At 71.4% G+C, this 57,316-nt stretch carries 46 protein-coding genes, 4 tRNA genes, 1 other RNA gene and 3 pseudogenes (1 of these 54 only partly in view); 27 read left to right on the top strand and 27 right to left on the bottom strand.

The window, feature by feature from the left end:
* From purM to ACZ6S6_RS30935, 4 genes are all read right to left on the bottom strand, one after another.
* A protein-coding gene (gene purM, locus ACZ6S6_RS30950) for a phosphoribosylformylglycinamidine cyclo-ligase (RefSeq protein WP_469708064.1) crosses the window boundary here: on the bottom strand, positions 1-519 show its 5' end (the start). 555 nt of this gene lie to the left of the window's left edge; 519 of the gene's 1,074 nt are visible here — the first part of the coding sequence; its start codon is at positions 517-519; its stop codon lies off the left edge, out of view.
* A 60-nt stretch (positions 520-579) separates the two neighbouring features.
* Positions 580-2,106: an amidophosphoribosyltransferase gene (gene purF / locus ACZ6S6_RS30945; RefSeq protein WP_362960154.1), complete on the bottom strand. Its 1,527-nt coding sequence runs from the start codon at positions 2,104-2,106 to the stop codon at positions 580-582.
* A gap of 542 nt (positions 2,107-2,648) precedes the next feature.
* A complete protein-coding gene (locus tag ACZ6S6_RS30940) occupies positions 2,649-3,449 on the bottom strand; it encodes a maleylpyruvate isomerase family mycothiol-dependent enzyme (protein ID WP_469708062.1) in 801 nt (266 codons plus the stop codon).
* A gap of 117 nt (positions 3,450-3,566) precedes the next feature.
* Complete coding sequence (locus ACZ6S6_RS30935; RefSeq protein WP_362960148.1) at positions 3,567-4,217, bottom strand: TetR/AcrR family transcriptional regulator; 651 nt, start codon at positions 4,215-4,217, stop codon at positions 3,567-3,569.
* Between the two features lie 690 nt (positions 4,218-4,907).
* On the opposite strand from ACZ6S6_RS30935, the gene ACZ6S6_RS30930 reads away from it, so the two are divergent.
* The 5 genes from ACZ6S6_RS30930 (at position 4,908) to ACZ6S6_RS30910 (ending at position 11,351) form a co-directional block, all read left to right on the top strand.
* Positions 4,908-6,299, top strand: a complete 1,392-nt coding sequence (locus ACZ6S6_RS30930) for an MFS transporter (protein WP_362960146.1) — start codon at positions 4,908-4,910, stop codon at positions 6,297-6,299.
* A 110-nt stretch (positions 6,300-6,409) separates the two neighbouring features.
* The gene (locus ACZ6S6_RS30925) at positions 6,410-8,353 is read left to right on the top strand and encodes an alpha/beta hydrolase family protein (protein WP_469708123.1); all 1,944 of its coding nucleotides are present in this window, start codon (positions 6,410-6,412) and stop codon (positions 8,351-8,353) included.
* On the top strand, positions 8,313-8,435 hold the full coding sequence (locus ACZ6S6_RS30920; RefSeq protein WP_362960141.1) for a hypothetical protein: 123 nt from the start codon (positions 8,313-8,315) through the stop codon (positions 8,433-8,435). The genes ACZ6S6_RS30925 and ACZ6S6_RS30920 overlap by 41 nt, the downstream gene beginning before the upstream one ends.
* A 136-nt stretch (positions 8,436-8,571) precedes the next feature.
* Entirely contained in the window at positions 8,572-10,542 is a 1,971-nt protein-coding gene (locus ACZ6S6_RS30915) for a RiPP maturation radical SAM C-methyltransferase (RefSeq protein ID WP_469708059.1), read from the top strand.
* 119 nt (positions 10,543-10,661) lie between these two features.
* Positions 10,662-11,351 (top strand): DUF5825 family protein, encoded by a 690-nt coding sequence (locus tag ACZ6S6_RS30910; RefSeq protein ID WP_362960135.1) that lies wholly within the window; start codon positions 10,662-10,664, stop codon positions 11,349-11,351.
* Between the two features lie 299 nt (positions 11,352-11,650).
* Here ACZ6S6_RS30910 and ACZ6S6_RS30905 read toward each other — a convergent pair whose 3' ends face one another.
* The 5 genes from ACZ6S6_RS30905 to purS all read right to left on the bottom strand — a co-directional run bounded on the left by ACZ6S6_RS30905 (position 11,651) and on the right by purS (position 16,606).
* Complete coding sequence (locus ACZ6S6_RS30905; protein WP_469708056.1) at positions 11,651-12,631, bottom strand: M23 family metallopeptidase; 981 nt, start codon at positions 12,629-12,631, stop codon at positions 11,651-11,653.
* A 69-nt stretch (positions 12,632-12,700) separates the two neighbouring features.
* Positions 12,701-13,234: an ArsR/SmtB family transcription factor gene (locus ACZ6S6_RS30900; protein ID WP_362960130.1), complete on the bottom strand. Its 534-nt coding sequence runs from the start codon at positions 13,232-13,234 to the stop codon at positions 12,701-12,703.
* Between the two features lie 182 nt (positions 13,235-13,416).
* Positions 13,417-15,666 (bottom strand): phosphoribosylformylglycinamidine synthase subunit PurL, encoded by a 2,250-nt coding sequence (gene purL, locus ACZ6S6_RS30895; protein WP_469708054.1) that lies wholly within the window; start codon positions 15,664-15,666, stop codon positions 13,417-13,419.
* Positions 15,663-16,343 carry a phosphoribosylformylglycinamidine synthase subunit PurQ gene (purQ, locus tag ACZ6S6_RS30890; protein ID WP_123460573.1) on the bottom strand — a complete coding sequence of 227 codons (681 nt, stop codon included), beginning with the start codon at positions 16,341-16,343 and terminating at the stop codon, positions 15,663-15,665. The genes purL and purQ overlap by 4 nt, the downstream gene beginning before the upstream one ends.
* Complete coding sequence (gene purS / locus ACZ6S6_RS30885; protein ID WP_078617732.1) at positions 16,340-16,606, bottom strand: phosphoribosylformylglycinamidine synthase subunit PurS; 267 nt, start codon at positions 16,604-16,606, stop codon at positions 16,340-16,342. The genes purQ and purS overlap by 4 nt, the downstream gene beginning before the upstream one ends.
* Positions 16,607-17,075: 469 nt before the next feature.
* Between purS and ACZ6S6_RS30880 the strand changes: the two genes are divergently transcribed.
* The 8 genes from ACZ6S6_RS30880 (at position 17,076) to ACZ6S6_RS30845 (ending at position 21,948) form a co-directional block, all read left to right on the top strand.
* Positions 17,076-17,411: a histone-like nucleoid-structuring protein Lsr2 gene (locus ACZ6S6_RS30880; protein WP_362960123.1), complete on the top strand. Its 336-nt coding sequence runs from the start codon at positions 17,076-17,078 to the stop codon at positions 17,409-17,411.
* A 165-nt stretch (positions 17,412-17,576) separates the two neighbouring features.
* Positions 17,577-17,648, top strand: a tRNA-Gly gene (locus ACZ6S6_RS30875).
* Between the two features lie 81 nt (positions 17,649-17,729).
* Positions 17,730-17,802 (top strand) — tRNA-Gly (locus tag ACZ6S6_RS30870).
* A gap of 155 nt (positions 17,803-17,957) precedes the next feature.
* Complete coding sequence (locus ACZ6S6_RS30865) at positions 17,958-18,968, top strand: ABC transporter ATP-binding protein (RefSeq protein WP_469708051.1); 1,011 nt, start codon at positions 17,958-17,960, stop codon at positions 18,966-18,968.
* Positions 18,965-19,777: an ABC transporter permease gene (locus ACZ6S6_RS30860; protein ID WP_362960118.1), complete on the top strand. Its 813-nt coding sequence runs from the start codon at positions 18,965-18,967 to the stop codon at positions 19,775-19,777. The genes ACZ6S6_RS30865 and ACZ6S6_RS30860 overlap by 4 nt, the downstream gene beginning before the upstream one ends.
* 13 nt (positions 19,778-19,790) lie before the next feature.
* Positions 19,791-21,245: a sensor histidine kinase gene (locus tag ACZ6S6_RS30855; RefSeq protein WP_469708049.1), complete on the top strand. Its 1,455-nt coding sequence runs from the start codon at positions 19,791-19,793 to the stop codon at positions 21,243-21,245.
* Positions 21,242-21,853: a response regulator transcription factor gene (locus ACZ6S6_RS30850; protein WP_362960113.1), complete on the top strand. Its 612-nt coding sequence runs from the start codon at positions 21,242-21,244 to the stop codon at positions 21,851-21,853. Before ACZ6S6_RS30855 ends, ACZ6S6_RS30850 begins: the two co-directional genes overlap by 4 nt.
* A 22-nt stretch (positions 21,854-21,875) precedes the next feature.
* Positions 21,876-21,948, top strand: a tRNA-Gly gene (locus tag ACZ6S6_RS30845).
* Positions 21,949-22,045: 97 nt separating this feature from the next.
* Here ACZ6S6_RS30845 and ACZ6S6_RS30840 read toward each other — a convergent pair.
* The 6 genes from ACZ6S6_RS30840 to ffs all read right to left on the bottom strand — a co-directional run bounded on the left by ACZ6S6_RS30840 (position 22,046) and on the right by ffs (position 31,131).
* The gene (locus tag ACZ6S6_RS30840) at positions 22,046-22,960 is read right to left on the bottom strand and encodes a phosphoribosylaminoimidazolesuccinocarboxamide synthase (protein ID WP_469708047.1); all 915 of its coding nucleotides are present in this window, start codon (positions 22,958-22,960) and stop codon (positions 22,046-22,048) included.
* 170 nt (positions 22,961-23,130) lie between these two features.
* Positions 23,131-24,594 (bottom strand): N,N-dimethylformamidase beta subunit family domain-containing protein, encoded by a 1,464-nt coding sequence (locus ACZ6S6_RS30835; protein ID WP_469708045.1) that lies wholly within the window; start codon positions 24,592-24,594, stop codon positions 23,131-23,133.
* Between the two features lie 381 nt (positions 24,595-24,975).
* Positions 24,976-26,841, bottom strand: a complete 1,866-nt coding sequence (locus ACZ6S6_RS30830; RefSeq protein WP_469708043.1) for a M48 family metalloprotease — start codon at positions 26,839-26,841, stop codon at positions 24,976-24,978.
* A 356-nt stretch (positions 26,842-27,197) separates the two neighbouring features.
* Positions 27,198-28,448, bottom strand: coding sequence for a phosphoribosylamine--glycine ligase (gene purD, locus ACZ6S6_RS30825; protein ID WP_469708042.1), 1,251 nt, complete (start codon positions 28,446-28,448; stop codon positions 27,198-27,200).
* Positions 28,449-28,701: 253 nt separating this feature from the next.
* Complete coding sequence (locus tag ACZ6S6_RS30820) at positions 28,702-30,915, bottom strand: DNA polymerase III subunit gamma and tau (RefSeq protein WP_469708040.1); 2,214 nt, start codon at positions 30,913-30,915, stop codon at positions 28,702-28,704.
* A 121-nt stretch (positions 30,916-31,036) separates the two neighbouring features.
* Positions 31,037-31,131, bottom strand: an RNA gene (gene ffs / locus ACZ6S6_RS30815) — signal recognition particle sRNA small type.
* Between the two features lie 132 nt (positions 31,132-31,263).
* Here ffs and ACZ6S6_RS30810 point away from each other — a divergent pair.
* Positions 31,264-31,351 (top strand) — tRNA-Ser (locus ACZ6S6_RS30810).
* A gap of 134 nt (positions 31,352-31,485) precedes the next feature.
* Here ACZ6S6_RS30810 and ACZ6S6_RS30805 read toward each other — a convergent pair.
* Positions 31,486-31,719 (bottom strand): annotated as a pseudogene (locus ACZ6S6_RS30805) (hypothetical protein); the annotation flags it as partial.
* On the opposite strand from ACZ6S6_RS30805, the pseudogene ACZ6S6_RS30800 reads away from it, so the two are divergent.
* The 10 genes and pseudogenes from ACZ6S6_RS30800 to ACZ6S6_RS30755 form a co-directional block, all read left to right on the top strand.
* A pseudogene (locus ACZ6S6_RS30800) lies at positions 31,720-31,824 on the top strand (phosphorothioated DNA-binding restriction endonuclease); the annotation flags it as partial. It abuts the pseudogene before it with no gap.
* A 69-nt stretch (positions 31,825-31,893) separates the two neighbouring features.
* Positions 31,894-32,172: a CopG family transcriptional regulator gene (locus ACZ6S6_RS30795; protein WP_405389601.1), complete on the top strand. Its 279-nt coding sequence runs from the start codon at positions 31,894-31,896 to the stop codon at positions 32,170-32,172.
* On the top strand, positions 32,169-32,594 hold the full coding sequence (locus ACZ6S6_RS30790) for a type II toxin-antitoxin system VapC family toxin (protein WP_362960041.1): 426 nt from the start codon (positions 32,169-32,171) through the stop codon (positions 32,592-32,594). Before ACZ6S6_RS30795 ends, ACZ6S6_RS30790 begins: the two co-directional genes overlap by 4 nt.
* A 584-nt stretch (positions 32,595-33,178) precedes the next feature.
* Entirely contained in the window at positions 33,179-33,778 is a 600-nt protein-coding gene (locus ACZ6S6_RS30785; RefSeq protein ID WP_362961617.1) for a SigE family RNA polymerase sigma factor, read from the top strand.
* A gap of 2 nt (positions 33,779-33,780) precedes the next feature.
* Positions 33,781-34,572 (top strand): hypothetical protein, encoded by a 792-nt coding sequence (locus ACZ6S6_RS30780; RefSeq protein ID WP_469708038.1) that lies wholly within the window; start codon positions 33,781-33,783, stop codon positions 34,570-34,572.
* Between the two features lie 80 nt (positions 34,573-34,652).
* Positions 34,653-35,609: a hypothetical protein gene (locus ACZ6S6_RS30775; RefSeq protein ID WP_469708036.1), complete on the top strand. Its 957-nt coding sequence runs from the start codon at positions 34,653-34,655 to the stop codon at positions 35,607-35,609.
* Positions 35,606-37,093 carry a peptidoglycan-binding protein gene (locus tag ACZ6S6_RS30770; protein ID WP_469708034.1) on the top strand — a complete coding sequence of 496 codons (1,488 nt, stop codon included), beginning with the start codon at positions 35,606-35,608 and terminating at the stop codon, positions 37,091-37,093. Before ACZ6S6_RS30775 ends, ACZ6S6_RS30770 begins: the two co-directional genes overlap by 4 nt.
* Positions 37,090-37,791, top strand: a complete 702-nt coding sequence (locus tag ACZ6S6_RS30765; RefSeq protein ID WP_469708032.1) for an ABC transporter ATP-binding protein — start codon at positions 37,090-37,092, stop codon at positions 37,789-37,791. The genes ACZ6S6_RS30770 and ACZ6S6_RS30765 overlap by 4 nt, the downstream gene beginning before the upstream one ends.
* A 65-nt stretch (positions 37,792-37,856) precedes the next feature.
* Positions 37,857-39,062, top strand: a complete 1,206-nt coding sequence (locus ACZ6S6_RS30760; RefSeq protein WP_362961595.1) for an ABC transporter permease — start codon at positions 37,857-37,859, stop codon at positions 39,060-39,062.
* 792 nt (positions 39,063-39,854) lie between these two features.
* Positions 39,855-40,631, top strand: a complete 777-nt coding sequence (locus tag ACZ6S6_RS30755; RefSeq protein WP_362961593.1) for an SDR family NAD(P)-dependent oxidoreductase — start codon at positions 39,855-39,857, stop codon at positions 40,629-40,631.
* 492 nt (positions 40,632-41,123) lie between these two features.
* Here ACZ6S6_RS30755 and ACZ6S6_RS30750 read toward each other — a convergent pair whose 3' ends face one another.
* The 5 genes and pseudogenes from ACZ6S6_RS30750 to ACZ6S6_RS30730 all read right to left on the bottom strand — a co-directional run bounded on the left by ACZ6S6_RS30750 (position 41,124) and on the right by ACZ6S6_RS30730 (position 45,049).
* Positions 41,124-42,062 (bottom strand): FAD-dependent oxidoreductase, encoded by a 939-nt coding sequence (locus tag ACZ6S6_RS30750; protein ID WP_469708030.1) that lies wholly within the window; start codon positions 42,060-42,062, stop codon positions 41,124-41,126.
* A gap of 4 nt (positions 42,063-42,066) precedes the next feature.
* On the bottom strand, positions 42,067-42,636 hold the full coding sequence (locus tag ACZ6S6_RS30745; protein ID WP_362961589.1) for a cysteine hydrolase family protein: 570 nt from the start codon (positions 42,634-42,636) through the stop codon (positions 42,067-42,069).
* A gap of 26 nt (positions 42,637-42,662) precedes the next feature.
* The gene (locus tag ACZ6S6_RS30740) at positions 42,663-42,836 is read right to left on the bottom strand and encodes a hypothetical protein (protein WP_469708028.1); all 174 of its coding nucleotides are present in this window, start codon (positions 42,834-42,836) and stop codon (positions 42,663-42,665) included.
* Between the two features lie 83 nt (positions 42,837-42,919).
* Positions 42,920-43,120: pseudogene (locus ACZ6S6_RS30735) on the bottom strand (hypothetical protein); the annotation flags it as partial.
* A gap of 126 nt (positions 43,121-43,246) precedes the next feature.
* Positions 43,247-45,049, bottom strand: coding sequence for an AfsR/SARP family transcriptional regulator (locus ACZ6S6_RS30730; protein ID WP_469708026.1), 1,803 nt, complete (start codon positions 45,047-45,049; stop codon positions 43,247-43,249).
* Between the two features lie 160 nt (positions 45,050-45,209).
* On the opposite strand from ACZ6S6_RS30730, the gene ACZ6S6_RS30725 reads away from it, so the two are divergent.
* The 3 genes from ACZ6S6_RS30725 to ACZ6S6_RS30715 all read left to right on the top strand — a co-directional run bounded on the left by ACZ6S6_RS30725 (position 45,210) and on the right by ACZ6S6_RS30715 (position 48,036).
* Entirely contained in the window at positions 45,210-46,184 is a 975-nt protein-coding gene (locus tag ACZ6S6_RS30725) for a UbiA family prenyltransferase (protein WP_469708024.1), read from the top strand.
* A gap of 128 nt (positions 46,185-46,312) precedes the next feature.
* Positions 46,313-47,392 (top strand): sensor histidine kinase, encoded by a 1,080-nt coding sequence (locus tag ACZ6S6_RS30720; protein ID WP_469708023.1) that lies wholly within the window; start codon positions 46,313-46,315, stop codon positions 47,390-47,392.
* Entirely contained in the window at positions 47,389-48,036 is a 648-nt protein-coding gene (locus ACZ6S6_RS30715) for a response regulator (RefSeq protein ID WP_469708021.1), read from the top strand. Before ACZ6S6_RS30720 ends, ACZ6S6_RS30715 begins: the two co-directional genes overlap by 4 nt.
* Here the strand turns inward: ACZ6S6_RS30715 and ACZ6S6_RS30710 are convergent.
* The 6 genes from ACZ6S6_RS30710 to ACZ6S6_RS30685 all read right to left on the bottom strand — a co-directional run bounded on the left by ACZ6S6_RS30710 (position 48,030) and on the right by ACZ6S6_RS30685 (position 57,184).
* The gene (locus ACZ6S6_RS30710; protein ID WP_362961580.1) at positions 48,030-49,655 is read right to left on the bottom strand and encodes a DHA2 family efflux MFS transporter permease subunit; all 1,626 of its coding nucleotides are present in this window, start codon (positions 49,653-49,655) and stop codon (positions 48,030-48,032) included. The two genes, ACZ6S6_RS30715 and ACZ6S6_RS30710, sit on opposite strands and share 7 nt — an antisense overlap.
* Positions 49,656-50,020: 365 nt before the next feature.
* A complete protein-coding gene (locus ACZ6S6_RS30705) occupies positions 50,021-51,172 on the bottom strand; it encodes a hypothetical protein (RefSeq protein WP_469708019.1) in 1,152 nt (383 codons plus the stop codon).
* Positions 51,169-51,816, bottom strand: a complete 648-nt coding sequence (locus tag ACZ6S6_RS30700) for a hypothetical protein (protein ID WP_469708017.1) — start codon at positions 51,814-51,816, stop codon at positions 51,169-51,171. Before ACZ6S6_RS30700 ends, ACZ6S6_RS30705 begins: the two co-directional genes overlap by 4 nt.
* A complete protein-coding gene (locus ACZ6S6_RS30695) occupies positions 51,816-54,131 on the bottom strand; it encodes a beta-ketoacyl synthase N-terminal-like domain-containing protein (RefSeq protein WP_469708015.1) in 2,316 nt (771 codons plus the stop codon). The genes ACZ6S6_RS30700 and ACZ6S6_RS30695 overlap by 1 nt, the downstream gene beginning before the upstream one ends.
* 12 nt (positions 54,132-54,143) lie before the next feature.
* Entirely contained in the window at positions 54,144-55,187 is a 1,044-nt protein-coding gene (locus ACZ6S6_RS30690; RefSeq protein ID WP_362961572.1) for an aminomethyl transferase family protein, read from the bottom strand.
* Between the two features lie 29 nt (positions 55,188-55,216).
* Complete coding sequence (locus ACZ6S6_RS30685; RefSeq protein WP_362961570.1) at positions 55,217-57,184, bottom strand: GNAT family N-acetyltransferase; 1,968 nt, start codon at positions 57,182-57,184, stop codon at positions 55,217-55,219.
* Between the last annotated feature and the right edge of the window lie 132 nt (positions 57,185-57,316).

Here is a 57,316-nt window from a genome sequence, read left to right as displayed (position 1 = left end):
CATGCGGTCGGCCTCCACCACACCCGTACCGGCGCCGGCGACATCGAAGTCGTCCGGGCCGAGCAGTCCGGGGTGTTCGGCGGTCTCGCCGCCGACCAGGGCGCAGCCCGCCAGGACACAGCCTTCGGCGATGCCCTTCACGATGGCCGCGACACGCTCGGGGTGCACCTTGCCGACACAGATGTAGTCGGTCATGAAGAGCGGTTCGGCGCCGCAGACGACCAGGTCGTCCACGACCATGCCGACGAGGTCGCGGCCGATCGTGTCGTACACGCCCATCTGGCGGGCGAGGTCGACCTTGGTGCCGACGCCGTCGGTGGCGGAGGCGAGCAGCGGACGCTCGTAGCGCTTGAGGGCCGAGGCGTCGAAGAGTCCGGCGAAGCCGCCGAGGCCGCCGAGGCCTGCGACCTCGGGACGCTGCGTCTTCTTCACCCACTCCTTCATCAGCTCGACGGCACGGTCGCCGGCCTCGATGTCGACGCCCGCTGCCGCGTAGGAAGCACCTGTTGTCTCAGACATTGCCTGGGATCTTTCGTGTGGAGATACGGGGCTGGTGGAAAGGCTGCCGGACGGTCCGGGTCACGGACGGCGCAGCGCGTCGGCCGCGGCGGTCGCCGCAGGGCCTGCCGCCAGCTCGGTCTCCAGCAGCTGCTTGCCGAGCAGCTCCGGGTCCGGAAGCTCCATCGGGTACTCGCCGTCGAAGCAGGCGCGGCAGAGATTCGGCTTGTCGATCGTCGTCGCCTCGATCATCGCGTCGATCGAGATGTACGAGAGCGAGTCGGCCCCCATCGACGTGGCGATCTCGTCGACGGACATGCCGTTGGCGATCAGCTCGGCGCGGGTGGCGAAGTCGATGCCGAAGAAGCAGGGCCACTTCACCGGCGGGGACGAGATCCGGATGTGGATCTCGGCGGCGCCCGCCTCGCGGAGCATCCGGACCAGCGCGCGCTGGGTGTTGCCGCGGACGATCGAGTCGTCGACGACCACCAGGCGCTTGCCCTTGATGACTTCCTTGAGCGGGTTCAGCTTGAGACGGATACCCAGCTGCCGGATGGTCTGCGACGGCTGGATGAAGGTCCGGCCGACATAGGCGTTCTTGACCAGCCCGACGCCGAACGGGATTCCGCTGGCCTCCGCGTAACCGACTGCGGCGGGGGTGCCGGATTCCGGCGTCGCTATGACCAGATCGGCCTCGGCGGGAGCCTCGGCGGCCAGCCTGCGGCCCATCTCCACCCGGGAGAGGTACACGTTCCGCCCGGCGATATCGGTGTCGGGGCGGGCCAGATAGACGTACTCGAAGACGCAGCCCTTGGGCTTCGCTTCCGCGAACCGGGAGGTGCGCAGGCCGTTCTCGTCGATGGCGACGAGCTCGCCTGGCTCGATCTCGCGGACGAAACTGGCGCCGCAGATGTCGAGGGCGGCGGACTCGGAGGCCACCACCCAGCCACGCTCCAGCCGGCCCAGCACCAGCGGGCGGATGCCCTGCGGGTCACGGGCGGCGTAAAGGGTGTGCTCATCCATGAAGACGAGGGAAAAGGCCCCCTTCGCCTCGGGGAGCACCTTGGTGGCGGCTTCCTCGATGGTGAGCGGCTTGCCCTCGTCATCGGTCTGCCCGGCGAGCAGCGCGGTCACCAGATCGGTGTCGTTGGTCGCGGCGACCTGGGTGGCGCGACCGTCCTTGCGCGGGAGGTCGGCGACCATCTCGGCGAGCTGGGCCGTATTGACCAGGTTGCCGTTGTGACCCAGGGCGATCGAGCCGTGCGCGGTCGCACGGAACGTCGGCTGCGCGTTCTCCCACACCGAGGCACCGGTGGTGGAGTAGCGGGCATGACCGACCGCGATATGGCCCTGGAGTGATCCCAGAGAAGTTTCGTCGAAGACCTGCGAGACCAGTCCCATGTCCTTGAAGACCAGGATCTGGGACCCGTTGCTCACTGCGATGCCCGCGGACTCCTGTCCACGGTGCTGCAGGGCATACAGTCCGAAATAGGTGAGCTTGGCGACCTCTTCGCCCGGAGCCCAGACACCGAAGACGCCACAAGCGTCCTGGGGGCCTTTCTCTCCGGGGAGCAGGTCGTGGTTGAGTCGTCCATCACCACGAGGCACACCACCGAGTGTAGGCGAGATCGACCACTGGTCCGAATGGGGACACCCGGCCGTGGCACGGGGCGAGCGCCCCCGCGACCCCCTCCCGATGCCGCCGGGCCGGTCACCCGGAGTGATCATCGCGCGGGGGCGAACAGCCCGCCGCGAGGGCCGCAGGGCAGTTGTCGCCCGGATCACCGGCGGATTACCGACTGGATCAGGCCAGGGCGCCGAGGACCCGCCGGACCGGTTCGTGGCGCTCCGTGAGCCGGTTCCCGGGGGCGTGCGGCGGAGTGGCCGAACGCTCGTTTCGTGGTGAGCCTCACACCGGGGCGACCGGTATGCGGTATCTGAGGGCGGGGGCCGGGAGCTTGGGGGCCGGGGCGAGGGGGCGTGGGCCGGGGCTTGGGGCGAGGGCCGGAGCTTGGGGCGAGGGCCAGGGCCAGGGCGGCACTGTCGCAGACCGGTCGGTCGGTCTCGAACGTTGGCCGTCGGTCGGTCGCGGGCCTTCGCTGCCGGTCGGTCGCGGGCCTTTTGCTGCCCGTTGGTCCAGGGGTTCGGGTCTAGCTCATCAGGGGCAGCAGTGCGGCGAGGTCCGCGCGCTCGCCGCTGGCGCTGACCTTCGCCGCATCGAGTGCCTGCGCCCACTCCGTCCGCCCGGTGGCCAGTCGGAACCAGGTGACCGGATCGGTCTCGACGACATTGGGCGGGGTGCCTCGGGTGTGCTTCGGGCCCTGGACGCACTGGACGACGGCGAACGGCGGGACCCTCACCTCGACCGAACCGCCTGGCGCCTTCTCCGCCAGCGCGTCGGCGAGCAACCGGGTACAGGCCGCGAGCGCCTGACGGTCGTACGGGATGTCGAGCCCGGCCGCCTCGTTGAGGTCGTACGTGTGGACGACGAGCTCCACGGTCCGGGTGACCAGGAAGTCGCCCAGGCGCATCGCGCCGACTCGGGTGGGCAGCAGCCGGTCCTCGGACGCGCCGGACACGAGCGACTCGAAGCGGTCGGCGACCTCCCCGTAGAGCGCGTTCACATCCGGGTGGCCGGCGGCGAGCGCCGCGGTGTCGTCCGCGATCCGTCCGGCCCGCCCGGCCGTCGAGAACGGCCACTCCAGGAGCGTGACATCGGGCTTGGCGAGGGCCGGCTCGGGAAGCGCCAGATTCCGGCTGACGTGCGAGAGCGCCATGGTCAGGTGGACGGCCAGCTCACGCACCGTCCAGTCGCCGAGGCCGCTCGGCCCGTCCAACTGCTGGGCCGTGAGGGCGCCAACGGCTTTCCGGACAAGGGCGAACTGCGCCAGGACCGCGGTGCGGGTCCTGACCGGGTCGTAGCGGCGGGCACGCTTCTGGGACGGCGGCATGACGAGGAGCCTACGGCTTCGTGCCCGGCCCCTGCGGGGGCTGGGCGCGCTGTGCGGGGATGCGGGGGTGCGGCGACGGCGCGCGGTGCGGGGATGCGGGGATTGCGGTCGGGATTCTCAGCTCTCGCCCTGGGCGCGGGTCGCGTAGTCGCCCAGCCCCTTTTCGAGCAGGTCGAACCCGCGCCCGGCGATCACCACGGCGTCCGCCGCGATCTCCTCGACCGACTCCCCGGCCAGCAGCCGCCGGTGGTTCTCCGTGATCAGCGCGTTGCGGGTGCCGATGAGCTGGGCGGCCACGATGCGCGCGATGGCCGGCTCCTCGCCCTCCTCGACCAGAACGTCGGTCAGCTGGTCGAAGGAGAGCACGAAGAAGGCGTGGGCCCGGGTGAGCAGCGTGGGCGTCTGCTGGATCAGCTGAAGAAGTCCTAGCGCCAGCGGCGAATCGCTCATCCCCACCGAGGCGTCCCGGTTCTCGATGGCGGCCAGGAAGTGGCGGCGCACGCCGGCCACCGCCGACTCACCGGGCTCCCGGTCCCGCACCATCTGAGCGACATCACCGATGTGCTCCTCCATCGGCGCGAAGACCAGATCCTCTTTGCTGTCGAAGTAGTTGAAGACCGTCATCTTCGACACATCGGCCGCTTCGGCGATCTCCGCGACCGAGACCTGGTCGAAGCCGCGCTCCGTGAAGAGCGTCGTGGCCTCGGTCAGCAGACGGCGTCGCGTCTGGATCTTCTTGCGCTCACGCAGGCTCAGCCCCTCGGTCATGCCATCACTGTACCAGGATGAAACTTAATCTTGGATTAAAACTTGACTTAGTACATTTTAATCGGGAGGGCGGTAGCCACCACAGCGGCGCCATACCGCTCCGGAGGGGAGAGGGCCGGGGAGCGGTGTCCTGGGGTTCGGAACGCAACCCGCCGCGGGATGAATGCGTGTGGACGCGGCAAGCCTTCGACGGGACCCGCCGGAGCAACCCGACCGCAGGGCGGCTTTTGGCCAATAGTGGTGGCGAGAGGGGCGGTTGGGGCAACGGCCCGAGGGCTGTGCGGCTGTCGCGGCAGCTGCTTCGCTGTGGACGCGGGTGGGGCGCGGGCGAGGGCCGGGGCGGCTCGGGGGTTTCACCATCGGGAACGGGCCGGGTGCTCTCGGTTCGGTGAGGACGTGGTCCGGGTGTGCCCGAGTGAATTCTCTGGCCGGGGAGGAGGGCGGTCCAGGTGGGTTTCGCACGGCGTCGGCGGGTGCGGAGCCGTAAGCGTCGAAACGTGAATTGATCTCGTACGGCCCTCCTGCCCGGGAGCGGAATTGAGCCGTCGAGGGGTGGCTGGTGGAGGTGGCAGCGGTCTTGTGGCGCCCGAAGACGGGTAGTTAGGCTCCGGCTCGTTTCAGTTCCTTCGTAATTTCTGCAAGTTCTTGGGTAAACGGTGAACGTTTTCATGGGCCAGGAGGGGAGCTGGGATGGCGGAGACCTCGGCGTCCCCGGCGGGCGGCCACCCCGTCGCTCCTGGGCCGGAGACGACGAGCGCCGCGCCCCGGGACGCGCGCCTCTTCTGGTGGTCCAACACCGCTGACGCCCTCGGCAGCCAGACCTCCGGCGTGGTGCTTCCGCTGTTGCTGCTGGGCCTCGGCTACTCGTCGACCGCGGTGGGAGTCGTCGTAGGAGCCTCGGTGCTGCTGGGGCTGGTGCTCGGCCCGTTGGCGGCCGTTCCCGCCGACCGGGGCGCACGAAAGCCGGTAATGGTGTGGTCTGCGAGTGTGTCCGCGCTGGCCATGGCGGGCGTGGCGGCCGCGGTCGCCACGGGCCGACCGCCCCTGGTGCTGGTGCTGCTCGGAGTGTGGGTGGAACGGTTCTCCACCGCCGTGTACGAGGCGGCCTCGCGCGGCACGGTCGCGATGATCACACCGCCCGAGGGATACGCCCGCACTGTGGCGCGGCTGGAGGTCGGGGAGCGCCTCGCGCTCGTCCTGGGGCCCGTGCTCGGCGGTGCGCTGTACCAACTGGGGCGCGCCTTACCCTTCGTCGTCGACGCCGCTTCGTACGTGGCGACCGCCGTCTGCGTCAGGTCGATGCACGCGGACCTGCGCGCCCCGCACGAGTCCGGGGGCGGCACAACGGTCACGGAGAAGGCGGGGGTGCCGGGCGACGACGGCTCGGGCGGGCCCCCTCCGCGCACGTCGTCCCGCTCCCCGGCACGCGGCGAACTCTCCGCGGGACTGCGTCTCGTGGCGGGCTCGGCGATCCTGCGGCTGGTCCTGCTGTGGACCTCCGTCGTCAACGGCGTACTGGCCGCCCTCTACTTCAGCGTCCTGCTCACCCTCCAGACCGGCGGACAGAGCGGCGCCGCCACCGGAGCGGTGCTGGCCGTCGCCGGCGCCGCCGGAATCGCGGGCGCGCTGGCCGCTCCCGCACTCGCGCTGCGACTCGGCGCGGCCCGCAGCGTCCTCGCGGTGACCTGGCTCCTCCTGCCGCTCACCGCGGCACTGGCCACCACCCGCTCGCCGTGGTGGGACGCCGTCCTGTTCGGCGCGATCTGCCTGATCATGCCCGTGGCCACCGTCGTACTGCAGTCCCGGGCCATCGCCGCCGTACCGCCGCACCTCCAGGCCCGCGCCGGGGCCGTCCTGGCCACGGGGGCCGGCGGCGCGGCAGCACTCGGGCCTGCCGCGGCGGGCGTGCTCGCCGCAGCCGCAGGCACGCCGGGCCCCGCACTCGGCTGCGCCTCGGCACTCCTGCTCCTCGCCGCCCACACCAGCTGGGCGCACCCCCGAACGCTCGCGAACCGGCCGACGCGGTTTGCGGGGAGTACGGGGAGTACGGGAGAACCCGGCGACAAGGGGGAAGCCGAGTGACCGCCCCAGAAGGAGCAGCCCCCGGGGCAGTCGCAGCCGAAGCGCCCGCCCCCCGCTACCGCGTCTTCCGTGCCGCGCTGCCGGAGGTGTGCTCGGCCGACCCCACGCGGATGGTGTTCACGGCGGACGCGGACGGCCGCTGCGAGGTCTTCACCTGGGACACCGTCACCTCCGCCGCCCGCCAGGTCACCGACCGGCCGGGCGGCACCTTCCACTGCTCCGTCGACGCGGACGCCCACGTGTGGTGGTTCGAGGAGGACACCCACGGGGTCGGCCGGTGGCGGTTCCAACCCTTCGAGGGCGGTCCGACCAGGAGTGGCTTACTCGGCGTGCCCGCAGGTCAGGCCAGGGGGCTCGCGGTCAGCAGCAGCGGTGTCGTGGCCCTCGCGCTGGGCGACGGCGCAGCCACCACCGTGTACGGCGGCCCGCGCGGCGGGGTGGCCCACCGGGTCGCGCGTCTCCCGTACCACGCCAACCTGACGGGGATCAGCGCCGACGGGCAACTCCTGGCGATCGGCGGCCAGGCGCGCTCCGCGCAGGCCGTCACCGTCCTGCGCACCGCCGACGGCAGCCGCCTCGCCGAACTCCAGGAAGAATTCCGCGAGGAAGAACTCCGCGCCGAATTCCACGACGGAGTCGACGATGGCGGCGGCGATGGCGGCGATGGCGGCGATGGCGGCGATGGCGGCGGCGCACTGTGGTCACTGGGCTTCAGCCCGGTGCCAGGGCCCGGTATCGGCCCCGAGCCCGGCCGCCACCAGAGCGATCTGCTGCTCGTACGCGAGCACGGCGGGCGGTATCTGCTCGCCACCTGGCGTCCGGGGGAGCCGCCGCGCACCCACGCCTGGTGCGCGTTCGACACCGAGATCACCGCGCGCTGGCGGCCGGACGGCCGGAGCGCACTGATCCGGCAGGACCGGCACGGACGCAGCGTTCTGCACCGGGCCGACCTCGTCAGCCGCACCCTCACCGTTCTGCCCACCGCACCGGGCACCCTGCTCGACGCGGCCGAGCAAGCCCACGGCGACGTCCACATGCTCTGGACCAGCACCGCCGAGACACCGCGCGCCGTCTCCAGCGCGGGCACCGCGCTGCCCACGCTGCCAGGCCTTCCCACCCCGGTGCCCGGGGTGTCGCACGACCTGTGGACGCCGGGCCCCGACGGTGACCTGCACACTCTCGTCACCCTTCCCGAGGGTGCGCGCGGCCCGGTGCCCACCGTTTTTCTCGTTCACGGCGGGCCCGCAGACCACGACCGGGACGCCTACGACGGCATCGTGCACTCCCTGGTCGGCTCCGGATTCGCCGTCGCCCGCGTCAACTACCGGGGCTCCACCGGGTACGGGCCCGCCTGGCGCGGCGCGATGTCCGAGGGCGTCGGACTCACCCAGGTCGCCGATCTCGCCGCGGCCCGCGCCGACCTGGTGGCGCGCGGCTGGGCGGACCCCGAGGCGATCTCCCTGTGGGGCACCTCGTGGGGCGGCTACCTCACCCTGCTCGCGCTCGGCACCCGCCCCGGCCTCTGGCAGGCGGGCGTGGCGGTGAAACCCGTCGCCCACCTCGCCCGCGCCCACGCCACCGGAACCCCCGCACTGCGCGCCCTCGACGAACGCCTCTTCGGCGGCACTCCCGCCCAACTCCCCGAGGCCTACGCGCGTAGCTCGCCGCACACCTACGTCCAGCACCTCGACGCGCCCCTGCTGATCGTCGCTGCCGAACACGACGCGAAGTGCCCGCCGGAGCAAGTGCGGTACTACCTACGAGCACTGACGGCACATCGCAAGAGGCATGAGGCCCTCTGGCTGGACACCGGCCACGACGGCTACGACGGTGCCGACCACGTGCGCGCACTGCGCGCCGCCGTCGTCTTCCTCGACCGCGCACTGCGCGGCCGGCGGCGCACCACCCCTACAGCATCCCCCGCCACCCGGCAGGGGGAGGGCCGTGCGGAGCACGAGAGCGCACCGGCCGCAGGCAGCACCGCGCACCACCCCACGGAGAGGACAACCCACCATGCAGAAGGACATCATCCACAACGACCCGCTCACGGGTGACGAGGAGAACCGCAAGCCGAGCGTCGGCATCACCATAACCGTCCCCTTCCGCAACACCGAGGAAGGCCAGGACGAGCAGTAAGCACTCCGCTGCTCCCGTACTGACGGACCGGTCCGGGGCGTCTCTCGCCCCGGACCGGCTCCACCCTCCTTGACGACCCGGCCCACGCCCGTCGCGCTCCAGGTCGTCTCCTCACCACCGCGAAGGAGTCATCCCCGTGCGTGTCCTGCTGGTCAACATGCCCTGGTCGCCCATCGATCTGCCGTCGCTCGCCCTGGGGATACTCAAACGCAGCGTCGACGAGCGCGTGCCCGGCGCTCACGCCACCGTCCTGCACGCCAACCTCGAATTCACCGACTGGATCACCGCCCGCACCGAGTTCACCGCTGACGACTACGAGTACTACGCCCTCGCCTCGTACTTCATGGGCTGCGGCGACTGGGTGTTCTCCTCCGCCCTTTACGACGACCCCGCCTGGCGGGAGGCCGAGTTCACCGCGTCCATGCGCACCCGGCTGAACAAGGCCCGCATGAAGATGTCCCACGAACTGCACGCCGTGGTCCCGGAGTTCGTCGACGAGATCGCCCGCCGCATCGTCGCGGAGGAGCCCGACGTCGTCGGATTCACCTCCACCTTCCAGCAGAACACCGCCGCCCTCGCCGCCGCCAAGCACGTCAAGCGGCTCGCCCCGCACATCAAGACCGTCATCGGCGGCGCCAACTGCGACGCGGAACAGGGCGCAGCACTGCACCGCAACTTCCCCTTCGTGGACTTCGTCGTACGGGGCGAGGGCGAAGCGGCCTTCCCGCAACTGCTCACCGCTCTCACCACGGACGACGACCTCTCGACCGTGCCGGGACTGTGCCGCCGCACCGAGGACGGGACGTCCGTCGCGAACTCCATGGCCACCAGCCCCCTGCCGCCCGCCACGATCCTGCCACCCGACTACAGCGGCTACTTCGAACGCCTCGCCGCATCCGTGGCCCGCAACTGGGTGGAGCCCAAACTCGTGGTCGAAGGCGCACGCGGCTGCTGGTGGGGCGAGAAGCACCACTGCACCTTCTGCGGGCTCAACGGCTCCTTCATGCAGTTCCGCAGCAAGAGCCCCGACGTCTTCTACGAAGAGATCATGGACCTGGCGCGCAGACACAAGGTCCTGGACATGTACGTCGTCGACAACATCCTCGACATGGGCTACCTCACCACCGTGCTGCCCCGCATCATCGACAGCGGCTACGACCTGCGCCTGCACATCGAGATCAAGGCCAACATGCGGCGCAACCAGCTGCGCACCCTCTCCGACGCGGGCCTCATCTACGTCCAGCCCGGCATCGAAAGCCTCAACAACCGGGTCCTGGACCTGATGGACAAGGGCGTCAGCGGCTGCCAGAACGTCCGCATGCTCCGCGACGGTGCCGAGACCGGACTGTCCGTCTCCTGGAACTACCTGCACGGCTTCCCCGGCGAGAGCGCTGAGGACTACGAGGGCGTCATCGGCCAGCTCGCCGCCCTCGAACACCTCGACCCGCCCGTCGACCTCTCCGCCCGCATCGCCATCGAACGCTTCAGCCCCTACTTCAACCGCCCCGAACTCGGCTTCGACGGGCTGCGCCCCGAGGCGCACTACCGCTTCACCTACGACCTCCCCGAAAAGGAGCTCTACGACCTCGCGTACGTCTTCGAAGCCCCCGAACGCGGCATCAGCGAGCCCACCGTGTCCGCTCTCAACGACGCCATCGCCCTGTGGAAGAAGCACCACGCGGACGCCCGCCTCACCCACACCGACCTCGGCGACCGCATTGTCCTGGTCAGCAGGCGGCGCGCCTTCGACTGGCGCACGAAGGAGCTGACCGGCCCCTTCGAGACCGCCGTCTTCCGCCTCCTCGACCAGCCGCACGCCCCGGCGGCCCTGCTGCGCAAGGTGACCGCCCGCGTCCCGGGCCACGCACGCACCGAGGCCGATGTCGAACTGCTGCTCGCCGACTGGGTGCGCCTGGGGCTGGTCTTCACCGACGCCGGACAGTACGTCCACCTCGCTCCAGCGGCGGTCAACGAGGACCTCCTGCGCCTCGACTTCATGCGGCACCTGCACGCGGCCCCCGCGCCGGATCCCGCCGCCGGCCCGCACCAGGACGGGACCGCCCCCGCTACGGACGGCGCGCCGAACCGGACGCCGGCACTGGCCTGACCTTCCTGCCGCCCGACCGCACGGGCGGGCCGTCCCCACCCCGCCGGGCTGGCTTCCTCCCTCCCCGCCACGGGCTGGCTTCCTCCCTCCTCACCTCGACACGACGGAAAGACCCCGCCATGGACGCCGCACTCGACACCTCACCCGCAGCCGACGACACCACCCCGCTGAGCATCGCCGCCTGGCGCGACTACGACGACGACGCCTGCGCCCTGCCGGGCATGTCCCTGGGCGACCTCGAACTGACCGGCCCCGTCGCCGAGGAGAGCGACCGGCTGTGGGACCTCGGAGTCCGCCGCGTCCGTCTGCCCGCGGTCGTCGACCTCGCCGACGCCGCGGACCTCGCCGCAGCCCGCCGCACCGTGCGGGCGCTCAGTCTGGTGCGGGACCTCACCGCCCGCGCCGTACTCGTCGAATGGGACCTGCGCCTGGACCCGGCCCGCCCGGACGACCCGCTCGTGCTCAGCCACCTCCAGCCGCCCCGCACCCTGCACGGAGCCCCCGACCCGGACGCCGCGCTGGCCGCCTGGCGGAGCGGGCACTATCTGGGCAAGTGCCTGTGGCGCAACGGCCCCGGCTTTTTCCAGATCCGCGACCGCCGCTGGGGCAACCTCCAGCGCTTCACCGCGGACGAACCCCACTACCGCACCGCCGTCGACGCGCTCGCCTACGGAGCCGGGCAGGAGTCCGTCCCCCAGGACGCCCTGGCGGACTTCACCGGGGAACGGCTGGTGCTGCACGTGGGCCCGCTCGCCTGGTGGGTGCCCTACCGGGTGAGCCGATGGACGCAGGAGGCCATGGCGATCTGAGGAGGCGGAGCGGTGCCGGGCCGCCCCGCACCCGGCCGCCCCGCCCCGCACCCGGCCGCCCCGGCCGTCCCCCCGCGACGGCACCCGGCTCCCCGTTGCCTTTTCCGTGGCCCCGAAATGGGTCGCCCGGCCCCCGGGTCCAGTTGGGCTGTGTGCCCCCTGTCGATGGGATGACCTGGGGGTTTTGCCGCCGGGCTTCGGGGCACCGTTTGACCGCTGATGAGGGGCCTGTACTGCGCCACCGGCGTGATGATCCTCGCCGCGTTCCTGGCCACCCGGCTGCCCGGGGCCGTCCGGACTCAGGAGGCCTGAGCCCCTCCCGGCTCCCCTCCGCGCTCCCCGGCCGGACCTCCGTGAACCGCTGCCCCGGCCGTGAATGCCTCGCCGTTCGCCGGAACACCTATCCCCCGCCAGGTGAACGGAATTCCGACCGCCACATCCAGATCCGGATCGTCCATCAGCTGGAAATGCACATGTGGTTCGGTGGAATTCCCGGAGTTCCCGCACTCGGCGAGAGGCTGCCCGGCCCGGACCTCCTCCCCCGCCCGCACCCGGATCGAGCCGTGCCGCAGATGGGCGTACATGGCGTACGTACCGTCGCCCAGGTCCAGCACGAGGTGGTTCCCGACGATGGCGCCCGCGCCCCGCATGTCACGCACGGACGCCTCTATCAGCATCAAGTAGGCGAGCGCGGGGCCGGAGTTGCGGCTGAGGTGGTCGCGGCGGCCGTGCGAGGCGTGCACCACCGTGCCGTCGCCCACCGCGAGGAGCGGAGCCCCGAAGGCCGGGAAGTGGTGGTTGCGCCGGGCGACGGGCCACAGGACGCGGAACTTCGGTCGGGACAGGACGGCGCGCCCCTCGGGGCCGGAACCGGGCCCACGATCCGGAGCCGGCCTCGGCTCCGGCTCCGACCCCGACCCCGACCCCGGCTCCGACCCCGATCCCGGCTCCGGCTCCGGCTCCGGCTCCGCCACGATGTCGATCGCGTACGTCTGCCCATAGGCGTGCACCCCATGGCTGGGCACCCTGTCCGCCGGGCTGTTCAGTGCCGTCCAGCGTCCCGTCACCGGCGGCTCGACCTCCACCGCGGGCCGTGGGTCCGCCGCCGCTGCCCGGCCCCTGCGGCCCGTCGTCAGAGCGAGGGCGACCGCGGCGGCCGCCGGCACCCAGGTCAGCCAGTACGGGAACGGCGGCCGGGGAAAGAGGCTGATGATCACCATCACGAAGAAGGCGATCCAGCAGACCCGGTACAGCACCATGACAGCTTTACGGACAGACATGACTTCCCCCTGGATCGTCTGCTTCGTCGTACGTGTTCCTCGGATTGCCTGCTTCGTCGTACGCGTTCCTCAGGATCTGGCCGTGGTGAGGGCCACCAGCAGCGGCACCACCCGGGCGCCCGGGACCTCGTACCGTCCCCGTCCCGTCGTGTGCAGCCAGCCCGCACCGGTCAGTTGACGCAGATGGTGGTAGATCTGCCCCGTCGTACCGGTCTCGTCGAGCGCGGCGAGCTCTGCGGCCGTGCGCCGGCCGCCGAGGATCTCCCGCAGCAACCGCAGCCGCACCGGGTGCCCGAGCGCGGCGAACGACTCCGCGGCATCCGACCAGTCGGCGCCCGGCTCCCCGGGATCACCCGCCTCCCCGTCCTCCAGCAACTGTTCCGTCAGCGCGCTGTACTGCCACTCGTACCGCTCGCCCGTCGGCAGTCGTACCGCGCCCGTGTACAGCACACCGCCATCGTCGGTCCCGGCCCCGGAGAGCTGTTGCTTCAGCCCTTCCAGGGCCCAGAAATCGGCCCCCGTCGGGCGCGGGACATCCGGGCGGTCACCCACGAGTGCCTCAAGCCGCCGCTCCAGCTCCGAGACGCGCTCTTCCAGTTCCATTCATCGAGAATACGTAATTACGTAATCCAGCGCAAGGGGGCAGCACACGGAGGCAGCACAAGGGGGGCAGCGCAAGGGAACCTGCGCGTGGGAAGTGAAAAGCCGAGAGGCCCCCACCCGGACGGAAGCGGTCCGGGTGGGGGCCTCTGCGGCAGTGCGCAGGCAGAACTACGAACTACGAACTACGTGAGCAGCGCGGGGATCGTCCCCTCGTGCGCCGTACGCAGCTCGCTCAGCGGGATGCCGAACTCGCCCTGGATCTCGATCTCCTCGCCGTCCACGACACCGATCCGGGCCACGGGCAGACCCCGCGCCCCGCACATGTCGTTGAAGCGGAGCTCCTCGCTGCGCGGGATCGAGACGATCGCGCGTCCCGCCGACTCGGAGAACAGGAAGGTGAACGCGTCCAGTCCGTCCGGCACGACCAGCCGGGCGCCCTTGCCGCCGCGCAGGCAGGACTCGGTGACCGCCTGGATCAGACCGCCGTCGGACAGGTCGTGCGCCGCGTCGATCATGCCGTCGCGGGAGGCCGAGATCAGGATCTCGCCGAGCAGCTTCTCGCGGCCCAGGTCGACCTTGGGCGGCATGCCGCCGAGGTGGTTGTGGACGACCTCGGACCAGGCCGAGCCGCCGAACTCCTCGTGGGTGTCACCGAGCAGGTAGAGGAGCTGGCCCTCTTCCTTGAAGGCGACCGGCGTACGCCGGGTGACGTCGTCGATCACGCCGAGCACGGCCACGACCGGCGTCGGGTGGATCGCCGTCTCGCCGGTCTGGTTGTACAGCGACACGTTGCCGCCGGTGACCGGCGTACCCAGCTCCAGGCAGCCGTCGGCCAGACCACGGGTTGCCTCGGCGAACTGCCACATGACGTCCGGGTCCTCGGGCGAGCCGAAGTTCAGGCAGTCCGAGATGGCGAGCGGCTTGGCGCCGGAGGCGGCGACGTTGCGGTACGACTCCGCCAGCGCGAGCTGTGCGCCGGTGTACGGGTCGAGCTTCGCGTACCGGCCGTTGCCGTCGGTCGACATGGCCACGCCGAGGTTGGACTCCTCGTCGATGCGGACCATGCCGGCGTCCTCGGGCATCGCGAGCACGGTGTTGCCCTGCACGAAGCGGTCGTACTGGTCCGTGATCCAGGACTTCGACGCCTGGTTCGGGGAGGAGACGAGCCGCAGCACCTGCTCGCGCAGCTCGGCGCCGTTGGACGGACGGGCCAGCTTGCCGGCGTCGTCGGCCTGGAGCGCGTCCTGCCAGGACGGGCGGGCGAACGGGCGGTGGTACGTCGGGCCCTCGTGGGCGACGGACCGCGGCGGCACGTCCACGATCTGCTCGCCGTGCCAGAAGATCTCCAGCTGCGAGCCCTCGGTCACCTCACCGATGACGGTGGCGATGACGTCCCACTTCTCGCAGATCTCCATGAAGCGGTCCACGTGCTGCGGCTCGACGATCGCGCACATGCGCTCCTGCGACTCGCTCATGAGGATTTCCTCGGGCGAGAGGGAGGAGTCGCGCAGCGGCACGGTGTCCAGCTCGACGCGCATGCCGCCCGAACCGGCCGAGGCCAGCTCGGAGGTGGCACAGGAGAGCCCGGCGCCGCCGAGGTCCTGGATGCCCGCGACGAGCTTCTCCTTGAAGATCTCCAGGGTGCACTCGATGAGGAGCTTCTCCTGGAACGGGTCGCCGACCTGGACGGCCGGGCGCTTGGCCGGACCGGTCGAATCGAAGGTCTCCGAGGCCAGCACGGAGACGCCGCCGATTCCGTCGCCGCCGGTACGGGCGCCGTACAGGATCACCTTGTTGCCGGGGCCTGAGGCCTGCGCCAGGTGGATGTCCTCGTGCCTCATCACGCCGATGCAGCCGGCGTTGACGAGCGGGTTGCCCTGGTAGCAGGCGTCGAAGACGACCTCGCCGCCGATGTTCGGCAGGCCCAGGCAGTTGCCGTAACCGCCGATGCCCGCGACGACGCCCGGCAGGACGCGCTTGGTGTCGGGGTGGTCGGCCGCGCCGAAGCGCAGCGGGTCGACGACCGCGATCGGCCGCGCGCCCATCGCGAGGATGTCGCGGACGATGCCGCCGACGCCGGTGGCCGCGCCCTGGTAGGGCTCGATGTACGAGGGGTGGTTGTGCGACTCGACCTTGAAGGTGACCGCGTACCCCTGGCCGACGTCGACCACACCGGCGTTCTCGCCGATGCCGACGAGCATCGCGTCGTTGTCCGGGACCTTCTCGCCGAACTGCTTGAGGTGGACCTTGCTGCTCTTGTAGGAGCAGTGCTCGGACCACATCACCGAGTACATGGCGAGCTCGGCGCCGGTGGGACGGCGGCCCAGGATCTCGCGGACCTTGGCGTACTCGTCCTCCTTGAGGCCGAGTTCCTTCCAGGGCTGCTCGGTGTCCGGGGTTTCGGCCGCGTGCTTGACCGTGTCCAGGCTCATGCGTTGACCAGCTTCTTGATGATCGAGGTGAAGAAACCGAGACCGTCGGTGCGACCGGTGCCGATCAGCGGCTCGACGGCGTGCTCGGGGTGCGGCATCAGACCGACGACGTTGCCCGCGGCGTTGGAGATGCCGGCGATGTCGCGCAGCGAGCCGTTGGGGTTGACGTCCACGTAACGGAACGCCACGCGGCCCTCGGCCTCCAGCTCGTCGAGCGTGTGCTCGTCGGCGGTGTAGCGGCCGTCCATGTTCTTGAGGGGAACGGAGATCTCCTGGCCCTCGGAGTAGTCCGAGGTCCAGGCGGTGCCCGCGTTCTCGACGCGCAGCTTCTGGTCGCGGCAGATGAAGTGCAGGTGGTTGTTGCGCAGCATCGCGCCGGGCAGCAGATGTGCCTCGGTCAGGATCTGGAAGCCGTTGCAGATGCCGAGAACCGGCATGCCCGCCTTCGCCTGCTCGATCACGGTCTCCATGACCGGCGAGAAGCGGGAGATGGCTCCGGCCCGCAGATAGTCGCCGTAGGAGAAACCGCCCGCCAGGATGACCGCGTCGACCTGGTGCAGATCCTTGTCGCGGTGCCACAGCGAAACGGGCTCGGCGCCCGCCACTCGTACGGCCCGCAGGCTGTCCTGGTCGTCGAGGGTGCCCGGAAAGGTGACGACTCCGATACGAGCAGTCACTTCGACTCCTCGGCCTTCTCCACCTTCACGGTGAAGTCCTCGATGACGGTGTTGGCGAGGAACGTCTCGGCCATCTCGTGAATACGGGTGAGGGCGGCCTCGTCGACCGGCCCCTCGACCTCCAGCTCGAAACGCTTTCCCTGACGTACGTCCGCGATTCCCTCGAAGCCGAGACGGGGCAGCGCACGCTGCACAGCCTGTCCCTGCGGGTCGAGGATCTCGGGCTTGAGCATGACGTCGACTACGACGCGTGCCACTGGCACTCCCGGTGTGGTGGTGTGGTGCGGCTGTTTCTCCGGGGGGTTCCCCAGGACCCCCGCGGGTCCCCTCAGCGTACCTGTCCAGAAATTCTACGCGGGTAGATATCGGGCGGCCCGGATCACGCCGAGATATCGGCCGCGACAGCCGACGGAACCGGGAAGACACGAGGGAACGGAACCGGGAACGGATGTGGCAACGGAACCGGGAACGCACGCGGGAACGGATGTGGCAACGGATACGGAAAATCCTGCGGAAAAAATCCCCACCAGCAGCACACATAGCAGGCTGACACGCGCACGTAATTGGGTGGGCTTCACAATGCGGTGCACATCGCTGTACAAATGATTACCGGGGAAAGCGACATTGCCCCGGAACGGCCGGCACCAGTCGGCCCTCATCCGCGCTCACAGCCGGAAGGCCGGCATCCGCGCATGTCAGACGCGCAGATGCCGCAGGAAAGGACCGATATCCGTGGCTCAGCGCGTAGTGGTCACACTCTCCGACGACATCGACGGGGGAGCGGCAGCGGAAACGGTCACCTTCGCGCTGGACGGGAAGTCGTACGAGATCGACCTCAATCCGTCCAATGCAAAGAAACTGCGCAAGGCCCTGGCCCCGTACATGGCGGCGGGCCGTAAGCAGACAAATGCCAGCAAGCACGGCAAGGTTCCCGTCTCGTACCGGCACACCTCGCTCGCACCCGCCCCGGCGGCCGTGCGCGCCTGGGCCCGGTCGCACCGGATGGAGGTGCCGGCCCGCGGCCGGATTCCCAAGAAGGTCTACGAGGCGTTCCAAGAAGCCAGTTGAGCGGAAGCGCCGGACGGCCGGTGCCGGGCGGGGGCGTCCGACCGTCCGGCACCGGCCTCCTCGACGACACCTCGCGGGAGCCGACTTGCGCGACACCCCCGCAGGTCGGCTAGAGTCTGGAGCACGCCGAAGGGCAAGGCCGAAAAGCCGGGCCCCAAGCAGCGTGCGGGTGTAGTTCAGTAGTAGAACATCCCCCTTCCAGGGGGAAGGCGCAGTGTGCAATTCCTGTCACCCGCTCTGCATCACTCTTCCTCAACCACTCCAGTGGATCAGGTAGAGTAGTGCTCGCTCCACCGGTGAAAGCCGAGTGGTTGCAATGCGGACGTAGCTCAGTTGGTAGAGCGCAACCTTGCCAAGGTTGAGGTCGCCAGTTCGAACCTGGTCGTCCGCTCGTTCAGTAAGAAGCCCCCGGTCTTTCGGCCGGGGGCTTCTTCGTATTCGATCTCGGTCATATCCACACCGTCCGCACCCCTCCATGACGTTTGTCATGCACTGCGATGACAGCTCGCACTGCTCCCGGCGCCGTCCGGGAGGAAGCCTTGAGTCATGACCTTCGACGAAATTCCCCATGAGTGCGTGATCGAGGCGGACGGTGTCCGACGCAGTTATGCGGGCGGTTTCGAGGCCGTGACCGGCGTCTCCTTCTCCGTGGCACGCGGCGAGCTGTTCGCCCTGCTCGGCACGAACGGCGCCGGCAAGACCTCGACCGTCGAACTGCTGGAGGGTCTGGCCCGCCCCGACGGCGGAACGATTCGGGTGCTCGGCCACGACCCGTACGAGGAACGCGCCGCCGTCCGCCCCCGGATCGGGGTGATGCTCCAGGAGGGCGGCTTCCCCTCCGACCTGACGACCACCGAGACGGTACGGATGTGGGCGGGCTGCACCAGCGGCGCCCGGCCCACCGGCGAGGCCCTGGACCTGGTGGGGCTCGGCCACCGGGCGCGCGTCCGGGTGAAACAGCTCTCCGGCGGCGAGCGGCGGCGGCTGGATCTGGCGCTGGCCCTTCTCGGCAGGCCCGAGGTGCTCTTCCTCGACGAACCGACCACCGGCCTCGACGCCGAGGGGCGGCGCGACACCTGGGCGCTGGTGCGCCGGCTCCAGGAGGGCGGCATCACCGTGCTGCTCACCACGCACTACCTGGAGGAGGCCGAGGCGCTCGCCGACCGGCTGGCGATCATGCACCGGGGACGGATCGTGACCTCGGGCACCACCGCGGAGGTGACGGCCGCGCGGCCGTCCCGGATCCGGTTCGAGCTGCCCGAAGGGACCGCCGCGGGACAGCTGCCGCTGAGTCTGCGCGCCGCGGCCGACGGCCCGCGGATCGAGATCCGTACCCACCGTCTCCAGGAGTCGCTGGCCGAACTGCTGGGCTGGGCAACGGAGTCGGACGTCCGGCTGATCGGGCTCGATGCGCGGTCGGCCTCGCTCGAAGAGGCATTCCTCGACATCGCCAGGACCGCGGCGAAGACCGAGAACGAACCCGAGAACACGGCCGAGGCCGAGAGCGAGACCGGGAACAAGACCGGAACCGGAACCGAAAAGGTGGCTGTGGCATGACGACCGCGACAACGCGCGCGAACACCGCGACGACCGGATCCCCGACCACGACGGCCCGAGGCCGGCTGACCGCCCTCGGACGGGCCGAGCTGACACTGCTCCTCCGCAACAAGACGGCCGTCTTCGTCGCGCTGTTCATGCCCGCCGTGATGGTCACGGCCATGAAGTCGACATTCGAGCAGATAGATCTCGGCGGGACCGGGCTGACCGTAGCCGGAGCGGCGCTCACCGGCGGCATCGGAACGGTGCTGCTCCAGGCCGTCTACATGAACATGGTCGCCGCCTATGTGGCACGCCGCGAGGAACTGGTCCTGAAGCGGCTGCGTACCGGCGAGGTCACCGACGGGGAGATCCTGACCGGAACCGCGCTGCCGGCGGCCGCACTCGCCCTGGCACAGGCCACGGTGATCGTCGTGGCCGGTACCGCCTTCTTCGGCCTCGGCGCACCCGAACGCCCTGAGCTGCTCCTGCTGGGGCTGGTGATGGGCGTGGTGCTGCTGACGGCACTGGCCGCGGCCACCTCGGTGATCACCCGCACCGTGCAGACCGCCCAGCTCACGACCCTCCCGCTGTTCTTCGCCTCACTGACGGGCTCGGGACTCTTCGTACCGCTGGCGATCCTTCCGGACCGGCTCGCGTCGGTGTGTGAGCTGCTGCCGCTGACCGGAGTGATGACACTCGTACGGGCCGGCTGGCTCGGCGGCGCGGAAGGCACCGACCTGCTGTCGGCCGCGCTGACCGGGTTGGTCTGGACCCTGCTCGCGGTGTTTGCTGTCAAGCGGTGGTTCCGCTGGGATCCGCGACGCTGAGGGGTGTGGTGCGGTGTTGACGCGCGTACGTGGCTGGCGCCGCGGCTGGCAGGAACGCAGCAAACTGGAACGGATCGACCTGTACTCGCGGCTGACCGTGGCGGCCATCCCCTGGCTCTTCACCCTGACGTGGCAGCTGGCTCCGCTGACGGCGGACATCCACCATGCGCCGCTCCCGCTGGCGCTGGGCCTGGCCCTGCTCGTGGTCTGCCTGGCGCAGTGTGCGCTGAGCAACCGCAACGCGCGGCCGTCGTACGAGCACTACTGCGGCATCTCCGTGTTCCCCCGGCAGCGGATGATCGCACCGCTCACCCTGCTGCTGGTGGCGCTGGGGCTCCTGGCGACGCTGGCCGCCGTGGACGGGGTCGACGGGGACGGGCTGCTGCTGATGGCCATGAACATACCGATGGCGCTGGTGATGACGCAGGCCCTGCTCGTCCCGGTCCGCACGTTCCTGGTCCAGTCGCTCGGCCTCGCCGCGCTGACCACCGGCGTCCTCGCGGCCGCCGGGGTGCGGGGCGGCATCCTGGCCGGCGCGGCGCCGGCCACGCTCTTCGGCTGTGTCCTGGTCCTGATCTCCGTACGTCCGAGCACCTGGAGCCTGAGCGTGATGTGGCAGGCGGAGGAGGCCCGGGACGTACAGGCCCGGCTCGCGGTCGCCGAGGAGCGGCTGCGGTTCGGGCGGGACATGCACGACGTGCTGGGCCGCAATCTCGCCGTGATCGCACTCAAGAGCGAGCTGGCGGTGGAGCTGGCCCAGCGCGGCAGGCCCCAGGCGGTGGACCAGATGGTCGAGGTGCAGCGCATCGCCCGTGCCTCCCAGCAGGAGGTCCGCGATGTCGTACGGGGCTACCGGGAGGCGGATCTGAGTACGGAACTGGCCGGGGCGAAAGGCGTGTTGCGGGCGGCCGGCATCGAGTGCGCGGTGGTGGGCGACAGCGGCGCCGAACTGGCCGCGCCCGTCCAGGCCGCCCTCGGCTGGGTGGTGCGCGAGGCGGCCACCAACGTGCTGCGGCACGGCGACCCCCGACGCTGCACGATCCGGCTCACCGCCTCGGCGGACGAGGTGGTGCTGGACGTCGAGAACGACGGCGCGTCGGCCACGGCCACGGCCACGACCACGACCGGTGATTGCGGTGCCGGGGACCACAGTTCCGGCGGGAACGGTTCCGGGCTGACCGGACTGCGCGAACGGCTCGGCTCGCTCGACGGCTCGCTGGACGCGGGAACGGCCGGCGACGGGCTCTTCCGGCTGACCGCGAGAATCCCGCTGTCCCGCCCGGACGCGGGCCGGAAGCCCGGCGCCGCGCCGTGGACGGCTTCGGGGGCCGTGTCGGGTACGGACGCCGGGGGCGTATCGCGTACGGCTTCCGCTTCCGCTGATGTACGAGGTACGGCTGGTACGGCTGGTACGGCTGGTACGGCTGGTACGGAAACGCGTAGGGCCTTTCTGGAGGAGCGACGATGACTACGGTGCGGGTGCTGCTCGCCGACGACGAGCACCTGATCCGGGGCGCGCTCGCCGCGCTGCTCGCGCTGGAGGACGACCTGGTGGTGGTCGCGGAGGCGGCGACCGGGCCCGAGGCGCTCGCCATGGCCCGCGCGCACCGTCCCGATGTGGCGGTCCTGGACCTGGAGATGCCGGGGGCCGACGGTGTGAGCGTCGCCACATCGCTGCGGTCCGAACTCCCGGGCTGCCGCACCATGATCGTGACCAGCCACGGCCGGCCGGGACATCTGAAACGGGCCCTCGCGGCGGGCGTGCGGGCGTTCGTGCCGAAGACCGTCAGCGCCCGGCAGCTGGCCGGGATCATCCGTACCGTGCACGCCGGGAACCGTTACGTGGATCCGGAGTTGGCGGCCGACGCGATCGCGGCCGGGGACTCGCCGCTGACCGTGCGCGAGGCCGAGGTGCTGGAACTGGCGGCGGACGGGGCGCCGGTCGCGGAGATCGCGGAGCGGGCCTCGCTGACGCAGGGAACGGTACGGAACTACCTCTCGTCCGCGGCCTCGAAGCTCGGGGCCGAGAACCGTCACGCGGCGGTGCGTCTCGCGCGCGAGCGGGGTTGGGTATAGTAGTTCTCGCGCTTCGGCGCTTGCGGACGTAGCTCAGTTGGTAGAGCGCAACCTTGCCAAGGTTGAGGTCGCCAGTTCGAACCTGGTCGTCCGCTCGGTTCAGCAAGAAGCCCCCGATCGGGAAAGACCGGGGGCTTCTTCGTGTGCGGGGACTTCTTTGTGTGCGGGGTCTTCTTTGTGTGCCAGGGGCGGCTACTTCCAGGGCATGCCGGTGAGGAGTTCGTACGCCTCCAGGTACTTGGCCCGGGTCGCGTCCACGATCTCCTGCGGCAGCGCCGGCGGCGGCTGCTCGCTCCCGCGGTCCCAGCCGGAGACCGGCGAGGTCAGCCAGTCGCGCACGAACTGCTTGTCGTACGAAGGCTGGGCGTGGCCCGGCTCCCAGGTGGCGGCGGGCCAGAAGCGCGAGGAGTCCGGGGTCAGCACCTCGTCCGCGATGATCAGTTCCTCGCCACCGTCGGCGGTGGGCGCGAAGCCGAACTCGAACTTCGTGTCCGCGAGGATGATCCCGCGCTCGCGTGCGATGTCACGGGCCCGGCCGTACACGTCCAGTGTCGTGCGGCGCAGCTGCGCCGCCGTCTCGGCGCCGACCTGGCGGGCCACTTCCTCGTAGCTCACGTTCTCGTCGTGGTCACCGACGGCCGCCTTGGTGGCCGGGGTGAAGATCGACCCCGGAAGCTCGGAGCCGTCGACGAGACCCTCGGGCAGGCCGAGGCCGCAGACGGTGCGCGAGGCGTTGTACTCGACGAGACCGGAGCCCGTCAGATAGCCGCGGGCGACGCCCTCGACCGGGACCATCCGCAGCGACCTGCAGACCGTCGTACGGCCGGCCCAGTCGTCGGGGGCGCCGGCCGGCAGCTCGGTGGACAGGACGTGGTTCGGCACGAGGTCGGCGAGCTGGTCGAACCACCACAGCGAGAGCTGCGTCAGCACGCGGCCCTTGTCCGGGATCTCGGTGGGCAGGACCCAGTCGTACGCGGAAATCCGGTCGCTGGCGACCATGACGAGGTCACCGGCCTCGTTCCGGTACAGGTCGCGCACCTTGCCCGTGTGCAGGTGGGTGAGCCCCGGTACCTGTACGGGCTCGGGCTTTTCTACAAATCCGGACACGCTGCCTCCGCGTAGGTTGATCCAGGAGTCGTTCCGATTGTCCCGTATCCGGGTGCGGACGGCAGCGCAGGGGTGCGGCAGTGGCGCGGCAGGGCTGCGGCCCGGGTGCAGCCTGAGTGCGGCCCGGGTGCGGCCCGGGTGCGGCCTGGCGTGGGGGTGTGCCGTGGTCCTCAGGCGCGCTTGCAGATGCGGTCGAGGAGGTTGGCGGTGGCGCGCTGGATGCGCGGGTCCACATGGCCGGGGCGGTCCAGGGCCGGGGACCAGGCGAAGGTGCCGGAGGCGAAGACGAGCGCGCCGGACGGGGCCCGGTAGAGGGACGTCTCCTGGTGACGCGTCGCACCCTCGGTGTCCTGGTACGGGGAGTGGGCCAGCAGGATGCGGTTGTCGTGCTCGGGAAGCGTGGTGCGCGGGAAGTAGCGGTCGGCCTCGCCCGCGACCAGGCCGTCGATCTCGTCGCCCTCGCCCGCGCCGGTCGCGTCCCACAGCCAGTGCTCCGCGTTGCGCACGACCAGGGGGGCCGGGTCGGGGACCCGGCCCGCGTACTGGATGCCGAGGAGCTGCTGCTCGGCGCGGTCGACCTCGCGCCAGAGAGCCGGCTTTCCCGGGCCGCGCCGCTTGCGGCAGGTGAGGAGCCGGTCGGGGACGCCGGACGCCGACGGCGCGAGGCTGACCTGCCAGTACATGGTGTTGGCGGAGAGGAAGACCAGGGAGGTGCCGTTGTCGCGGGCACGTTCGGTGGTGCGGCGCATGGTGACCGACCAGTACTCGTCGTGGCCAGGGAAGACCAGGCCCCGGTAACGGGTCGGGTCGATGCGGCCCGCGTGCAGGTCGCGGGTGTCGGCGTAGGCGATGTCGTAGCCGTAGCGCTCGGCCCAGCGGATGAAGTCGTAGGCGTGGCCGACGTGCAGCGGGAGGCCCGCGCCGGCGTAGGGGCGGTCGAAGGAGACGGTGACCGCCGCGTCCTCCTCGCCCAGCAGCCGGCCCTGCTCGTCCCAGGCGTGGTAGAGGCTGGCGCCGGTGCGGCCGTCCTCCGGGTAGAGGTTGTACGCCTGCCAGGTGATGTCCGGGAGGATCAGCAGCAGATCGGCCGGCTGGTCGTCGCGGACCGTGAACGGGATGTGGGAGCGGTATCCGTCGACCGTCGTGAGCACGGCGACGTAGGCGCCGATCGACCAGTAGGTGGGGATCTGGAGCCGCCAGGACTGCCACCAGTGGTGGCAGGAGACCGTGCGGTCGGCGGCGAGGGGCGCGGGCTGGACGATGCCGGAGAGCCGCGGGCTCGTGGTGATCTTTGCGGCGCCGTCGCCCCCGTAGTGGCCGATGCGGTAGATGTCCACGGAGAACTGCTGCGGCGGGTCCACGGTGATGTGGAAGTCGATCGCCTCACCGGGGGCCGCGGCGCCGGTGGAACTGAAACCCTTGATCTGCCGGTGCACGTCGTCGGCGGTACGGGTGCCGCCGCCGGTGGAACCGCGGGGCAGCGTGGGGTCGGCGTACCAGGGCACTACCTGACCGGTGTCGTCGAAGTAGTTCTCACTGCCGCGCAGCCAGGGGAGCGGCCCCTGCCCGAAGGGGTCGGTGACGGCGTGCGCGAGGGCACCTGATTCCCAACGACGAATCTGCTCCGCCCCCATAATGCGCTTCCCTCTCTCGGGCCCCCGGAACAACAGTGGTGCGCTGCCTGTCAGCGCCGGTCCCCAGCACATCACATAACGCATCCACTCCGTCACCGTTCGTCGCGAATTGACGTTAACGGAACCTGGTCTTCCGGGTATTGGGGGCCGAGGAGTGGTGATATGCCTTGATTACACCCCAGTTGCGCTTCGGGACGCATCGGATACGCACGGGACGCGGGCGGGACGCGGGCGGGACGCGGGCGGGACACGGGCGGGTGCGTGTGCGGGTGCGTGTGCGGGTGCGTGCGGGACGCGGGCGGCGTGCCTGCGGGACGCGACTTCGAGACGTCCGGGACCCGTCTTCGAGACGTCCGGGGCACGTTCGGGTTTGAACCCGTTTCAGACGAGGCGTACGGGCTTGTCGGTACGCACACCGACCGAAGCGAGCCAGGAGTGCAGGGGGCCGGCGTCGCCGTCCTCGACGAGGCTGAGGACCGGGGCGCCGAGATCGGACCGGCGTGCGCCGTCGACCAGCAGCGCGGGACCGTCGAGCCAGTCGAGGCCGGGGGCCGCACCCGCCGTGTCGACCGCGGCGCAGCAGACCATCGCCGCGACGTGGTCGGCGAGCAGCTCGGTCCCCGTACGGGGTGGCTGGAGCGGGAACAGCGGGAGGGGGTCGGGCCCCCAGAAGTCCAGCACGTCCCCACCGGACCCACCGGACCCGCCGGACGGACCGGCACCGCCGATACCGCCGGGCACGGGCTGCGGGGTCTGGCCCTGGGCCTTTCCTCGGGGCTGCCCCTGGCTCTGGGCCTGCGCCTGGGCCTCGTCACGGGCCATGGCGGCGCTGATCCCTGCCGCGAGCTCCTCACCGTTGCCGCTCCCGTTGCCGCTCCCGTTGCCGTCGCCGTTGCCGTTCCCGTTGCCGTTGCCGCTCCCGTTGCCGTTGCCCGAGGCGAGATGCTCGACGACGCGGGCCAGTGTGGGCACCGCGGCACCGGCGACGTCGGATGCGCCGGCGGAGGACGCGGGCGGTACGCCCATGTCGTCCAGGACGCGGTGCAGACGGGCCGCCTCGGTGCGCCACTTCCGGTCGACGACTTCTTCCGGATACTGCTGCCAGTCCACCGGGGACCAGTCGGGCCCCGTCTCCGCGGGACCGCCGTGGAAGAGCCGGGCGGCCAGCAGGGACGCCGCCTCGTCGGCCGCTCCCGGTTCCTCCAGGAGGTCGCAGGCGGGCCGTTCACCGAGCCGGGAGGTGAACCCGTCGGCCAGCCGGTCGCGCCGGGAGAGCTCGGTGAGAGCGGAGACGACACCGGCGTCCAGCCGGGACGGCCAGCGCCCCATCCGCCAGGCGGGCAGCGCGACCCGCGTGAGCAGCCGGTCCCAGCCCGCGTAGGCGAGCCCGACCTGCTCCTGGGCGACGATCCGCAGTCCGTAGTCCACCGCCTGGGCGCGGGTGGACGCCGCGGCGGCGACGCCGCGCTCCATCTCCGCGGCGTGGCTGTGACAGCTGCGCAGCAGCAGCCGGGCTATCCGGCCGATGAAGGCGTGCGGCAGCCGCAGAACCTTGCTCAGCGGTCCCTGGGCGGGTGCGGCCGCGTCGGCGACGGCCCCGTCCAGTCCCCGGACGAAGCGCCGGGCCGCGGCTATGTCGGGATGGGCGGAGGGGCCTGTGCCCGCGACGACCGGGGCGAGCACGGCGCGCAGCTCCGCGACCCGCATCCACCAGAGGAACGGCGAACCGATCACCAGTACGGGCGCGGCCTGCACTCTGCGGTGGCGTCCCGGACCGGTCCCCGGCCCGTCCGGGTCCCGGCGGGCGGCTTCCTTGGCCGCACGGTCGGCGGCCGGATGGGTGCGGTCCTCCAGCCAGCTGTCGCAGTCGGGCGTCAGCGCTATGGCCGAGGGCGCGGGCACGTCGAGGCGATCGGCGAGATCACGGACCAGCCGGTAAAGATCCGGGGCCGCTTTCTCGCTGAGCGGGACGGTCGGGCTGACCGCCGGCTTCGCCCGTACCACCGCGATCGCGGTGGCTGCCGCGACCAGCAGGACGACGACGGCGCAGGCCGTCACGGCCCAGCGCACCGCCTCCCAGCCGCCGCCGTCGACGAATCCCTGTGCGCCCGCGGCGAACAGCACGACGGCGACGGCCGCGGGCAGCAGCGCCGCTGCCGTCGCCCTGCTGCGGATGCGCAGCAGAGCGAGCGCGCGGGCGCGCGCAGCCTGCGCACCCAACTCCTCACCTGTACCGGTACCGGACACGGCTGGATGTCACCCCCTCTGCCCTCGCGACGGTATTGCTCACTCCCCCACTGTGGCACCCGGCACTGACATCGCAATGCCGGTGGGCCAAGTGCCGGAAAGCTTGCGCCGCACCCTAGTTGGGGCTTCGGCGGGCGTCATCCGGATGGCTCAGCCGTCACTCGATGGAATGGCTTTGGGTAAAGCTGCTGACGCGCCGCTGCCCATGGGGCAATGGCGCGTCGGCGGAGGCAGGACCGTTACCGGGACCGGGACAGTTACCGGGACCGGGTACGAGAGGGCGCAGACCTCCGCGCCCTCTCGACGGTGGGGCGTCTCAGGCTTCCGCGGCCTTCCTCGCCAGGTGCTTGTACGTCTCAGGCCTCCGCGGCCTTCTTCGCGATGTCGGTGCGGAGCTGGGAGCCGTCGAGCCGGATCCGGGCCGCCGCCGCGTAGGCGCGTTCGCGGGCGCCCGCGAGGTCCTTGGCGGTCGCGGTGACGGACAGCACCCGGCCGCCGGCGCTGACGACCGCGTCGCCGTCCCGCCGGGTCCCGGCGTGCAGGACGTACGCATGCGGGGCATGCTGTGCCGCGACGTCTTCGAGACCCTCGATCGGGTCACCCGTTCGCGGGGTGTCCGGGTAGTTGTGGGAGGCGATGACCACGGTGACGGCCGCGTCGTCGCGCCACTTCAGCGGAGGCAGCTCGTCCAGGGTGCCATTGGCGGAGCCCAACAGGACACCGGCCAGCGGGGTCTTCAGGCGGGCCAGGACCACCTGGGTCTCCGGGTCGCCGAAGCGGGCGTTGAACTCGATGACCCGTACGCCGCGCGAGGTGATCGCGAGACCCGCGTACAGCAGCCCGGAGAAGGGCGTACCGCGGCGGCGGAGCTCGTCGACGGTCGGCTGGAGGACCGACTGCATGACCTCGTCGACCAGCTTGGGGTCGGCCCACGGCAGCGGGGAGTACGCGCCCATGCCGCCGGTGTTCGGGCCCTCGTCGTTGTCGAGGGCGCGCTTGAAGTCCTGGGCGGGCTGGAGAGGCAGCACGGTGGTGCCGTCGGTGATCGCGAAGAGGCTCACCTCGGGGCCGTCGAGGAACTCCTCGATGACCACGCGGTCGCAGGCGAGCGCGTGGGCACGGGCCGCCTCGACGTCGTCAGTGACGACGACGCCCTTGCCGGCGGCGAGACCGTCGTCCTTGACGACGTACGGAGCACCGAACGCGTCGAGGGCCGTGTCGATCTCGGCGGAGGTGGTGCAGACGTAGCTGCGGGCGGTCGGAACGCCTGCCCCGGCCATCACGTCCTTGGCGAACGCCTTGGAGCCCTCCAGCCGGGCCGCCTCGCCGGACGGGCCGAAGCAGGGGATGCCCGCGGCGCGCACGGCGTCGGCGACCCCTGCGACAAGCGGTGCCTCCGGGCCGACGACCACCAGCTCGGCGCCCAGTTCGGTGGCGAGGCGCGCGACGGCAGCGCCGTCGAGTGCGTCGACGGGGTGCAGTACGGCCACCTCTGCGATGCCGGCGTTGCCGGGGGCGCAGTACAGAGCGGTGACGTCGGGGTCGAGGGAGAGAGAGCGGCACAGGGCGTGTTCGCGGGCGCCGCCGCCGATGACGAGGACCTTCACGGGGTGCAGCCTAGCCGCCGGGGCCGGGCGGCCTTGACGGGCGCCGGTCCGTGGACACCGGGCCAGGGCCTGGCCCCGTGGACACCGGGCCAGGGCCTGCCCGGCGGATCGGGGCCGGGTCGGGGTCGGGTCGGGGTCGGGGCCTGCCTTGCGGGTCGGGGCCTGCCTTGCGGGTCGGGGCCGGGGGTCGGACAGGGCGCGGTGCCCGGTGGCGTGCACCGCGGGGCGCCGGAGCGTCTCGACGGCGCGCGCTCTACTCGTTGGTGAACTCCTCGACGACCGTGGCGCCCAGCTCGCGGACGATCAGGTCGTGGCCGGAGAGCGCGGAGTCGACCAGGTCCGGGTCGTCGGCCTCGGCGGTGTCGTCCTCCGGGGCGACCGAACGGGGTGGTTCCGGAGCGGTGTACGGCGGCGACGCGGGCGCCGCGGCGGACTCGCCGCCCCCCTGCTGCTGCCGCTCCGGGGCCGGCCGGGGCTCGTACTGCTGCTGCGGCGCGGGCGGCGCCGGTCGCTGCGGTGCGGGCGGGGCCGGGGGGCGGCCGCCGCCGGTCTGCGGGGGCTGTCCGGCGCCGCCCGACGGGTCGACGATCGCCTCGATCTTCCACTGGGCGTTGAACCGCTCGGCCAGTGCCTGTTTCAGCACGTCCTCGCTGCCGCTGCTCGTGAAGTTGTCGCGGGCACCGGCGTTGAGGAAGCCGATCTGGAGGGTGGCGCCGTCGAAGCCGGTGACCTGGGCGTTCTGGCTGAGCAGGATCCAGGTGAACCGGCGGCGGTTCTTGACCGCCTCCAGGATGTCGGGCCACATGTTGCGCACCTGCCCGGCGCCCTGCGTCATACCCGGGGCCGGCTCCGGCGCGGCGGGACCCGGAGCCGGTGCCACGGGCGCGGCCGGCGCGGGGGCGGCCTGCGGGGCCGGTGCCTGGCCGGGGGTGGAGGCGGTCGGCCAGCCTCCCGGCCGGCGCCCCTGCTCGGGCGCGGCCGCGCCGGGCCAGGCGCCGGGCCGCTGACCGGCCGCGGGAGCCTCGGCGGGCGGCGGCTGGGCGGGCGGGGCGGGCGGGGCTTCCTGCACCGGGGTGGGCGGCGCTGCCTCTCCGCGTGCGGCGGCACGCGCGGCGGCGGGCCCCGACCCGGCGTCCGGCTGCGCGGCCGGGTACGGCGCGGGAGCAGGGGCCTGCGGGGCCTGAGCCGCCTGAGCTGCCTGAGCTGCCTGAGCTGCCTGCTGAGCTTGCGGTGCGACGGGGGCGTGGGCCAACGCCTCGGGGCCCGGGGCGTACCCCATGGCGGGCCCCGGCCCGGTGGTGGCGAAGGACGCGCCACGCTCCAGCCGGTCCAGCCGCGCCTGGAGCGAGCGCTCGTCGTCGAAGGCCGCGGGCAGCAGTACCCGGGCGCAGATCAGCTCGACCTGGAGCCGCGGCGAGGTCGCCCCGCGCATCTCCGTGAGCCCCTCGTTGACCAGGTCGGCGGCGCGGCTCAGCTCGGCGGCCCCGAAGACGGACGCCTGGGCCTGCATCCGCTCGACGACATCGGCCGGGGCATCGATGAGCCCCTTCTCCCCGGCATCCGGCACAGCGGCCAGGATCACCAGGTCGCGCAGCCTCTCCAGCAGGTCGGCGACGAAGCGCCGCGGGTCGTTGCCGCCCTCGACGACCCGGTCCACGACCTCGAACGCCGCCGCCCCGTCGCCCGAAGCGAAGGCGTCCACGACGGAGTCGAGCAGCGAGCCGTCCGTATAACCGAGCAGGGACGTCGCCATGGCATACGTCACACCGTCATCGGCCGCACCGGCCAGCAGCTGATCCATGACCGACATCGAGTCACGCACGGACCCCGCGCCGGCCCGCACCACCAGCGGAAGCACCCCGTCCTCGACGAAGCTGTCCTCCTTGGCGCACACCTCGGCGAGATAGTCGCGCAGCGTCCCCGGCGGCACCAGCCGGAACGGATAGTGGTGGGTACGCGACCGGATGGTGCCGATGACCTTCTCGGGCTCCGTGGTCGCGAAGATGAACTTGAGGTGCTCCGGCGGCTCCTCGACCACCTTCAGCAGGGCGTTGAACCCCGCCGACGTGACCATGTGCGCCTCGTCGATGATGTAGATCTTGTAACGACTCGACGCGGGCCCGAAGAACGCCTTCTCCCGCAGATCACGGGCATCGTCCACGCCACCGTGCGAAGCGGCGTCGATCTCGATCACGTCGATCGAGCCCGGTCCGTTGCGCGCGAGGTCCTGGCAGGACTGGCACTCCCCGCACGGCGTGGGCGTGGGCCCCTGCTCACAGTTCAGACAGCGGGCGAGGATGCGCGCACTGGTCGTCTTGCCGCAGCCGCGCGGCCCGCTGAACAGGTACGCGTGATTGACCCGGTTGTTCCGCAGGGCCTGCTGCAAGGGGTCAGTGACATGCTCCTGACCGATGACCTCGGCGAACGACTCGGGGCGATAGCGGCGGTACAGCGCAAGGGACGACACACATACGAGGCTATAGGGGCGGACCGACAACCGGCCCCGGGCCGGGCACACCACCGGCCCCGAGAGCACCGTCACGGCGAAGACCAGGCGCCCCGGACACGTACCGGACGGCCCCGGAAACGTAAGGGCCCCCCACGCACCCGCCAGAGCCAACCTACCCTTGCTGCCTTCCGGCCCTGGGGGAGTTCAGTCAGATAGCGCCACGTGAGGGGCTGACGCCCACCTTAGCCGATCCCCGCCCCCACAAGTCCACCTCCCCACCCCTCAGGACCCCGCTGGGACCCCGCCGGGACCGCGAACGGGGAACGGGTTCGCGAGCACTCCTCAACGTCTTGTATTGTTTGCCGCGGAGGATTCGCCTAGTGGCCTAGGGCGCACGCTTGGAAAGCGTGTTGGGGGCAACCCCTCACGAGTTCGAATCTCGTATCCTCCGCCATTGCTCTCACCGGGCAATACGAAGAAGGCCCTGACCAGTTTCGACTGGTCAGGGCCTTCTTCGCGTCCCGACCCGAGACGGCGCAGCCGCAGACCGCGAGCCGCGAGGCGGCAGCCTCTCCGCGATCTTCCGTCTCAGTTGAGGTCTGAGGGGCGACCTTCCGAGCCTTCGACCTCTGCTTCGTCGGCCTCCGAGGTATCGCCCCAGAGCGCGTCACCAACCTGCTGTGCGACGTTCTGCAGCATGGGACCGGCCCTCATCCGAGCAGAGCTGCCCGGTTCCCAACCCATGATTGCGTCCACCACCACGTCGGGGACTCCGAGCAGGAGCAGGACGGTCCCGGCCGTGTGCCGTGCGTCGTGCAGGCGCGTCCGGTGATCGGGCCCCAGCCGGGCGTCCGCCCCATCGCCGCTCACCGTTCCTGGCACACCAGCCAGGTCTTCCACGGCGGCCCACGTCCCGCAACCACCGCCCGACCGCCGCCCCGCCGATCACGAGAATGCGCTGGTAAGGGGCGCGATACCAAGAGTATGGTCTCTTGTATGGCGACGAAGAAGGTAACGGTGACGATTCCCGAGGATCTCTTGGACGAGATCCGTGCGGAGGCGGCGGAACGGGGCATGTCGGCGTACGTAGCCGAGGCGCTGCGCTTCAAGCGCGACCGGGACCGACTGCGGGAACTGTCGGACTGGCTGCAGGAGGAACACGGTCCCCTCACCGAAGAAGAGCGCAGCACTGCGTTCGAGGAGTTGGAGGACCTCGATGCCGAGCACGAGCGCCGGCGCGCCACCGGAACGCACGGTGCCGGAAAAGCCGCGTGAAGAAGCGGTCCGGTGAGCCCGGGCAGCGACCGCTGCGCATCTTCGTGCTCGACTGCGAAGCCCTGTCCCTGGCCGTGCGCGGTGACCGGAAGATGATCGCGTGGCTCGACCTCGCAGCCCGGGGTGAAGCCGAGGTGGTCACGTCTCCGATGACGCTGGTCGAGGCCTACGACGGCAGAACCACCGAGAAGCGCTGGGACTGGGTGCTTTCCCGGCTCGAAGTCGCCGACGTCGGGAAGGACGAGGCCCGCCAGGCCCGCCGCCTGCTGGCGGACGCCAAGCTGCACGGCCACAAGTACGCGATCGACGCAATACTCGCCGTTGTCGCGCGCCAGCAGAAAGGGCGGGTCACCGTCTTCACCTCGGACGTGGACGACCTGGAGAGGCTGGTCCCGGAGTCGATCGTCGTCAAGAAGGTATGACCCGGCACTCCGGTCTCAGTTCTGGTCTCATTCACGCCTGTCCAGTGCCGTTCACCATCCGTCCGATGCCCGGCTCCGTCCTAGGTCAGAACAGCCCCGCCCCGCCCCGAACCCTCGGACGAACATTTGGAAAGCGTGTTGGGGGCAACCCCTCACGAGTTCGAATCTCGTATCCTCCGCCATTGCTCTCACCGGGCAATACGTCGAAGGCCCCCTCAGCTCGCTGCGGGGGCCTTCGACGTTGTCCGTCTCAGTTTCCGTCTCACTTGGGTTCTGCGGAGCCCTCCACGGTGGGCTTCACCCGCTCCCGCACGACTCGCCGGATTCGGACCTGTGGCCCGGCGTTCGGAGACTTCGGGCCGCCTCACGCCCGCCCGGTACCCGACTCCGGCTGTTGGCCCGGCGTCAGGCTGAAGATCCCCGGCTTCGAGGGCGCGCCTGTGGCTCCTTGGACACAGAGTCCGCCGCGACGTCCACAACACTTCTCGAACCAGTGACAACCTCCCGTACCGCCCAGCACGTCAGTACGGCATGAAGCACTTCTCACCGCGCACCGTTGCGGTGCCGGGCGGAGGCGGTCTGTGATCCGGACACCGGACGACCAGGACGTCTCCGCGGTCGGCGTCGGCGGCGACGTCGCCATCGAATTCGGCGAGTTCGCGCGCAGCCGCCAGGCACAGTTGCGCCGTGCCGCGTATCTGCTGTGCGGTGACTGGCACTTGGCCGAGGACCTGACGCAGACGGCGCTGGCGAAGCTGTACGCGGTGTGGCGCAAGGTACGGATGGACTCTCCCGACAGTTACGCCCGCAAGGTGCTGTTCCGTACGTTCGTGGACGAGACCCGGCGGCGGCGCTGGTGGGAGCGGCCCAGTGCCCGCCAGTACGACGTGGCGGCCCCGGCGGACGACCCCGATCTGCGGCTGGTGCTTCTGGCCGCCCTGCGGCAGGTGCCCGCGCGCAGCCGGGCGGTGCTGGTCCTGCGGTTCTGGGAGGACCAGAGCGTGGAGGAGACCGCGGCGGCGCTGGGATGCAGCACCGGCACCGTGAAGAGCCAGACCTCCCGGGGGCTGGCGACCCTGCGCCGCATCCTGGGCGACCGGGCGTCGGCGGCACTGCCCGGGAGCGGGGCCCGCGCCGGTGCGGGCATGGAATCCGGGACCGGTTATCTGAAAGCGGGGTGGTGAGCATGGCGGGCAGGCATGGCGGTGGCGAGGACGGGTTCGCCCTGGCCGAGGCGCTGGGCGAGGCGCTGGGCGGGCTGGATGCCGTTCCGGAGCCGCCGATGCCGGATCTGGTGTCGGGCGCGATCGTGCAGGGTACGCGGATCCGGCGGCGGCGCCGGATCGGTGCGGCACTGGGCAGCGCGGCCATGGCGGCGGTGGTGTCGGTCGGCGCGTACGGGGTGCTCGCCCCGACGCCGGAGACCAGGCGCTCGCTGCCGGCCGTGGCACCGACGGTCTGGCATCCCTCGCTGAAGCTGCTGCGGTCGATCGTCCCGGCGTCGGCCGGCATGATCGAGGCCGCGCAGCCGCACCACTCGCGGCGCCCGGCAACGTACTTCCGGCTGACCGACCCCAGGACCGGGCTGGTGAGCGACCTGTACGTGTCGGTGGCGCGGTCCGCCACCGGGGCTTCCCTGCTTCCGGCGAGATGCCGGGAGGGTCATGGTCCCGAGTTCACCTCCCCGGGGGGTGGCCGCTCGTTCAAATGCTCCGTCATGTCGACGAAGTCGGGGGACCGTGTGCTGGCCTACTACGCGGATGTGCGTTTCCTGCCCGCCCGCAAGGACGACCGGGGCGGTTCGTACACGTTCGGCATCACCCATGTGACAACGGGCGGCTGGGAGGTGCAGGCGCTCATGGGCCCCCATGACGAAAGCGGCAAAGGCCACGTGGTCACGGCCTCGGACTGGTCCGTGCTGACCGACCTGGCCACCGACCCTCGGATCTACGACGCCGTCGAGGAGACCGGCAGTTGACGACCCGTTGATGACCCACTGACGACCCACTGACGACCCACTGACGACAACCCGCACTGCACCACGAATGGATATCTGGCATGCGCATGTCAACCCTTGCCCTACGTAACTCCCTGGTCGCAGCCCTGGCCGTCGCCATGCTGCCGCTGCTCAGCGCGTGCGGAGGTTCGAGCGACACGGCCGCCCCCGACGCCGGTTCGGGTTCCACAGCCGACGGCGGTACGAAGACCGTCGACGGCGCCGCCCAACTCACCATCCCGGACGGCACGGACGACGCGACCAAGAAGATGTACATCGAGGAGAACGCCATCGCGGCCTGCATGAAGAAGAAGGGCTTCACCTACACCCCGCACATGGCGAGTCCGGAGGCCGCCGACTCCCTCGACGGACAGGACTACGCCCTGGAGAAGAAGCAGCGACAGAAGTACGGCTTCGGCACCTACGCGGCCGCCGCCTACCCCGACGACCCGAACGCCCCCGGCGCCAACACCGAGGGAAAAATGCACGGGAAGGTCATCACCCCCGACGACGGGGACGAGAAGGGATTCAGCGCCGCCCAGCAGAAGAGCTACGACGAAGCGCTGAACGGCATCCGGCCCACGACGGGCACGAAGACGGAGAGGGAGCAGCCCGGCGGGTGCTCTGCCGAGGGCAGGGCCAAGGCTTACGGACCGGAACTGAGCATCAAGGATCAGATGAAGGAGCAGGCCGAAAGGGAGGAAAAGAACCGTGCGAACGGGCTGGAGCTCAACGGCGACCCCGAGCTGGTGCAGCTCGCACAGAAGTACGCCAACTGCCTCAAGGCGCAGGGCATTCCGGTCTCCACCACCCAGCCGACCGGCATGTTCGACATGGTGCGGCTCGACCTCACCGAAGAAATGCCGATGCACAAGCCGGAGCTGACCCAGGCGGAGGCGCTGCCTCTGCTCACCAAGGACATCGCCATCGCCATGAAGGACCTGGAGTGCGGCAAGGAATTCCGGGCCGCGTACTTCCCCAAGGAGAAGGCCAACCCGTACTGGGGTTCCGGCGCGTGAAACACCTCAGCGGACGCAGGCAGCTGGGCGCACTGGTCGGCGCGGTGGTCCTGGTGGGCGCGGGCGGCTGGATCGCCGGTACCCAGGTCCACTCCCCCGCCGATGCCGCCGCCGCGCACAACGCGCCGAAAGCCGGCCCGGTGACCGTCCAGGTCCAGCGGCAGTCCCTTATCGCGACCGTGGTGGCGAACGGCTCCATCGAGTTCGCCTCGCCCCAGCCGCTCTCACTGGCCGGCTCCGTGGGCACCGGATCATCCGGCGGCACGGCCGGTGAAGGTGCTGAGCAGCGGGTCACCAAGGCACCGGTCGCCGGTGCCAAGATCAAGGAGGGCGATGTTCTGATGGCGGTCAACGGCCGCCCCGTACTCGCGCTGAGCGGCCGGGTCCCGATGTACCGCGCGCTGGGCCCCGGCACCTCCGGCGACGATGTGAAGCAGCTCCAACGAGCCCTGCGACGGCTCGGTTTCGAGCCCGGCGCGATCAGCGGCAACTACGGCCAGGGCACCGCGGCAGCGGTCACCCAGTGGTACGCGGACAAGGGATACCAGGCGCAGCAGCCGAGCCCGGACGAACAGCAGCAGCTCGGCCAGCTGCAGCAGTCGGTGTCCTCCGCCCAGGAGACGCTCCTCACGATGACCGGCAGCGAAAGCACCGGCGGGACGCAAGCCGCCCCCAAGAAGGACACGGACACGGAAACCGACGGCAACGGCAACGGCAACAGCAACAGCAACGACGGGGCGATCCGGAAGATCCAGCTGGAGTCCGCCCAGAAGTCGCTGGCCTTGGCGAACGCCGCCCTCAGCACCTATCAGACCACTTACGGAACCAAAGTCCCCGCCGGTGAGGCCGTCTTCTTCCCGAAGCTGCCCGTACGGCTGGACAAGGTGACGGTGAAGACCGGGGATTCCGTGTCCGGCCAGATCGGCACCGTCACCGGGTCCGAGCTGGTGGTCCAGACAGTCGTGCCCGGTTCGGACGGCGAACTGCTCAAGAAGGGCATGGCCGTCGAGCTGACGACGGCGGGGGGCGGGAAGGCCCAGGGAACCGTCTCCGCGCTCGGCGCCGACGCCGCGCCCTCGACGGCGGAGGGAGACGGCGAGCAGTCCACGGGGGAGGCGTCACGGGGCACCGAATCCGAATCCGAATCCGGTGACGCCACCACCGCCGAAGCCCCGGCGGCCGGCGACCCCTCGGCCCCGGTCCCGCTGCGGATCTCCGTACCCGACCCCGGCCCGCTGGCCGGTCAGCCCGGGGCCTCGGTGAAGGTGACCATCAAGATCGGCGCCTCGGACGGCAAGGTGCTGACCGTGCCGCTCGCCGCGATACGGACCTCGGCCGACGGAAAGGCCCGGGTGCAGGTGCAGCGCGACTCCGGCGTCAGCGATGTACAGGTCACCGTCGGGCTGTCCGCAGCCGGCCTCGTCGAGGTGAAGCCGGCCGGCGGCGCACTGAAGCAGGGCGACAACGTGGTGGTGGGCAAGTGACTCCCGGCCCGGACGTCGTCATCGAACTCAGCGATGTGGAGAGGACCTTCGACACCGAACCGCCCGTACACGCTCTGCGCGGCGTGAATCTGACCGTACGGCGCGGTGAGCACCTCTCCATTGTCGGGCCCTCCGGATCCGGCAAGTCGACCCTGCTCAACACGCTCGGCCTGCTCGACCGGCCAACCGCGGGCTCGTTCCGGCTCGACGGGGTGGAGACCACCGGGCTGGGCGACCTCGAACGCACCGCGCTGCGCGGCAGCCGGATCGGGTTCGTCTTCCAGTCCTTCCACCTCCTGCCCTACCGGACGGTGGACGAGAACGTCATGGTGGCCGAGGCGTACCGCAAACCGCGCCCCGGACACGAACGCGGCACCCGGCTGGACCGTGCCCGCCAGGCCCTGGAGCGGGTCGGGGTGGGGCACCGGTCGGGCTTCCGGCCGGACCGGCTGTCCGGCGGCGAACGCCAACGCGTCGCCATCGCAAGGGCCTTGATCGGCGACCCCGCACTGCTGCTGTGCGACGAACCCACCGGCAACCTGGACAGCGAGAACACCCTGTCCGTACTGGAACTCTTCGACGACCTGTGTGCCCAGGGCATGACACTCGTCCTGATCACCCACGACGAGGCGGTCAGCCGCCGGGCGAGCCAGCGCGTCCGCATCACCGACGGCTGCCTCACCCCGGAGGCCGTATGACACGCGGGAAACACACGACGCCCGCGCCCCCGGCAGCGGCCGGGGCACGTTCCGAACGCCCCCGGATGGACCCACGGGACCTGTGGACGGAAGCACTCGCCGGCGTCCTCGCCCGCCCGATGCGATCCGCGCTGACCACACTGGGCACGGTGCTCGGCATCACCACGCTCGTCATCACCATCGGTGTGGCCTCCACCGCGGGCAACCAGATCGTCGGCCGGTTCGACGCGCTCACCGCGACCTCGGTGACCGTGAAGGTGCCGCGGACGCAGCCTGGCTCGGTCGACACCGGGCCACTGGTGGACTGGTCGGGGACCGAAGCGGTCCGGCGGCTGGCCGGGGTGGAATCGGTCGCCGCCCTCGGGGACTCCGCCACGACCAACAGCGTCCAGGTCCGGGCCAACGACGTGAACGCACCCGGCGACACCTCCGGACAGACCCTGGCCGTCGTCGCCGCCTCGGCCGGGCTGCCCGCCGCCGTACGCGGCACGATGACCGCGGGACGGTTCTACGACGCCGGCAACCTCGCCCGGCACGACCAGGTGGTGGTGCTCGGCGACCAGGCCGCGCAGCTGCTCGGCATCAGCCGGGTGGAGGATGCTCCCGCGGTCTTCTTCAAGGGCCAGTCGTACACGGTCATCGGCATCCTCGGCGGCATCGAGCGGGAGCAGCGCCTGTCCACCGCCGTCATCATCCCGCCCACCACCGGCGCGGATCGCCTCGGCCTGCGAGACGTCAGCCTCGTACTGGTCAACACCGCGCTCGGGGCGGCCGAGCAGGTGGCGCGCCAGGCACCGATCGCCCTGTCCCCCGGGCACCAGGACTCGCTCACCGTCGTGGCGCCGCCCGACCTGTCCAAGGCACGCGACGGCGTCCAGAACGACGTCAACGGCCTCTTCCTCGTCCTCGGCCTGGTCTCGCTGGTGGTGGGTGCCATCGGCATCGCCAACGTCACCTTGGTGACGGTGATGGAACGGGTCGGAGAGATCGGACTGCGGCGCGCTCTGGGCGCGTCGAGGCGACAGGTGGCCGGCCAGTTCCTGCTGGAGTCGACGACGATCGGCCTGCTCGGCGGCATCGTCGGCGCGGCCCTGGGCATCGCCGTCGTGGTGTGCGTCGCCGTCGTCAAACAGTGGACCCCGGTACTCGACCTGACCTTGGCCTTCGGCGCCCCGCTCGCCGGAGCCCTCGTCGGCCTGCTCGCCGGCCTCTACCCGTCGCTGCGCGCCGCCCGCATGGAACCGGTCGACGCGCTGCGCGCACCGTCGTAGCACCCTGCCGGCTGCCCGGGACGCCCGCGATGTGCTGATGCCTGCGCCCTGGGGACCTGCGCGGTCACGTTGTTGACTGAGGAAAACGGACGGGCATTTCGGGGGCCGGTACGGGCCTCTCGTGCAGAATTGTCGGACATCACAGGTGCGCTGGAGACAGGTCCCTCTGAAGACCCTCATCTGACCAAGCGGGCGAAGGAAGCAGGGGCGCTTCCGTCGCTTGCCCGACAAGCTCCTTGATCACGAAGGAGTCGGGACGGGCACGCCCGCCTTGGTCTCAGTTTTGGTCGCATTCGCCTCCGTCCGGCACCGTCCACCACGAGGCGTCCAGTCCCCTCCGCCCCCGGTCAGGACGAATACGCTCCGCGCCGGACGGGCATACGAAGAAGGCCCTGACCGGTTTCGACTGTTCATGGCCTTCCTCGCGGGAACGAGTACGAAGCCCGAGCGGTAGGCGGTGCGGCGGCGATTGCCAAGGGCGGTCCTGATCCAATCGATCAGCCGACCGCCCCGGCTTCCGGCCTCGACCGGCAACGGCGGGCAGGTTCCACAGATCGCAGTAAGGCCGCACCGGCTCGGAGCCCTCAGCCACCTGCTCCGGTCCCCTTCAACTTCAACAGCGTTTCTGCCCACCGGGCCGGATCAGGATGACGGCGGTGTGCTCCTCGGCAGCGCAGCCGACAGGCACGAGGACTTTCTGACACCACTTCCGCGACTCCTTCAGCTCGTTCTTGTTTCCTCGTCGGCCTCGTGACGACTAACTTTGGACAACTTGACTCGGGTGGAGGGCACATGGCCGGATTGAGCAGGCTCGACGGCAAACGGACTCTGGTGATCGGTGGGGGCGGAGCCGGGATCGGCCGAAGCATCGTCCGTTCCTGCGCAGCCGCCGGGGCGACGGTCGCAGTGGCCGACGTGGACGCTGTACGGGCAACCGAGGCGGCGGACGAGTTGCGTGCGGCCGGGCACGTCTCCCATGCGCTGAGCGGTGACGTCCGCTCCAGCGAGCAGCTCGAAGACGTGATCGTCGGCGCGGCCGAACGGCTCGGCGGGCTGGACATCCTGATCACGGTGGTCGGCGGGCAAGTCGCGTTCGTACCCGCGGTCAAGCTGCACGAGATGACCGACGAGGACTGGGACACCGTCTACGACGTAAATCTGCGCTACGTGGCTCGCGCGGTGCGGCGCGTGTTGCGGCTGTTCCTGGAACAGGGCACCGGCGGGAACATCGTCAGCATCGGCTCGGTCACCGGATTCATGGCCGCTCCGAAGCAGGCCGGTTACGGCGCTGCCAAGGCCGGCCTGTACAGCCTGGCGCGGACCGTCGCTGCCGAGTACGCGGCCGACGGCATCCGGATGAACGTCGTCGCAGGTGGGGCGATCAGCACTGCTGTCAACGCCGGTCCCTCCGACGAATGGGTCCCGGAAATCCCGGCAGGCCGATACGGGACGTCGGAGGAGATGGCTGCTGCGGCCGTCTACCTGGCCTCGGACGAGGCGCGCTACATCACCGGTCAGCAGATCGTGCTGGACGGCGGGGTCTCGGTCCGCGGCCCATTCCCCGAATAACCGGGTACGAGGGCGACCCGGGCCTCATACCGACCCCGGCTCGCCGACGCTTCTGGGTGCCTCCAAGCGAAGGCTGCGGCAGCAGATCCATCGCCACCCTTCCCGTATCGGGGTCGCTGTCCCTGTGACTGACCGCCCGAAAAGGCCATGGCCACCGAGGAACTGCTGAGCGCCTGGCGCAGGGCGTAAGCAGAGGCCGGGCCCGTGGTTGGCAGTCAGCGCACAGCCCGAGCTCCCAGGGTGGGCAGCCCAGCGCTGCGGAGGCTGCTGCCCGCTCGACGGGAGTAATCCGCGTCAAGTCGCTGGACGTTGGGCGGGCAGGCGGGTGAGGGTGAAGCCGCCCGGCGCTCGCACACGGGCCCGCCTCCCACGGAGGGCAACCCAGGGCGGAAGCAGCCGCTTCCCGCTCCACAGCCGTGATCCACATGGCCCGTCGGCTGCGCCGGGCCGGGACACGGGCGAGGGTAAGACCACCCGCCGGCTGCCCAAGGTTCACGAGGGCGGCGAAGGGTCTCGGGCAGCGTAGTAGGCGCGCAGCGCCGCCTCACTGCCGGAGCCCAAAGCCGTCATGATCCGCTGGAAGCGGGCAGAGCGCAGGTCTCCGGCCACGATGATGCGGGGATGCTGGCCGGCGGGCGGGCAGTAGCCGTCGGCGCTTCGGACGAGGTCACCGGACGGGGCGGTGGGTGCGTTCCCGATGCTCACGTACGTGGCGTCTGCGGTGACCACGCGCCGCGCACCGTCCTGCCCCACCACGTCCGCTGTTGCGGCGCCCTCTTCGGAAGGGCGCAGAGTCAGGCGCGCGACGGGCAGGAGCGTGACGCGGGGATCATCGCGGATCTCCTCGACCTTGTACGCGTCCGCCTCCGGGTAGGCGACGAGCAGGCGGGTGTCGGTGTCCGGGTGGGCGCGCAGGAAAGTGCCGATCGGGCGGTCACCGCCGAGGACGAGGAGCGTGCGGCCCTCGCCGTCGTCCGCGTCGGCCTGCCAGAGCGGGGGCAGGGTGAGGCCGCTGGGAACGGTGATCCAGGGGACGTCGCAGGGCTGGAGGGGGCCGACGCCGGTGGCGACAACGGCGTACGGGGCAGTCAGGCGCGCACCGGTGTCCAGGGTGGCGGTGACGTGGTCGTGATCGGCGCGGAGTTCGACGACCTGGCGACCGAGTTCCAGGCGGCACGGCTCCGTGCTTCTCAGCTCGGCGGTGATGGCGTCGGCAAGCGCGGGGCCGCTGGTGTGGCCGCCGAGGACGTTGTTCAGGGCCGGGATGCGGTAGAGGTTGCGGCACAGGGCGTCCGGCTCGATCAGGACCGAGCGCATGCCGACGCCGGCGGCCATGCGGGCGGCGGCGCAGCCGGCCGGCCCGCCTCCGATGACAAGCAGGTCGGTGTCCTGGGATGCGGGCGAACCGGTACGGGGCGAGGTGTCGACCATGGGGCTATTCCAGCACCGGCGCCCGTGCGAAAGCAGTGAGTTGCTCCACCACATGATCAGTGGTGACGAGTTGGCTGGATCCGATCAGGCGGCGTGCAACAACGAGTCCGGCGTCGTGCACGTCCGGGCCCGCGTCGGTGGCGCAGGCGTCGGTCACGATCCAGGGCGCGTAGCCGCGCTCGAAGGCATCGGCTGCGGACTTCAGGACGCAACTCTCGGTGGCGATCCCGCAGAAGACTAGGTCGGTCCAGCCGGCCTGGCGGATCAGTCCGTCCGCCTCGGGAGTGAACAGCGTGTACCCGGTCTTGTCGATGACCTTGTGCGCGTGGGCGGCGGCCTCGGCGAGTTCGGGCACGATGTCGGTCTCGGGCGATTCTTGGAGCCGGTGCCACTGGAAGAAGCGCTCGTAGGAGCTGCCGGGGTAATTGAAATAGCGGGTGAAGATCACCGGCCGGCCTACGGCCGTCCACTGGGCGGTCAGGCCGGAGACCGCTGGTACAGCGTGGCCGCTGTGGTGGTTCACGAAGCCGTTCTGCATGTCGATCACGACCAGCGCGGCGCTGCCGACGTCCATCCGCCGTCTCTCCTGCCTCTTGCCCCTCAGCCAACGCCCTCGCGTAGAACGTCCTGCGCGGCGCGCAGCCGTTCGGCCAGCCCGCTGGTCTTCATGATGGCCTCTCGCATCAGAACGTGTTGAGCGGTCTCCTGAGCGCGGGCCGTCGTGAGCCGGAAGTACGCGGCGCGCAGAAAGCGCCAGCCGTACTGCTCGGGCATGGAGGGATCTTGTCCGTCCTCGATCATCTGTTGGACCTGGTGAGTGAACCACCACAGGGCCTGAACGATCAGCTCGCAGATGATCAGCTCGCCGATCGTGAGGCTGCGCTCGTGGGAGTGGGACGCATGGCGTCGACGGCCACTTCCCGAGTGGGTCCTCCGACTCCCTGTGCGACGTCTGCGAGGGTGCCGCCCGTCACGTGCTGGTACCGGGCCGCCATCGCCGTGGACGACCAGCCCACGGTCTGCGTCACGACCCGCTCGGGTACACCGAGGATGAACAGACAGAACGAGCATGGTGCTCGGGTACGGCACGCTCCGTTCTTGATGCCCACGTGCTCTCCGAAGCGGCCACCGGGGCCGGCTTCCGGAACCTCTTGCCGAGGCGGGTAGGCCGGCCCCCGCCCCGGTCAAGCCACTGCCGTCAGCCGGCGGGCGGCGTCGCGGGCCGGGAGCGTGAAGGTGTGGGCGCAGTCCCGCAGGAGCGGCGGGATCGCGAGGTGGGCGGGGCTCGGTTCGTCGGCCAGGTTGTGGTCGAGGAGGGTGTCGAAGAGGCACTCCACGGCCGAGGGGGCGAGGCCGGTGGCGGCGCAGGCCTGCGCGATGTCGTGGACGGCGGCCGGAAGCAGCGCGAGGGTTCGGGTGAACTCTTGTGCTTCGTAGGACAGTTGTGCGTAGGAGAGGGCCAGGACTGACATCAGGTCGCGGTCTGCCGTGCGCAGGAACGCGGTACGGCCCGCGCTCGTGCGCAGGCGCGCCGTCACGTCCGGCACGGTCCACGAAGGGCGGTCGCGCAGGCGGGTCGCCGCGATGCGCAGGGCCAGCGGGTGGTGCCCGCACAGAGCGACCGTCCGCTCCAGGGAGGAGCCGGTGCAGGCGTCGCCCGCGATGCGGCGGAACAGGGTCTCCGCGTCCGCCGGGGCCAGCGCGCCCAGGGGCAGCGAGAGGGCGCCGTCCGTCGCGGTCAGCTTGCGGCGGGTGGTGATCAGGGCGAGCGTGTCGCCCGTGCCGGGCAGTAGCGGGGCCACCTGGGCCGCGTCGGCCGCGTTGTCGAGGACGAGCAGGGCACGGCGGCCCGCGAGGCGGGAGCGCCAGATGGCGCTGCGCTCGGCCAGGCCGGCCGGGAGGGCGTCGGGCGCGGCGCCGTCGGAGCGCAGCAGCACGCCCAGCGCCTCCTCGGGGGTGAGCGGTGCGCGAGCCGGGCTGAAGCCGTGCAGGTCGACGTAGAACTGGCCGTCCGGGTGGTCCGTGGTGCGGCGGTGCGCGAAGTGGACGGCGAGTGCCGTCTTGCCGATGCCGCCCATGCCGTCGATCACGACCGTGCGGGGAGAACCGGCGCCCTGGTCGGCGACGGCCCGGTCGAGCAGCGCCAGCTCGGTGGCGCGGCCGGTGAAGTCCGGCAGGTCACGCGGCAGGTAGTTGTCCTGGACGGGGCGGACGGTGGCGGGCCGGCCGGGCGCGGGTGTCCGGCGCTGCACCCGCGGGGCGTCCGCGAGGATCTCGGTCTGCAGACGGCGCAGCCGTGGGCCGGGTTCCAGGCCCAGTTCGTCGGCGAGCAGCCGGCGGCCCTCGTCGTAGACGGCGAGCGCGTCGGCCTGCCGGCCGCCCCGGTACAGCGCGAGCATCAGACTGCCGCGCAGGGCGTCGCGCAGCGGGTGCCTGGCGGTCAGCGCGGACAGTTCGGCGACCAGGGAGCCGGTCTCACCGGCCGCGAGGCGCAGCTCCATCAACTCCTCCACAGCGGTGAGGCGTTGCTCGTCGAGTCCGGCCGCCGCGGCGGTCACCGCCGGGCAGTCGATGCCGGCGAAGGCGTCGCCGCGCCACAGGTCGACCGCCGCCTGCAGCAGCCGCATCGCCTCGACGTCGCGGCCCTCCCGCCGGGCGGCGCGGGCGGCGCGGACCCAGTCGGTGAAGCGGTGTGCGTCCACCGCGTCGGCGGGCACGTCCAGGCGGTAGCCGATGTCCACCGTGATGAGTCCGGCGCCTTCGGAGCCGGCCAGGGCGGCGCGTAGATCGCGGATCGCGTTGTGCACCTGGTGGCGGGCGGAAGCGGGCGGGTCCTGCCACAGCTCGTCCACCAAGGCGTCCATGGACACCGCGTAGCGCGCGTTCAGCAGCAGAAGAGCCAGAAGCCGGCGGCGACGCATTCCGCGGAGCCGGACCGGCACCCCCGACTCACGCACTTCCACCGGTCCCAGAACCAGGAAATCCATTTCCCGCACCCCCGACGTTCCGCATCATGCAGCGTGATTGCGACACTGATGAAGCTAGGCGCGCGGGCCCCCCGCATACAACGCGAGTACTCCTCAAGGCACATGCCGTACCTCGGAAGACACACGACGGAACCGGGAATTCCAGCTTTAGGTTCCCAACATGACACAGGCCCTTACGCCTCGCCTCTCCCCCTCGTCCCCCTCCGCCTTCACCCTGTCCGACGTCCCGTGGTCCTCCCTCCTCTCGTCGGCCCGCACCGTGCGGCTGTGCCTGCGGGAGGCGCGCCCGCTGGTACAGGTGATGTTCGTCCTGCGGTTCGTCACGGGCGCGCTGCTGACGGCGTCCGCCGCGCACCACCGGCCCGACGCCCCGCACCTGCTGATCGGGGCGGCCGCCTGGTGGGCGGCGACGGTGAGCGTCTACGTGTTCAACGGGGTGAGCGACCTGTGCGAGGACCGGGCCAACCGGTCCCAGAGACCCCTGGCGAGCGGCCGGTTGACCGAAGGGGCGGCCCGGCGGGCCGTGGTGCTGACCGCGCTGGCCGGGCTGCTGCTCGGCTGCGCGGCGGGGTGGAAGGTGGCCGAGGCCACCGCCGTCTTCCTCGCCCTGGGATACGCCTACTCCGCGCCCAGGATCGCCGCCAAGTGCCGTTCCTGGTCGGCCTCCGCGGTCACCTGCGCCGCCGCGGGGACCACCTATCTCGCCGGGGTCGCGTCCTCCGGCAGCGCACTCACCGCCGAGGCCGCCGTCTTCGCCCTGGTGCTCTCGCTCGGGGTGGGGCTGATCGCGGCCGTCGCCAAGGACCTGGGCAGCACCCGGGGGGACGCACTCGCGGGCCGGCGCACCCTGGCCGTCATCCGCGGCGAGCACAGCGCCCGCCGCTTCTGCGCCGCCTCCGGCGGGGCGCTGGCCCTGGTCCTCACGGCCGGAGCCCTATGGGTGCACGAGCTGCCGCTCGACGCGGCCGCCGCCGTTTTCGCCGTAGGCGCCCTGTGCGTGGCAGGACGCTGTCTGCCGCCCCGGATGAAGGGCAGCCGGGCGGAGAACTCGAAGTCCCGTGCTCCGTACCGGAGTTGGATGGCCACGCAGTACGCCGTCCATCTGTGCGCGCTGGGCGCGCTCGTCCTGGTCTGAGCTTCTCGCCCCCCTTTTCGAACTCGCCTTCTGATCCGAAGCCCCTTACTATGATCCCGCCGGACGGGTGATTGTGGGGAGTCGTGCCGTCCTGGTCCTGACGACTCCTCATATCGAGGGGGCGCACCGTGGAACTTTCCGCCGATCCGGCGACCGACCGGTCCTGTCTGATCGATTCCTCCGTCGCCCGCTACGCCGACGGCCTGCGCAAGGCCGCCAATCCGCTGGTCCTGCGTCCGGAGCTGTGGGTCTCCTGCGAGAAACAGGCCCGGCAGATCCTTGGTGAGTGCATCGCCACCCTGCACGGCACGCCCGTACAGGTCGCCGCGGAGGCCGAACTCACCTCGATGGCGCTCGGTGTGCAGCGCTCCTTCGAGAAGGTCTCGCCGATCGACTCGGTGCACGCGGCACGCGTGCTGTTCGACGTGGCTGTCGAGACGATGACCGAGGCCGCGGCCCAACTCCCCGCCGAGGTCGCGCTCTCCCGGTTCCTGACCGCCGTACGGATGCTGCACAAGGGCATCTTCGCGCGGGTCAGCGCCGCCGCCATCGGCTACGAGTCGACGACCCTGCACGACGTCGGTCAGGCCAGCACCGCCCGCCGCCACCAGCTCGCCCGCGATCTGCACGACCACATCGGCAGCAGCATCGGCCTGGCACTGCGCTGCCTCGACCTGTACACCATGGAACAGGCGAAGGGGGTCACCTCCACCCGCGACCGGCTCCAGGACGCCCGGCAGGCGCTGCGCGACGTGTTCAGCTTCACCCGCACGATGGTCAGCGGACTGCGCGTCAATGAACTGCACGACGGCCTGAAAGAGGAGATCGACGCCTACAGCGCCGCCGCCTGCGACCGGCCGGCCGAAGTCGGCTCCCGTATCGACGGCGACGAGTCCTGGCTGCCCGAACAGACCCGCCAGGAGCTGTTCCTCGTGGTGCGCGAAGCCCTGCGCAATGCCTTCGCACACGCCAGGGCCAACCATATCGACGTCCTCGTCAGCGTCTTCCCCGACGCCGCGCACGCCACCGTCACCGACGACGGGGTCGGGCTGCCGTACCCGCGCGACGGTGACGGCACCGGCCTGACCGCCATGCGGCAGCGGGTGACCGCCCTCGGAGGGACGCTGGAGCTGATCAGCGAGCCCGGCCAGGGGACGCGCGTCCAGCTCCGCGTCCCGCTGGACGGCGCCGGGGCGGCCGGCCGATGAGCGCGGGAGCGGACACCTCCGGCGACATCCGGGTGCTGGCAGTGGACGACCACCGGCTGCTGCGCGAGGCACTGTGCGACCTCCTGGAGATGTACGAGGGGCTGACGGTGGTCGCGCAGGCCGACGACGGGCCGAGCGGCGTGCGGATGGCGGGCCTGCACCGGCCCGACCTCGTGCTGCTCGATGTGGAGATGCCGGGGCCCGGCCCGCTCGCCAACCTGCGGGGAGTCCGCCAGGCGGCGCCCGAGGCGCGGATCATCATGCTGACGATGCACGACAACCGCCAGCTCATCGACTCGCTGTTGTCCGCGGGAGCCGTGGGCTACCTCCACAAGGAGGCCGACCGGGAGGTCCTGGTCGCCGCGATCCGCAGCGCGATGGCGGGCGGCACGACGATGTTCCTGCCGCGCACGCCGAGCGGATCGAGGCCCGAGCGGGAGCCCGCGCCCGCCGACACGCTCACCCTCCGCGAGCGGGAGCTGATGGAGCTGGTCGCGCAGGGACTGAGCAACCGGCAGATCGGCACCCGGCTGGGGATCACCGAGGGTACGGTCAAGCGCCATCTGCGCAACATCTTCGACAAGCTCGGCGCCACCTCCCGGCTGGACGCGGTCAACCGGGTCCAGCCGTTGCGCCGTTACTGAGCCGCGGCGGCCCGTGCCGCCTTCTCCCGGCGATCCGCGATCAGCAGCGCGACAGCCGGGACGAGGGTGAGCGCGTACACGGCGAGCAGCAGGCCGAAGGAATCGGCGAACGCGGCCGGTACGAGCCCGTGATGGGAGTGCGCGGCCCGGTCCAGGACGATCGTGACCACGGCGAGGGCGAAGGTGCCGCCGATCCGCTGGAGCAGGTTGAGCTGCGCGGAGGCGTCCGGGATGGAGCGCGGCTCGACCGACTCGAAGGCACGGGTCATGGCCGGCACGATGGTCAGGCCCGTACCCAGGCCCCGGACCGCGATCGCCGCGCACAGCAGCACGTACGACGTGCTGGACGACAGGACGGTCAGCGGAACGGTGGCCAGCATGGTGAGGACGATCCCGATCACGACGGTGGTACCGCCGCCGATCTTCTTCATGATCGGGCGGCAGGCGAGGCCCGCGATGACGACTCCGGTGCCGCCCGCCGACATCAGCAGACCCGTGGTGACGGCGCTCTCGCCGCGCGCCGACTCGAAGTACAGCGGGATCAGCATCATGGGGGAGAAGAGGACGAAGCCGAGGCAGAAGATGTTGATCGCGGCCGTGCGGTAGACGCGGTGCGTGAACAGGCGCAGGTCCAGCAGCGGGGCCGCGGTGCGCAGTTGGTGACGTACGAAGACGATGCCGCTCCCCACGCCCACCACCAGCGGGACCAGGGAGGCGGGGTGGACGGACAGGCCCGTCTCGGAGAAGGCGTGCACGGCGAGGACGACACCGACCGTGCAGGCGGCGGCGCTCAGCAGTCCCAGCACGTCGAGCGGGCGGCGGCCGTCCGGGCCGGCCGGGGCGTCCTTGCGGACACGGCGCAGCGCCACCACCAACAGCACCGCGCACAGCGGGATGTTGACGGCGTAGACCGCCCACCAGCCCCATGCGTTGACCAGGAGGCCGCCGACGGTGGGGCCGAGCAGCGGGCTGATCAGCATGACGCTGCCGTTCAGCGCCTGGACCTGGCCGAGGCGTTCACGCGGCATGCTGCTGGTGAGCAGGATGGTGGCGACCGGTACGAGTACGCCCGCGGCGGCGCCGGACAGCGCGCGCGCGGCGATCAGTTCGGGGAGTGTCGTGCTGAGGGCACAGGCCGCCGAGCCGACCGCGAACACGGCGACGGAGCTGATGAAGACGCGGCGGGTGCCGAACCGGGAGGCCAGCCAGCCCGCGGCCGGCATCAGGGCGACCAGGGCCAGCAGGTAGGCGGTGACGACCCATTGGACCTGGGTGATGGCGCCGAAGCGGGCGGAGGTGTCGGCCAGCGAGACGTTGACGATGGTGGTGTCGAGCTGGGCGACGAAGGCTCCGCCCACGGCCACGGCGATGGTGAGGATCGCGGTGCGGGTGGCCGCCGCGGCCGCGGGGTCACGGCCCGCCGCCGGGCCTCGGTCCGTAGCGGGAGCCGCGTCGGCGCCGGGAGCCGCGTCGGCCTCGGGAGCCGGCTCCGCCGGACTGGCGTCCGTCGCCGGGGAACGGTCCGCCGGGGGTGTCGGGTCCACCGCGGGCGCGGGCTCCGCCACGGGGGTCGGGTCCGCCGCCGGCGCCGGGGGCTCGGTTCTCTGGTCCAGGGACATACGGGGTCGTCCTTCGGGTGGGTGGTGGATCGGACTTGGGGTCGGTCGGAGACGGGGCTTTCGTGATCGGGTGGGGTCGCCGTGAGTGGGGACGGGCCGTGGTGAGCGGGGACGCGCCGTGGTGAGTGGGGATGGGCCATCGCGAGTGGGGACGGGCCGTCGTGGGCGGAGCGCTCGCGGCGACCGGGGCAGGTCGCGTCTCGGGGCGGGGGAGGGCGGCCGCGTCGAGGATCAGCGCGCCATGCCGAGGCAGGGTCGCTTACCGGGACCGGGTTGCCTGCCGGGGCCGGGTTGCCTGCCGGGGCCGGGTCGCCTGCCGGGGCCGGGGCGCCGGCTCAGGCAGAGTCGCCTGCCGGGGCGCCGGCTCAGGCGGAGCGCAAGGCCTCGGCGATGTCGTCCAGGAGCGCCCCGGCCTTCTCCCTGGCACCCGGACGGTCGCGGCAGGCCAGGGTCAGCTCGGTGCTGTCGCCCACGCGGCAGGCGCTCAGGAACATCTCGGCGTACGGGACCAGCATCGGCAGCGTGGCGAAGGAGGTGGCGCGGAAGTCGGGCGTCGAATAGGCCTGCGGGTCGACCTCGCCGTGGTCGGTGATGATCGCCGTGCAGGGGAAGCGGGTGCCGTCGAATTCGCGGGCCTCGCTCAGGTTGTTGGCGAACGGGTTGTCGCGCAGGAAGTCACGGTCCAGGACGGCGACCTCGGTCTTGGCGATCAGGGCGCGGACCAGCGTGGAGTGGACGCGTTTCCAGCTGTCGTCGCGGCGCAGGTCGAGGACGAGCTGGGAGGTCAGGTTGGCGGTGGAGCGCGTCGTGGTGTCGTGGCGGCGCAGGTCCACCGGGACGATCAGGCGCCCGGTGTCCGTGGTGAGGTGGCGGGAGAGCGCGGCCGCGGCGCGTGCGGTGACCCCGGACGGGGCGGCGGGCACCCGGCGGCTCAGCCACAGGGGCCGTTCGCCCGCGGGGCCCTGGCCGATGATCGCGGGCAGTCCGGTGAGACGAGTGGCCTCGGGGGCCGGGCGGACGTCGCCCGCCGCCGCGCGGAAGTGTGCGTCGTCCACCGTGTCCGGACAGCCGACCAGTTCCTCGTCGCGCAGGGCCCGGAAGAGATCCGCGATCCACTGCCGCAGACCGCGCCCGTCGGTGACGATGTGGCTGGCCCGGACGACCAGCCGGGTGGTCCCCGCGTCGTGGATCAGGCCCAGTTCGCAGACGGGTCCGGTGACCACCGACAGGTCGCGGTGGAAGAACGGGTGGTCGAGACCGGTGCCGGCGGGCAGCTCCACGACCTCGGGGACGGTGCCGGCGGCGCGCCACAGCGCGCCCCGGCGGCGTACCGCGAGGCCGGGACTGACCTCGGTCGCCGCGCGCGCGGCCCGCCGTAGCGCGACCGCGTCGAGCGCGCCCTCGCCCTCGATCACCATCTGAATGAGCTGCGGGGTGCCGGTCGCGGCGGCGTTGAGGTAGCCCCGTTCGATCGGGGAGATGCGGCGGGTGTACGGCCGCGCGGCGGTGAGGGTCATTCCTCCTCCAAGTGGTGGAAGCGCACCGAGGCCGGTGCGTCGCAGGCGAGGGCGAGGTGCAGGAGCGGTTCGCCCTCGGCCCGCAGGACGACGGAACGCACCTCGTAGGTATCGGTGTTCGTGGGCCGCCAGCCCGGCTGCCACGCAGGCAGCCGGGTCCCGGCGAAGGTCTCCTTCGTCAGGTGCGAGGCCTTGATGAGCGCCTCGCACTCGGCGAAGTCCCTGATCGTGGCCGGCTCCTCACGCCCGAGCAGGTCACCGAGCCAGCGCAGGGCGTGCGGCCGGTCGCGCTCGTCCTGGAGGTCCACGCCGATCGCGCGGCCGGCGGGCGCGAAGGCCACGGCGCTGTACGTGCCGACGTGCGCCACCGAGGCGGACAGGTCCAGGGCGGGCACCGACCAGCGCTTGAGGTCGTCCCGCGCCAGGTCGCCGGCGGTGATCCGGATCCCGTACGTCGTGTCGAGCGCCCCGACGATCAGGGAGCGGCCCGAGGCGGACAGCCGGTTCCCCATCCGGTCGCGGGGCAGTCCGCGGTGCCGGGAGACCAGGACGTTCACCGCCTCCCCCACCGCCGACGGCCCGTCGGGCGCCAGCGTGTACCCGTTCAGTCCCGGATCGAGGAGCAGTCCCATCAGGGCGCCCATCACGCCTCCGGGTCGAGGACGGCCGCCGCGTAGCTGCCGCCGTACGCGAAACTCGACAGCAGCACGGGGCCGGGAGTGCCGGCGCCGGTGAGGGCGGCGACCAGGCCGAGGGCGCCCGCGCTGCCGTAGGTCTCGCCGAGCAGGGCCTTGGGGGCGAGGACCGGCCGGCCGTCGAGGCCGGTGTGGCGCAGGGCCGCCCGCTGGGCCAGGTCGACCAGCGGGTGGCCGGACGCGGCCGAGACGACCGTGCCGATCCCCTCCGGGCCGAGGTCCGCTTCTGCGAGCGCGGAGCGCAGCGAGCGTCCCCAGGCCTCGCCGTCCCTGGAGATGCGGCCGATGCCGGCCGATTCGCCACTGGCGCCGAAGCCGCGGACCCGCGCCAGGACGTCGGCGCCCCGGTCCTGGGCCGCCGCCCGGCTCTCCAGCAGGATCGCGGCGGCGCCCTCGCTGAGGACGGTGCCGGTGCGCCCGCCGGGCACGACGTGCGCGGACCGGGCGTAGCCGGGCAGCGCCGCCTGGGTGGCGAGGGCCTGCTCGGGGAACTCGTCGGCGACCACCACCATGATCCGCTCGGCGGCGCCGCGGGCGATGACCCTGGCGGCGAGCTGGAGCGCGAGCACGGAGCTGGTGCCGCCGTTGGCGATGGTCGCGGTGTAGCCGCGGAAGCGGTGCAGCATCGCGACATGGCCGGCGGCGGCGTTGACGACGGTGTTGGCGAACAGGGACGGGTTGGCACCGGTGATGCCCGAACGCACCACGCCCTCGTGGAACCGCAGGACCGAGGTCACCGGGCCGTACCCGGTGGCGAAGACGACGCCGGTCGACTCCGCCACGGCCCGCGACGGTTTGCCATGCCGGGCGTACAGGTCGCCCACGGCGGACGCGGCGAGCAGGCTCAGCGGGTCCATGCGGCGGGCCCGGCTGGGGTTCGTACCGCGCGACGCGGCCTTGATGTCGACCCGGCCGACCGGCACCCGGCCGACGCCCGGCACCTCCTCGAAGGTGTCGAAGCAGGGCCGCCCCTCGGCGAAGGCCTCGGCGATCGCCTCGGTGCCGCCCGCCGTTCCGGCCAGGCCGGCGACCCCGGTGACGACGACCTCATGGACAGCCTCGCGGCGCGGCGGCCTGGAGCCGGTACGGCCGGGCCGGTTGATGACGACGGAGGCGTTGTTGCCGCCGAACGCGAAGGAGTTCGACAGCACCACCTCGGGGCTCGCGTCGCGGCCGGTGTCCGGGATGACGTCCAGGCCGTACGGCGAGGCGACGCCCCGGGTGTTGATGGTGGGCGGCAGCGTGCCCCGGTCGATGGCCAGCGTGCTCACCACGGCCTCGACCGCGCCGGCCGCGCCGAGGGTGTGGCCGAGGATCGACTTGGTGGAGCTGGCCGCCGGTATCTCCTGGCCGAACAGGAGCTTCAGCGCCTTGGGTTCGGAGGCGTCGTTGGCGGGGGTGCCGGTGCCGTGCAGGTTGAGGTAGTCGACGTCGGCGGGGGTGAGGCCCGCCGTGTCGAGGGCCTGTGCCATGGCGGCGCAGGCGCCCTTGCCGCTGGGGTCGGGCGCGGTCTGGTGGTAGCCGTCGCAGGACAGTCCGTATCCGCCCAGCTCCGCCAGGACCCGGGCGCCGCGCGCCTCGGCCCGCTCCACCGACTCCAGGACCATGAATCCGGCGCCCTCGCCGAGGGTGAGTCCGGTGGAGGCGGACAGCGGCGAGCACGGCTCGGCGTCCAGCGCGCCGAGCGCGCTGAACCCGTAGGCGGACAGCTCCGCCAGCGGGTCGACGCCGCCGCACACGACGTAGTCGACGTCGCCCTTCCACAGCAGCTCGGCTGCGTAGCCGAGGGCGACGGCGCTGGCCGCGCAGGCGTTGGAGAGGACCACGCGGGGGCCGCGCAGATCGAACTCCGCCGCGATGTAGTCGCCCACGCAGGGCAGTTGGGAGGCGACCGCCTGCGCGACGTCCAGCCTGCCCTCCAGGACGAGGGTGCGGTGGGTGGCCTCCAGCGTCGGCATGGCGCCGAGGCTGGAGCCCACCACGACGGCCACCCGGTCGCGGTCCACGGTGGTGAGGTCGAGGCCGCTGCCGTGCAGGGCCTCGCGGATCGCGGTGGCCGCGAGCGCGTAGCAGCGGTCCAGGTCGGCGGGCTGTTCGGCGGTGGCCATGCCCGCCCAGTCGGTGAGCAGCTCGGAGGTGTCGAAGAGGGTGTTGGTGCGGATGCCGGTGGTGCCGGCCGCGATCGACGACCAGCTCTTCTCGACGTCGTCACCGGCTCCGGTGATCAGTCCCAGGCCCGTCAGGGCGATGTTCGCAGGTGTCATGACCCGGCCCTCTCAAGCGATCTTGACGGTGAGGGAGCGGGCGATGACCCGGGGCAGGGTCGCGGTGCGCACCGGGCGCTCGTCGCCCGCGCGGTCCGCGGCGGTCAGCTCCAGTCCCGGCACCCAGAAGGGGGTGTCGAGCAGGGCCAGGACCAGCTCCTCCTCCGGGTTGGCGGCCGGCGCCTGGTGCAGGACGGTGCCGACCTCCTGACCGGCCGCGGTGACCGGCGTACCGGCTGCGAAGCGGCTGCCGACCGGGGCGACGAGCGCGGTGAGGCGGGCCTCGGACCCGGTGGGCGCGGTCAGCTCGCCGGAGCCGTGGAACTCGCCGATCCGGCTCCAGTCGATCATCCAGGCCAGGTCGGCCTCGCCGACGCCCAGTTCACCGAACCCGGTGCCGTACACGCCCATCCCGGCCTCGGCCTGTACCCGGGCGAGGCCTTCCTCGCCGATCTCGGCGCCGCCCTTGTCGGCGACGGCCGCGAGCACCGCCTCGTGTGCGGCCTGCGGGGCGTCGGACAGCAGCAGGTAGCCGTACTCCCCGGTGGTGCCGACGCGGGCGAGGTGGGCGGTGGCGCCGGGAACATCGAGGGTGGACTCGGTGACGGCGTGCAGGGTCAGGCCGGATATGTCGAAGTCCACGAAGTCGGCCGCGACCGACCAGGCCACGGGTCCCTCGAAGGCGGTGGCGCCCCAGCCCTCGGGGGAGATCTCGACGGTGACGCCGGCGGACGCGTCGAACCCGCCGAGGTAGGCGCCGAGTTCGTCGGCCGTGACGGCGGTGCGCGGCAGCAGCCACGACTCCTCGCCGATCTCGAAGTGCAGCAGGATCGCGAACGGCTTGCCGTCGGCGTTCAGCGCCAGCACCTCACGGACCGAGTCGGGCTCCACGTAGTCGGCGGACTTGGCGAGGAAGCCGTCCAGGAAGGTCAGCCGGTCGTCACCGGTCAGCCTGACCAGCGGGGCGGTGACGCGGTGGGCGCCGACGGCGGTGCGCAGGGTGGCGTAGTCCTCGGTGGCGGTGCGGACTGCCGGGGCGATGGTGGTGGCGGTCATGATCTGTCGTTGCCTTTCGGGTCGGTGGCTCAGAAGAAAAGGGGTGTGTCGTGTACGGAGAGCAGCCAGGCGCTCTCCCGGGCGGCGGACACTCCGCCGACGAGCAGGCCCGACCGGGTGGCGCGCAGCACCAGTTCGTCGTGCGGACCGGCGGCGGGGGCGCAGTGCAGCCACCGCCCGTCGGAGAGCCGGACGGCTGCCCGGCGGGCCCACACCTGGCGGAAGTCGCCGGAGCTCAGCTCCCAGCGCTCGCCGTCCGAGTCGAGGACGACGGCCGTCTTGAGCGGCGTCTGCGGGGTGAGCCACACGACGGTCTCGCGGTCCGTCCCGCTCGTACGGGCGTCGACGCGGATCCCGTCGCCGTCGGCGGCGATCTCCCAGTCGAGGCCGGATTCCGGGGCGTGGAGGCCGAGCGGGTGCTTCTCCTCCCAGGCGCCGGCGGCCGGCACCCCCCAGCCGAGCCCGGCGGCCCGGTCGTGGCGGCTGTTCTCGTGGGTCACCCACAGGCCCGCGGACCAGTGGGGGTTGTAGCCGTGGGAGCGGGTGCGGGGGTAGGGGCTGCGCAGCACCTTGGTGGTGCCCTCCCGCCAGACGGTGACGCCGCCGGCGGTGGCGTGCACCTCCAGTCGGCGCGTGGTGTCCGCGCCGCTGGGGCGGATGGTGGTGCGCATCCGGGCCACGCCGTCCGCGCCGGGTTCCAGGCCGCGCTCCAGGAGCGTGCTGTGGACCAGCCGCAGGGGCCCGTCCACCGGCAGCGAGACGCGTACGTCCCGCCCCTGCCAGGTCAGCTCCGCGCCTTCCCGGACGGTCCGGGAGGCGGCGACGACCTCGGATGCGTCGCGCACCCCCTGGCCGAGACCGATCGGGTGGGCCTGTCCTTCGGCACCGGTGAAGACGCCCTGGCGCAGGCCGACGGTCTGGAAGATCCGGCCGGTCGCGGAGCCGGTGCGGGTGAACTCCTGGAGCAGACCGGAGCCGTCCAGGGTGAAGGTGCCGGTGACCGTGGCGTCGCCGTCCCGCTCGGTGACCCGTACCCCGCCCTCGACGGGCTCCAGGGTGAGGTCGCGGGGCTCGCCCTCGCGCCAGCCGGCCGGGCGGTCGGCCCGGCAGCTCGGCCAGGTCGAGACGAGTACCGGGCCGCGGTGCCCGGCCACCAGGACGCTCAGCGTGCCGTCCTCGCCGTCCACCTCACAGGTGAGGGCGGACTCGGTGAACCGGTACGGCGCCACGCCGCGCGGGGCCCGTACCTCGTACGGGGGCCGGGTGATGCGCAGCGCCCGCTCCGTGCCGCCGGGCTCGGTGAGGCGGGCCTCGCGCACGGCGCCCCGGTCCACGTCCACGGACGCGTCGATCCGGAACTCGCCGAGCGCCAGGCTGTAGTCGATGGTCCGGATACCGTCCACCACCCGCACGTCCGAGCGCAGCTCGTCGTCGCGGGCCTCGGTGACGGAGGCGAAGCTGGTCAGGCTGCCGAGGGCCGCCGTGGCCCGCTCGCCCAGGTCGGCGAAGACGCTGCGTACGACGAGCGGGATGTAGTTGTGCAGCTCCACGTTGCCGTCCTCGCCGGGAACGGCCCGGCCCACCGAGACGCAGCCGACGCGCCGGTAGAGCCGGAAGGCCACGGTGTTGGCCGGGTTGACGGTGAGCCGCAGCACCAGGCAGCCGGTGCGCATCATCCACTCGACGGCCTCGGTGAACAGCCTCCCGGTGACCAGGCCGCCCCGGTGGGCGGGGTGGACGAAGAACATGTCCGCGATGAGTTCGCCCGCTCGGGCCGAGCGCCGGCCGGTGTTGTGGAAGAGGCCGAACGTACCCACGAGCCGCTCGTCGTCCTCGGCCACCAGGAACGTCGCCGTCTCCCGCTCGGCCAGCTCGCGGGCGAGCTCGGTGCCGCTGACACCCCCGGCGACCGGGTTGGGGTTGTCACGGTGGCGGTTGTAGAGCTCCGCGATGGCGTGCGCGTCGCCCTCCTGGTACGGGCGGATCGTGAGGGCCATGACCACACCTCCTTCTGTCGGTCCTGTGGCTCTGGTTCTGGTTCTGGTTCTGGTTCTGGTTCTGGTTCTGGTTCTGGTTCTGGTTCTGGTTCTGGTTCTGGTTCTGGTTCTGGTTCTGGTTCTGGTTCTGGT

Source organism: Streptomyces sp. NPDC048671, from assembly GCF_055587045.1.
Note: the sequence above shows the minus strand (reverse complement) of the source record. Positions and strands in the feature narration are given on the sequence as shown.

Bases quoted from the DNA above. Each gene is read 5' to 3' on its own strand.
- ACZ6S6_RS30940 (WP_469708062.1), bottom strand. From the start codon at position 3,449: ATGCCGCCGTCCCAGAAGCGTGCCCGCCGCTACGACCCGGTCAGGACC.
- ACZ6S6_RS30935 (WP_362960148.1), bottom strand. From the start codon at position 4,217: ATGACCGAGGGGCTGAGCCTGCGTGAGCGCAAGAAGATCCAGACGCGA.
- ACZ6S6_RS30930 (WP_362960146.1), top strand. From the start codon at position 4,908: ATGGCGGAGACCTCGGCGTCCCCGGCGGGCGGCCACCCCGTCGCTCCT.
- ACZ6S6_RS30925 (WP_469708123.1), top strand. From the start codon at position 6,410: ATGGTGTTCACGGCGGACGCGGACGGCCGCTGCGAGGTCTTCACCTGG.
- ACZ6S6_RS30920 (WP_362960141.1), top strand. From the start codon at position 8,313: ATGCAGAAGGACATCATCCACAACGACCCGCTCACGGGTGACGAGGAG.
- ACZ6S6_RS30910 (WP_362960135.1), top strand. From the start codon at position 10,662: ATGGACGCCGCACTCGACACCTCACCCGCAGCCGACGACACCACCCCG.
- ACZ6S6_RS30905 (WP_469708056.1), bottom strand. From the start codon at position 12,631: ATGTCTGTCCGTAAAGCTGTCATGGTGCTGTACCGGGTCTGCTGGATC.
- ACZ6S6_RS30900 (WP_362960130.1), bottom strand. From the start codon at position 13,234: ATGGAACTGGAAGAGCGCGTCTCGGAGCTGGAGCGGCGGCTTGAGGCA.
- purL (WP_469708054.1), bottom strand. From the start codon at position 15,666: ATGAGCCTGGACACGGTCAAGCACGCGGCCGAAACCCCGGACACCGAG.
- ACZ6S6_RS30865 (WP_469708051.1), top strand. From the start codon at position 17,958: ATGACCTTCGACGAAATTCCCCATGAGTGCGTGATCGAGGCGGACGGT.
- ACZ6S6_RS30860 (WP_362960118.1), top strand. From the start codon at position 18,965: ATGACGACCGCGACAACGCGCGCGAACACCGCGACGACCGGATCCCCG.
- ACZ6S6_RS30850 (WP_362960113.1), top strand. From the start codon at position 21,242: ATGACTACGGTGCGGGTGCTGCTCGCCGACGACGAGCACCTGATCCGG.
- ACZ6S6_RS30835 (WP_469708045.1), bottom strand. From the start codon at position 24,594: ATGGGGGCGGAGCAGATTCGTCGTTGGGAATCAGGTGCCCTCGCGCAC.
- ACZ6S6_RS30795 (WP_405389601.1), top strand. From the start codon at position 31,894: ATGGCGACGAAGAAGGTAACGGTGACGATTCCCGAGGATCTCTTGGAC.
- ACZ6S6_RS30780 (WP_469708038.1), top strand. From the start codon at position 33,781: ATGGCGGGCAGGCATGGCGGTGGCGAGGACGGGTTCGCCCTGGCCGAG.
- ACZ6S6_RS30775 (WP_469708036.1), top strand. From the start codon at position 34,653: ATGCGCATGTCAACCCTTGCCCTACGTAACTCCCTGGTCGCAGCCCTG.
- ACZ6S6_RS30760 (WP_362961595.1), top strand. From the start codon at position 37,857: ATGGACCCACGGGACCTGTGGACGGAAGCACTCGCCGGCGTCCTCGCC.
- ACZ6S6_RS30755 (WP_362961593.1), top strand. From the start codon at position 39,855: ATGGCCGGATTGAGCAGGCTCGACGGCAAACGGACTCTGGTGATCGGT.
- ACZ6S6_RS30750 (WP_469708030.1), bottom strand. From the start codon at position 42,062: ATGGTCGACACCTCGCCCCGTACCGGTTCGCCCGCATCCCAGGACACC.
- ACZ6S6_RS30745 (WP_362961589.1), bottom strand. From the start codon at position 42,636: ATGGACGTCGGCAGCGCCGCGCTGGTCGTGATCGACATGCAGAACGGC.
- ACZ6S6_RS30740 (WP_469708028.1), bottom strand. From the start codon at position 42,836: ATGCCCGAGCAGTACGGCTGGCGCTTTCTGCGCGCCGCGTACTTCCGG.
- ACZ6S6_RS30730 (WP_469708026.1), bottom strand. From the start codon at position 45,049: ATGGATTTCCTGGTTCTGGGACCGGTGGAAGTGCGTGAGTCGGGGGTG.
- ACZ6S6_RS30725 (WP_469708024.1), top strand. From the start codon at position 45,210: ATGACACAGGCCCTTACGCCTCGCCTCTCCCCCTCGTCCCCCTCCGCC.
- ACZ6S6_RS30715 (WP_469708021.1), top strand. From the start codon at position 47,389: ATGAGCGCGGGAGCGGACACCTCCGGCGACATCCGGGTGCTGGCAGTG.
- ACZ6S6_RS30710 (WP_362961580.1), bottom strand. From the start codon at position 49,655: ATGTCCCTGGACCAGAGAACCGAGCCCCCGGCGCCGGCGGCGGACCCG.
- ACZ6S6_RS30705 (WP_469708019.1), bottom strand. From the start codon at position 51,172: ATGACCCTCACCGCCGCGCGGCCGTACACCCGCCGCATCTCCCCGATC.
- ACZ6S6_RS30700 (WP_469708017.1), bottom strand. From the start codon at position 51,816: ATGGGCGCCCTGATGGGACTGCTCCTCGATCCGGGACTGAACGGGTAC.
- ACZ6S6_RS30695 (WP_469708015.1), bottom strand. From the start codon at position 54,131: ATGACACCTGCGAACATCGCCCTGACGGGCCTGGGACTGATCACCGGA.
- ACZ6S6_RS30690 (WP_362961572.1), bottom strand. From the start codon at position 55,187: ATGACCGCCACCACCATCGCCCCGGCAGTCCGCACCGCCACCGAGGAC.
- ACZ6S6_RS30685 (WP_362961570.1), bottom strand. From the start codon at position 57,184: ATGGCCCTCACGATCCGCCCGTACCAGGAGGGCGACGCGCACGCCATC.